Raw genomic sequence first — 57,671 nt, forward strand, 5'->3', positions numbered from 1 at the left:
AGTTTTTTTGTGCATCGTCCAGATAAATACATCAATTAATCCCATATTTAGGTAGTAATTATAAATTATTTAGACGATACTTTTTTCGGATTTCCATGTTAGGTTTGATGCAAAGCTATTGGGCTTAAGGCTGTGAAACAGCCTTATCTACCCCGCGCGGCCTGATTTCCGCCGGCTTTGCTGTCCGTAAGGCTGTTTTTCGGCCTTACGGTGAGGATTCGGCCAAATGCGGCGGGCTTAAGGCTGTGAAACAGCCTTATCTCCCCCGCGCGGCCTGATTTCCGCCAGCTTCGCTACGCGGCCACACTCGCTGCGCCATTGCTGCAAGGCGCGCAAGCTGCGCGTCTAAGTCACCTCCTCATCCAACAAAAAAACGGAGCCCTCGGGGAAACCAACTTATTTCCCCTCGAGCTCCGTTTTTTATTTTTTCTCATATATTCTGAAATAGTATTCGTACGGATTCTTCTCATTGCGTTCGCCTTGCTCGCTGGATTGAAGGCTCCACTGACTCAGATCCAACTCCGAAATGTAGGTGTCCGCTTCAAACTCATGCTCGATGAATGTGATGTACATGCGGTCCACAGCCTCCGAGAATATGCGGAAGATTTCGGCGCCGCCAATGACGAACAGTTCCTGATCTTGGAAGGCTTCCACCGCTTCCTGTACCGAATGAACCACCTCACAGCCCTCAGCCTGAAATGCTGGATTCTGTGTGAGAATGATGTTCCGCCTTCCGGGTAGCGGCTTGCCGATGGAATCGTACGTTTTGCGTCCCATTAGAATCGGGTGTCCTAAGGTGACTGCCTTGAAAAATTTTAAATCTGCCGGCAAATGCCAAGGCAATGTATTATTCAAACCGATCGCCCGATTGCGATCCATGGCAAAGATAAATGATATGCTCATTTAGTCAGCCTCCTTTCTCGTTGAATTAAATGGCGATTGGCGCTTTTATGCCTGGATGCGATTGATAATCAACAATTTCGAAATCTTCAAATTTATAATCAAAGATTGAATCAGGCTTGCGTTTGATGACAAGGTTGGGCAGCGGGAGCGGTTCTCTCGTCAGCTGCGTTTTGACTTGCTCAAAATGATTGGAATAGATGTGCACATCGCCACCTGTCCATACCAAATCTCCAACCTCCAGCTCACATTGTTGAGCAACCATATGAGTTAGCAGCGCATAGGAAGCCAAATTGAACGGCAAGCCTAGGAACGTATCCACGGATCTCATTTGAAACATACAGGATAACCGGCCATTTGCCACATAAAATTGAAAAGCATAATGACATGGCGGCAAGGCCATGCTTTCAACTTCTGCCACATTCCATGCGCTGACCAAATGTCTGCGTGAATCGGGATTTTTTTTGAGTTGTGCAATCAAATTAGAGATCTGATCAATAGCTTGTCCGTTGGGAGCAGCCCAGGTTCTCCATTGTGCGCCATAAACACGGCCCAAATCACCTTGCTCGTCAGCCCATTCGTCCCAGATGGTAACACCGTTCTCCTGCAAATATTGCACATTGGTATTCCCGGTTAAAAACCACAGCAGCTCGTGAAAAATAGACCTCACATGCAGCTTTTTAGTCGTTAATAGAGGGAAGCCTTGGGATAAATCTATTCGCATCTGACGTCCAAATACGGAAATAGTTCCCGTGCCTGTTCGATCTTCTTTTTGTACCCCATGTGTCATAATATCATTCAGTAATTCCAAATACGCCTTCATATGCCACCTCAAGTATCTTCATCATTATAAAATTCATTATAACAGAGGAGTGCATTATTCGGAATTACGAGACGCAAAAATAGACCATTGGGCACCCCTAATGGCCTAGTTGTTCGTTCCTTACATGCATTTAATTTGGCGTTAAGCTTAGATTATCGACATGGATGATACCTGTTTGCTGCTTATACGTACTAAGCACAACGCGCAGCTGATTACTCGAAGGCGTCAGAAGAAGATTCAGCGTTTTGGAGGCATTCGTATAATCCTGAGCAATGATTTGTGACCCACTATACACATAAATGTAGCCATACGTCGGGTCGCCTGTGCTCCAGATATTTCCGGTTAGCTTGTAGGCTTGGCCCGGCGTGACATTTACGAGCTGCTCCACTTCGGCGATATCCACGGTGGTAGGATGTAAATTTAGCGTTCCGCCAATAACATCCACAACACCCGTCTGAATCGTTTTCCATCCTTGCTTAGAATCAGTTACAAGTCCAGAACTAAAATTGCCATTAAGTAGCAAGTTCACTGTTGCTCCGTCAGAGGTCGTGACGCTTATCGTGCTGCTGGCTGGAGAGGTGTTCCCTGCCGCATCTTTGGCTTTCACATAGTAGTTATACGTCGTGTTCGCAGTCAAGCCAGAAACCGCATAGGTTGTTCCCGTCACTGTGGCATATAAGGCATTGTTTTGATACACCTCATACGCTGTTACGCCTACATTATCCGTCGAAGCCGTCCATGACAAGTTGGCGCTCGAATTCGTCGTTGAACTGGCTGTCAGGTTCGTTGGAGCTGTCGGCGCTTGCGAATCTAGCGCTGGTCCTTGAGATGACGTGCATGGAAAAACGCAATATCCGGGATACTCTTCGTTCGCCGCCCACCCTGTCATCGGATAAGACTCTTGCTGGGTCATGGCACCAGAAGTGCTGTACGGTTTGAAATTCACATAGTCAATGAGCAACTGGGATTTGTCAAAATTCGCTTTTCCCCCCCAATTTTTGGGGAACCAATATCCGAGCCACAAGCGCCCTGGCTTAGTGGGAATGAAATTCTGGGCAGCTGCCGTATATTTTGTAACGCCATCAACCATGAACTGCACATAGGGGGCAACTTGATGAGCAGGGTCAGCAATCTGCCAAATAATTTTGTACGTATGCCATTGATCATCCGATACATTAAAACCTAAATCTGTATAATTCGTATGATATTCCGTCTCATTTTCACCTTGCCACGTATTGAACAATGCTTTGTTAAACGTCATTCCTGTATGTGTTGGCCCAGGACGTCCTGGAAATTCCATATCAATTTCGTTATTGCTTACCCAATAGTCCGCATTTGGATCTGCATTAAATTGCTGGGCTTCGGGATTCGAAGGATCCATTTCCTGGTAATGGAAGGTCCACAGAGCAGGTACGGCGCCATGCGGCAAGCCTTCATTGTTTGGCCCTGTAATCACCTTCGGAATTTTCATGCGAATCTCATATTCGCCAGAGCCGTAGTAATGAGAGGTAGCAATTGCTGCACCCACACGTTTGCCATCATTTCGCGGAACACCATTGCTGTTTATGCCTAAAGGCAGTCCATTGTAATAGTCACCATGAGCCTCGAGCACCAAGTGCCCTTGACCGTCGAGCTTAACGTTGTCTGGATGTACACCGCCGTTCCAGCTTTGCCCGTTCATACTCGAATTGCCGAGCATACCTCCCCAGTTCTTTTTGGCAACTTTCCATTTGCTGCTGTCCAGCCAAGATCCATCGAAGTTATCACGGAACTCACCTGTTGTGGTGCCCCATCTCGTATCTATGGCATTCGCTGTCATCGGGCGGAAATCAGAATCCTCCCAGCCGTCGTCAGGAAAAGTTTCCGGCGCCCACGTATCGTTAGGTTCATGGTAGGGCTCGAATTCAAAATAATCGACAGCCATTTGCTTCACATCGAAGTTGGCCGAAGCGCCAGCCCACGCATCAGGGAACCAAACACCCAACCATAGACGTCCTGCATTCGTTGGAAGCGTTGTAGTATTGGTTGCGATATATTGATCATCAATATAGTAGTCAACCCTAGGCGTTTCTCCGTTGCCTCCCGTATGCCAACGATATTCAAATTTGTGGTAGTTGCCATCCGCAACATGAATCCCTTTGGCGCCCAGATTGGCATAATTCGTTGTATATTCATTGTCTGCTTCGCCTGTAAATGTGTTCAAAAGCGCTCTGTCGTAAGTTTGCTCCGTATGAGCCCCTCCTGGCCTGCCCGGAAGTTCAATATCAATTTCATGATTATAAGCGTAGTATTCCGGATAGGTACCACCAGCTTCTGGCAGCAGTCGACCTTCATTAAAGGCTCGAATGTATTCTGGATCCCCACTCGCGACATTGACGCCATTTTTATTGGCAACTGATCCATAATATTCCTGATAGTGAAAGCTCCACATGGTAGAAGCTACGCCGAGATCAGGCACAATCTTCGCGGACATCGTATATCTGCCTGAGCCCAAATAAGCTTTACTAGCTATGGCAGCCCCCACCCTTTTATTGCTGCGCTCCACCGTATCGACATTGTAAGGAAGATGATAAAGGGTGATATCTTCCTTGTTTTTGTTTGGTTTGTATAAGCCCTTGACCGGACCATTGTACAAATCACCGTGCGCTTCAAGAATTAGGTTGCCGTTTTGAACTTTAACATTCTCAGGCACGACGCCGTTGTTATTCATCCCGCCCCATTGCTTAGCAGCGATGAGCCATTTCTTAGGATCCAACGTATTTCCATTAAAATCTTCCCTGAAGATACCCGTGCTTTCGTGCCCGTAATAGTCGTAAGCATGCGCACGTTCCGGCGGAAGCAGGCTGCTGAATAACGAAGATAGCATTACCAGCAAGCTTGCTTGCGCAAGAAAAGCTAATTTCTTTGTAGTCGTTTTCTTTGCAGTCACTCTATTTGTAGTCACTCTATTTGTAGCCACTTTATTTGTAATCGCCTTCTTTGTAGTCACCTTGTTTGAGACCTGCTGCATCATCGATTACCATCCCTTTCATCTTGTCAATTTAACTCGTACACACTTCATTTAACTCAGATTCCACCTTTCCTATTCAACACCATGCCTCTTTACGAGATAACCACCACCCTTCCCAATGTGCTTAAGCTGTTGTTAAACAAATTTCCTGATAAGAACAACGGCATCGTCGCCCTGATAGATCAGTCTCTTCTTAGCGGCAAAACCTAGTAAGGGAACTAGGGGACGCTAATTAGGCAAAAAGTAGAGATGCGCGGGCAATAGCGGAACTACAGGGTCCTATTTCTACAAAAAGCGTTGAAATTCCCATGAAACAGCAAAATAGCGTATTGTAGTTCCCTCAACCTCTCAATAATGACACTTTTGGCTAGAATAGCGCACCGCAGTTCCCTTGCGTCCACGCGAGGCAGCTGGAGCAACTCCGCGTTCACTCCAATACATATAAGCTCTTATATTTTGAGGCCATTCAAAGATGAGCGACCGCGTTTAGAGGTAGGTTTCATCGCCAAATAGAAAGACGTTTTCGGGAACCGAAAACTTATACTTTCTATTGTGGTAAGAAAAAGGATCATGTGCATGATGCTAGACATGATCCTAATTTAGTTTTGGAAGCAGGTGTACAGCCTACGGTCTAACGCATTTCAAGCGTTTCTGCTTCCATTTGCAATTGCGCACTTCTGTGCTTTTTGACGACTTGTGCTCGCACTTTGAATGGATGCAGTTTGGACATAACCATTTCTTCAGCCTCTGAGCTTAGCATCCAATCTGAACAAATCTCCAGCGCATGCTGCTCCCATTTCCCTACATCGGCCAATAAACCATCCAATGTATTCATACCGCGCTGTATAATCACATCCGAGACCAAAGGTTGGTTGGTCAAGTCATACATCACCCATTCCACTTCCCTAAGGGCAATGTGGAGCAGGATCACAAGCTCTGAGAACTTCGCTGCCGATTTAAGAAAAGCAACATAGCGCTGCATCTGGGGATTCTTCATCTCACACTGATGTAGCAGCTGCTGCGCAGCAAAGTAATAGTGAGATTTATGCGAATTCACACCTTGCTCCATTCGGTGTATCGCTTTCAGCAAGTTGGGATTTCCCTCGGCATATAGGTATGTCCACAGCGCTTCAAAGTCATTCCGGCTCGTTGATGTCTGCCAAGCACAACACGCATGTGCGGCCTGCGGCAGCCAACCGGTTTCCCACGGCTCAATCGAAGGGGACAGCGAATAAAATCGGGTCCATGCCGAAGAAATAACCCCGGCTAAGCCTGAACCCTTGGCATATTTCGCCCAAAATAACACGTTCTCGATTCTTTCATTTTGATTCGCAAACCATTGATTCGAATGATCTGCTCCTCTTGCGCAGGACGCTCCAAAAACTTCAACACCAAGCTCCTGGTACTCCCTAATCCATGGGATATTATTCGTTCCATACAAGGGATACTCTCCGGCGTCCCAGTAGGCACGAATTTTGTCCTGCTCGAGGTCCGGCAAATCTTCCAGCCAATTCAATTTGGGAATCGCCCCAGGGTCCTTCTCCAGCCATTGTTTGGACGAATAGTAGTTCCCTGCCCACCATACCCAATTGCTTCTGCCATTGTCATAATAGCTCCATGAGCAGATTGCGGTTCCTTCCGGCAGCTCCTTCAGTCGATACACGCATTTCTCCGAATGAAACATATCATCCCATAGCATGGGCTTCTTCCCTTTGGACACCACATATTCGGCTGCTTGGCTCACATAGTCCAGGAACAAATCCACCTTGGAGAAACTTTCTATTCCTCTTGACGAAGCTGTTTCTCGCAGCCAACCTTGACACCTCTCGCACCTGCCAAGAGCCATCGCTTCATCAGCACCAATGTGAATATAACGGCTTGCCGGATGCCATGCCACAATCTCATCGATCATCTTCTTCACAAGTTCAAGTGACCCTGGATGACAAGGGCAAAGCTGAAACGTCAGTCCAGCTTCACGCAGGTGGGCATATTCTTGATGCTTAAGCATGTAATCAACATGGCCCAAGCTTTGAATAAAAGGGATTACCTCCATCCCATAAAGCTCCGCACAATCAAGCATGTCTCTGATTTCCGCTGATGTGTAGCCATTTTTTTTGTGAACATGAGGAAGGTTTGCATATGGGAACTGGTCTTCATATTCGATTAGAAGGGTGTTGATTTTCAATCGCGCCAGCCTCTGGATGGTTTCTTTTACATAAAACATGAGGGGGACGCTGCCCTTGAAATCAAAATGATGCCCGCGAACTGCAACATCAGGCCAATCCCTGCATGTCACATAAGGTAAAGTAAGCTGGCCTTCCTTCTCTTCGCTCATGGCTTTCAGCCATTGTTCCATTGCAAACCAGCCATAAAGAAATCCGCGATACGCATTTGCTTGAATCAGCATGCCCTGCTCATTGACAGAGCAAGCATACCCTTCGGCCTCTTGGGGAACATCAAGGAGTTGGTGCTGCTGCTTATCCACACCTGAACAAGACAATAGAATTCGTTCACATTCATCCTCTACAAGCTGAATATCCCAATGGTAGCTTTCCGCAAGAGCTTCCTTCATCAATTTCGCTGCCTGCATAGCATTTGCACCCGCATAGATGGCAAGCCCTTGCTTAGGAATAATCCATGCTCCCGGATTCTGCTGCACTTGCTTCACTTCTGGGAAAAACGGCCGTTTGTCTGCTTTACTCATGGTCAATCGCTCCTCAGAACCTTACTTTATGCCCAATTGTTGGGCCTTGGCATTTACTTCTTCGATCACTTTATCTAATCCCTTGCCTTTATAAGCGTCCACTTCTTTGTTGAACATTTGCTCTACATCTTCTTTACCCGCCATTATTTTGATCAGCAAATCCGAGTTGATGACGCTAAATTTATCTTTGGCCGGCGTGGATACAAGGGTTAGCTCCGGTGAAAAATCAGGAATTTTGGTGTTTGCTTTCACAAATTTCATGTATGCGATGGCATCCTTTTGAAGATCCTTATTGACCCAGCTTTGATCATTGGCATCGTCCATTGCATAAGGTGTTTCCCAGGTAGCTAGCGTATTAAAAACTAATGTACTTGGATATTTCTCGCCAATGACCGTTTTCGGTTCAGTCGGGATGATTTTTTCCCCATCCAATTTGTAATCCACATTTTCAAACCCATAATTCACAAGACGTTTACCTTCTGGACTCAGCAGATAGTCATATAAATCCAAAATTCGCGTCAGTTTCTTATCGTCCATTTTCGCGTTAAAGTAGCTTTCCGACCAATACGTTTTAAATACCGGATGATAGCGCTTGCCATCCAAGCTTACCAACGGTTTCAACGACTTCACGACATCCGTAAACTTTTTATCCGGATACACCTTGTTGAATCTGTCTTTCTCAATTTTCTTATAGCCGTTCACATAGCCACCGCTGACAACAATAGAAGCTGCCTTGCCGGATGCGAACTTCTCATAATGCTGCTCTCCTTTTAACAACGGCAAATCCTTATCTATAATTCCGGATGCGAACCAATCTCGTGCTAATTTCAAAGTCGGGATGGACGTTTTACTAAAAATAGCAGGGATGTATTTCCCGTCCTCCTTGATCCATTTGGAATCCGCTCCGCTGCCATCTGATGAAGCTAACGGATTGCTGTAGGTCCATAGAACATCCGGCGCTGTTTTGGCAAGCCCAGTTAAACCTACAGGCTTTTTCCCTTCGGGATTCGAAGCAACGATCTTCACCATCATATCTTTGTACTCGTCAAAGGTTTCCGGCTCTTTGGTTACTCCAGCAGCCTGAGCCCAATCCCAGCGATAGAAGATGACCCGGTCATTGGCATTATAATCCAGAGAAGAATACGTACGGCGTGGAATCCCATAATATTGGCCGTTGATTTGCGTAGCTCGAATATCCTTAACGTCCAAGTAGGTGGACAAATTCGGATACTTCGTTAAATCCTTTGGAATCGGCTTAACAATGCCTTGATTGACCCAGTTATAGAAAGTTGGCGTTCCAATGGCATCTATGGAGAAGATATCCGGCAGTGAATCGGAAGCTGCCCACAGATTAATTTTCTGGGCGTAGTCATCCCAAGTAATCCCCACCGGCTTGAAAGTTACATTAAATTTCTTGGACAAGTATTGATAGATGGCATCGTCCTTCGCTTTGGCCAAGCCGGATTCAACATCCCAAAGAGCAAGTGAGAGCTCGATGGCGTCTTTATATTTGCTTTCATCAGGCTTTGCCGTACTTGTAGCAGATTCAGCAGACGGGGCTATCGTTACAGCTTCTTTCTCGGTATTCGTTTTCCCGCATCCAGCGAGCGAAGTTGTGACCAGCAAAGCCGCCATTAAAAAAGCAGCATTCTTTTTCAACATTTTCATCGTTTAAGCCTCCCTGTTTTGTTTATGCGAATTGTCGTCCTATTCTTTTAAGGACCCCACCATAATGCCGCTGGCAAAATGTTTCTGAAGAAACGGGTAGACGAACAGGATAGGCAAGCTTGTCACCACGACAGATGCCATCTGTACGCCCTGTACGTAAATGCTTTTGCTGTCCCTGATGGCTGCGCCGATAGAGCCGATATCCGTATTGAAATTAATCAACAGCTCTCTAAGCAGAATCTGCAAGGGCACTTTAGAAGGCGAATGGATGAATAATAAGGAGTTGTACCACTCATTCCATCGTTCTACCGCATAAAATAAGGCAAAAGTAGCCATGAAAGGCGCCGAGATGGGAATAATGATTTTGATTAAAATATAAATATCATTGGCGCCATCTATTTTGGCTGATTCCTCTAAGCTTTCAGGCAGCGAGTTGAAATAGTTTTTCATAATAATGAGATAGAACGTGTTGATGCCAACCGGCAAAATCATCGAGAATAGACTGTCAATTAAGCCTAAATTCTTAACTAGCAAATACCACGGGATCAAGCCTCCGTTGAAAAACATCGTGAAGATAATCATAGATAAAAATAAATTGCGGCCAGGCAGTTGTTTTTTGGATAGCGCATAGGCGCCAGTTACGGATAGGAACATATTGAGTGAGACGCCAACCACCGTAATAAATAAAGTTACGCCTAAGGAGCTGAAAAATTGTTCCTGACTCAAAATCGTTTTATAATTGCTTAAAACAAAAGATGTTGGAAATAGATAGACCTTCTTGCTTGTAATGGCATCAAAAGATGCAAACGAGGAAATAAGTACCGTATAAAAAGGAAATAGCGAGAGAATTCCAAAAAAACCTAACAAAATATTCGGTATAACGCTCAACCATGATCGCTGTCTCATCGAAGTTGGTGATGACCTCACTGTTTTTCCTCCTTTAAAAAAGACCCTGCTCCCCAAATTTTTTGACCACTATATTCGCAAACAGCAGTAAAAACATGCTTGCAACGGACTTGATAAGACCAGCTGCCGCCAATAACCCAAAATTGCTTCCAACGGACATCGTTGTTCGCAAAATGTAGGTGTCTACGGTGTCGCCCACTTCATAAACAGGCGAGCTGTACAAGTTGTAGATTTGATCAAAGCTAACATTCATCATGAGACCTACGGTTAAAATAAATAGAATAGCTACCGTAGATTTAATACCAGGCCACGAGACATGGCCTATTTTCTGGAGCCCGCTTGCGCCATCCATGTCGGCAGCTTCATAGAGCTCTGGATTGATCCCTGCAAGCGCTGCCAAATAAATGATGGAGTCCCACCCGATTTCTTTCCAAATATGCGTGATATAGATTAACGGACGAAAGAACGACGGGCTCGTCAGCAGCGATGAAGATTCGAATCCGAAAAGACCGATAATCTGGTTGTAAACCCCTTGAGACCCCAAAATATTGGTAATAATTCCTCCCAAGACGACCCACGAAATAAAATGCGGAAAAGTAAATATCGTCTGGTACAGCTTTTTCATTTTTTGCCCAGCAATCTGATTGATGAGAAAAGCGAGCAGGATCGGGATGGGAAAATGGAAAATCAATTTGCCGAAGCTTATAATAATCGTATTCTTTAAAGCGTTGAGATACTGACTGTCATTCAAAATATCCTTAAAGTTCTGAATACCGCTCCAGGGACTTCCTGCAATGCCTTTGCTAAAATCGTAGGTCTTGAACGCTAGCGTCACACCATACATCGGAACATAGCAAAATATTACATACCATGTAATTACTGGTATTAACATGATATAAAAATACTTATGGTAAAGTATTCTCTCCCATAAGCTGGATCGTTTACGAACCAGCCTGTTTACGACTAAGTTCGCTGTTGTTTCCATATGAACCCTCCTTAAGATGCAACCGTTTTCTTAACATAACTTTAATCGAATTCCCGGACATGAAGTATAGACGATTTCCAACTTTCCTATAGACAGTTTCAGGTTCCAGAAAACCCCTATTTCATTATCGTAGAATCCTACATAGCAAATCATGAAATCGTTCATAGCTAATTTGGATTTGTTACGAAGCAGTTATTTATTTTTCTTTCTGAATTCAGACGGGGTCAATCCTGTCACTTTTTTAAATATGCGCGTGAAATAAAAATAATCATTAAAGCCTGACTTCTCGCTCACCTGCTGAATCGTTAAATCGGAACTCTGCAATAACGTTCCCGCGTAATCAATTCTCAGTTTGCTTATGTACTCCGTGAAATTAATGCCCATTTCTTTTTTGAATAGATGACTTACATAATTCGGCGTTACATAAAACAATTTAGAAATCGCGTTCAAATTGATGTCTTTATAAAAGTTTTCATTCGCATATTTAGCGATCTCTCGGATCGTTTGATGTTCAATTTCCACATGGGCAGCTTGCGTAAATGAGAGAATAAACTGATTAATTTGACGCCCAAGATCGGCCAACATCTCATTCACATTCATAAAAATGGCCGACAACTGCTCAAAGTTATCAATGTCCACGTCCATTTGCATAGAAAGTCGGTCATTCGCATAATACATGATCTGACAATAAACAAAATAAGCATCTTTAATCGTATATTGCCCTGTCGCGAAGCAATGTGTTAGTTCCTCAAAAGCATGATCGATCAATTTCAGATCTTTCTTGACCATGGCATCTGCCATGGCGCTCAAGTAGCTTCGAAGGTCCTTAGAAGCAGAAACAAGCTGATAACAACCATTGGAGCCGGTTACAAATGGGTGAAAAGAGGAGATATTGGCAGCTTGGACAGCTTCTTTGAGATCCTGCAGCTTAATGTTGGTCGAATAGCCTACTCCGCTATGCGGAAAGGATTTCACAGTCTCCATAAAAGCCATAAAATCGGATTGATTGATTACATAGACGATTTTGCGGGGCCCTGTTTGGAAGCTGCAATACGGAACAGCTCTTTCAATTGGAACAAGCTTGTTGTCCAAAACTTGAATCACAGCCATATCATTTCTATCTGCATGTATGCCCTCACTGTGCAAGATGTCCTTCACTTTGTCATAGTCGGGCTCGCTTTGTCCAAACAGTAGATCGATGAATTCCGTATCATCCTTTTTGCTTCTAGCTTCGATATTTAATCTCGCTTTTACTAAACACTCTCCGATTTCATGCTCTTCAAACGGTTTTAAACAGTAGCCGATAGCTCCATAACGAAGCGCTTTCTGAGCATACACGAATTCCGCATGTCCGCTGGCCACAACGAACTGTACCGACGAATCCTTGCTTATTACTTTTTTGATTAATTCCAGACCATTCATGCCTGGCATTTTAATATCGGTAATGACCAAATGCGGCTTATTCGTTTCTATGAATTCAAGCGCCTCATCCGCGCTATTCGCTTCTCCAATGATTTGAAAGCCGAATTGCTCCCAGTTTATGCTATGCTTCAAGCTCTGTACAACCCACTCTTCATCGTCCACTAATAACACTTTAAACATAAGCTTCCCCCTTAAAAGGTAGATGAAAAATAACCTCTGTACCTTGATTTACCTCACTATGGAGACTTAGGCCATATGGTTCGCCGTATATGAATTTAATCCGATTTGCCACATTATTCATGCCTAAATGATGATCAGGCTTGCCGTCCCCCTCCGGCTTCTTGTTCATTGCAGCTATCCTTTCTTCACTCATTCCAACTCCGTTATCTTTCACAACCACGACCAATCGCTTCTGCGCATCGATGTCCGCCTTAATGAACAGCTTGCCTTTGGTGGCTAAGGGCTCTAGACCATGTATGATCGCATTCTCGACGATGGGCTGGAGGATCATCTTTGGAACTTTGCACGTCATCACCTGAGAATTTATGTAGATTTCAATGTCAAATCGCTCCTTAAAGCGGGCTTTTTGAATTCGTAAATAAGCGCTGACCATATTCAGCTCTTCTTGGAGCGTTACTTCCTCTGAGCCTTTGATACTGTAGCGAAAAATACGGCTTAAGTCCTGTACGATGTCTTTGATTTCATGAACGCCTTTAATCGAAGCCATTCCTTTAATCGTTTCAAAAGTGTTATACAGGAAATGCGGATTGATCTGACTTTGCAAAAAGGCTAGTTCCGCTTGCTTTTTATCAAGCTCAGCTTTATACAGCTGCACATCCGCATCGATCAAATCTTGCGTTAGCGATTCGATTTCATCGAACATTCGGTTTAACTTGGAGGAAAGAATCGTCATTTCGAAATAGCCGTTAAGCTGGATCTCTTGTTTAAGTGAAACCGTTTGTTGGGTTCGAATACCTAGTATGAAATTCGTCATTTGGCGAATCGGTGTAATCAGGTTGTTCATAATAAGCGTAAAGGGCACTAAGAGGATGAATACAGCGGTGAGCAGCAGATAGAACACTTTTAATCGCAAATCTCTGATTTCGGTATACAACACGTTCTCAGGAATGGCACTAATAATGGTGCCGCCGATTTCCGGAAGCTTTTCCGCTTGAACGATTTGTCTATCGCCATGTAAGGTGAGCGTGGAAGGCCCGTTTAATGCTTCAGCTGCTTGAAGAAAGCTCGAACTCCCGCCCACGGAAGCCGGATCGTTGGATGAGAAAATCTGATGATCACGGTCTAACATATAAAACTTCATCTCGTCTTTGCCTAATTTCGGCAATGAAAGCGAAGTCATTTTTTGCGCGTCGATGACTAAATAGCAATAGCCTATTTGCTTGCCGATCGAAACCGGGTCATAAATGCCATAAACGGACACTCCGGCAATAAAAAACTTATTTCCCGGTATATTGGACCCATAATTAATTTCTTTCAAACCTGTAATAAAGGGAGTGCTGCCAAATAAACCTTGATACCTGCTAACATATTCATTCCCTCCATAGGTGCTGAAGAAGGAGCCTGAATTTCCTACAACGATGACGTCGACAATTCCGTCTTTCATTAATCGGGCATTGTTTAAAAGCGTGCTTATTTTTTTGCTGTTTTCATATCTTTTATCGTATTCATTCTCCAGCATGTAGTCCTGCATATCTGGATTATAGGCAATATTCATCAGTATTTTATGCATGCCATTGCTATTGGAAGCAACGTCCTGCTGGAATTGCGAGAGGATGTTTACGGTGTATTCGTTATTTTTTTTCTTAATAATGTCTTTGTTTTGGGCATAAAACACACTGAAAATAAAGATGAGCAGAATCAGCGTTGAAGCTGCGAGAAAAGCAAGTTGATTTCTTATTGTGAATTTACTGAACCACTGCATCCCCACTCCCCCTTTCTCCATAAAAACAGGCACTCCACAAAATGTCAGGGGCAAATTGGATGCATTTTCTCCCTGTATATGATACATTTTTTATGAAAAAGGAAGTCATCTCTAGGAGCAGACCTTACCTGCTCGTAGAAGAGGTTCGCAAACTCCCTCTCTAAAAAACTATGAAATGAGGATTTACCCATGTCAGTTGGAAGAAGCAATGAAGATTTGAAAGAGATTACCCTTTTGGGCAATCAAGGAACTCAGTATGTATTCAGCTATAACCCTGCGGTGTTGGAAGCTTTTGACAACAAGCATCCGAACCGAGATTATTTTGTGAAATTTAATTTCCCCGAGTTTACCAGCTTGTGTCCTGTAACTGGACAGCCTGACTTCGCCACACTCTATATCTCCTATATTCCGAATATCAAAATGGTGGAGAGTAAATCCCTTAAGCTGTACTTGTTCAGCTTCCGGAATCACGGCGATTTCCATGAGGATTGTGTCAATATTATTATGAATGATCTGATTGCTCTCATGGACCCTCGGTATATCGAAGTGTGGGGGAAATTCACACCACGCGGCGGCATTTCTATTGATCCTTACTGCAACTGGGGTCAGCCAGGCACGAAGTTCGAAGCGATGGCTGAGCACCGCTTGATGAACCACGATCTATATCCGGAGAAAATTGATAATCGTTAATTATGAGATTACGAGATAGATGGAGATAGATGGAAGTAGATGGACCTATATGGACCTAGCCGATGGCTAGGTTTTTTATGTTTTTTTGGCAGTTGGCTGTGAGACGGCTAAGAAGGTGGGCTTGCCTGCGACAGCGGAGACTGCCAAAAAAGCAGGCTCACTCACGGAAACCACCATTCCCAGCTCTTCCTCGGGCTGAGACTGCCAAAAAGGCAGGCTCGCTCGCGCAAACCACCATTCCCAGCTCTTCCTCCGTCCGAGACTGCCAAAAAGGCAGGCTCACTCACGCAAACCACCATTCCCAGCTCTTCCTCCGTCCGAGACTGCCAAAAAGGCAGGCTCGCTCGCGAAAACCACCATTCCCAGCTCTTCCTCCGTCCGAGACTGCCAAAAAGGCAGGCTCGCTCGCAAAAACCACCATTCCCAGCTCTTCCTCGGGCCGAGACTGCCAAAAAAGCAGGCTCGCTCGCGCAAACCACCATTCCCAGCTCTTCCTCGGGCCGAGACTGCCAAAAAGGCGGGCTCGCTCACGCAAACCACCATTCCCAGCTCTTCCTCCGTCCGAGACTGCCAAAAAGGCAGGCTCGCTCACGCAAACCACCATTCCCAGCTCTTACTCCGTCCGAGACTGCCAAAAAGGCGGGCTCGCTCACGCAAACCACCATTCCCAGCTCTTCCTCGGGCCGAGACTGCCAAAAAGGCGGGCTCGCTCACGCAAACCACCATTCCCAGCTCTTCCTCGGGCCGAGACTGCCACAAAGGCAGGCTCCCGCCACTACCGGCAGTCCTCGCTCGCTCGCGCAGCATTCCCAAGCAGCAACGCTACTTCAATTGATAAAAAAGGCCGCTGTCGTCCGACCATTCCGCATAAAGCACCCGCTCATGATGCGCGATACCGCTAAGCTGCAAAAGCTGCTGCAGCCACTGGGCATTGCGCCCAAGACGTCTCAATGCGTCCTCGTTGATGCTGCCGTTCTCAATGATGCTTTCGGGAAGGCACACTTTGGTCTGCTGCGCTTTGGCATCACCGCTTAAGCTGTTCGGATCCTTTTGACGCAGCACACTGATACTGCCGTTTGTCTCGAACAAGGCGTAGGCGACTTCCCGCAGGGAGAACACATTGTTTTCACGAAGCAGCATGCCCAATTGTGCAAAATCAAGGTTATTTCGTTTCATCGCCTTGAAATCGATCACCCCATCGCGGATGACTAAATCAGGTGTCCCAGCTGCGTAGCGAGAAAGCCATGGCATGGAAGCAATAAACTTCTCCAAGCCAAGCGCCAGGAGCGTCCAAACAACTAAAGCAAAAACAAGATGGCTGAGATGCACCTCAGGGTCATAAATCGTATTCCCCACTAATTCACTTAGCATTAAGGAAGAGACAAAATCAAAAGCTGTCAGTTGGGAAATCTCTTTCTTCCCCAGAAGCCGAGTCATGATCAATAGTCCAATCAAAGCGACAACGAGCTTTATAGCGATTGTGATGTACAAGTTGTTATCGATCTTGATCACTCCTTGGATCGTTGATTTTCTTGTGTCTAGTTTTCTTCAAGAGAAAGAATTTTCCTTTATTTCTCGGTAAGATTTATGAGAATCGTTTAGAGGCAGGTTTTAACGGGAACCTTAACCGTATCCTCCCCCTTGTAGTCAAAAAAGCTATGACATCGCGGCATGCTTCACCGTTACGTCATAGCCTCTTATTTAGCAAATGCACGTCTTTTTCTTTTTTCCGATTCTGCCCATTGCCTCTACTTTGTGAAGATATGCGCTAGCTAGAGGTACCTTGCACGCGGTTTGGCCGACAGCCACCTGTACGCCGCCAATCTCAGCCGCCACTTCGAGGGCAAGCTTAGAAAGCGGCTCGCAATACGTTCCTACGATAATGACGAAGCTGTTCATGGTATATCTTACCCGGTTTCGTTCTGTATGAATCGTGGTCCTTGCCTGCTCCAACAAACTAGCAATCTCGTGGAGATCAAGCTTCTCATCCGGTGTCACGCTAATATAATTGGCATAGGTACTCCAGCCGCAAGTAGCCAGCAATTCATTCGGAGATTGCAGCCATTCACGGGCTAGCTCCAGCGCGCTGCTGCTTTCTGCCGCCACTCCTGCTACGGTATATTCGGTCAGCATGTACCAATTGGCTTGTCCTGCCCAAAGCTGAAGCTCCGCTTTCGTCATCGTTTTGGGATCGATAGAGAGCCCTGCCAAATACATCGCATCCGTATTGCCTGAAGCGTAGAGTGCGAGCGCCAGCTCTCGGTCCTTTTTCACAACCTTAACCAGCTTCTTCAGATCGCCCACTTTCACCCCATACAAAGGCTCCCGCGCGCCATGCCGCAAAAATGTTTTCTTCGTTTGCTCGCTGCCAAGCTGCGCTAAATGCTCCATTACCTCTTCAAGTGTCATAGGCTCACCTACCAAGCATCTGTTTTCCGTATCGTAACATAATCCAGTTTTTGAGGCTAATTCTGGACAATAAGGTTCGCCAGCGATGTTTACTTTTGTAAATAATCATTATTATAATTCTTTTGCCATTACGATATTCGTTTCTTTATAGCCTAACTTTTCGTATAAACCACGAGCAACTTGGTTATGAGCAAAGACATGAAGTCCTATACTCTTGATGCCAATTTCTCTTCCCACCTTTTCTATATCTTCCATCGCTTGCTTGCCAAATCCTTGCCCTCGGTAATCTTCCCTAATTTTAATATCGTAGATAAACCCTTTGTTGTTTGGTTTCACTGCAAGCCAAATCATTCCAACCTCTTGGCCATCAGAACGTATTGTAAATAGTTTGTTATCCGTGGTTTTTTCGCCATCAGGCAAAAGGAGTGCATATTGTTCTGTTGCCTTACTAATAGATTCCTGTTCATTCCAATTACCAGATTGAACATTGCTTTTTGCATAGCTATTAATAGCAGAATAAAGATACTCCTGGAATTCAGTCGAATTCATTAAATCTAATGCAATCATTTTTCTCCCTCTCCTTCTCCTGATGTTTATTGAGCTATAGTTTTTCGATGGTTGAATGTTTGTGTTGTTCCATTTCAGTATGAAAATAAATTAAGTTCTCTTTAGACAGTGCTTGTTGAATTAATTTTTCATCGTAACCAAATTTTTTTAATGCTGCAAGTATTGATTGTATCCTATCAGCTCTTTTTCGTCTTAAGTTCGATTCTAATTGTATTTCCAGCGGTACCGTAGGAACTGTGTGCCTTCCAAGATTTATGTTCCTAAAATGGCTCCATATGTACTGACCGCCTTCCCAAATCCCATCTCCATCTAAGGAATCGGGTATACCCGCTGAATTGGATATTTGAACGACTTCGACTTTGAATTCTTCGATCAACCAACGACCCTTTGTCCATGTGAACCCTGAACCAAAGATTTGTGTAGATGTCGGCTCGTCCAACGAAGACAACCATTGATCACCATGAGGAAATTCACATTTGGATACGAGTGAAAACTCATTTAGTAGGTCTGCAAATTCTTCAACGTCATCTTTATTCTTTACATAAATATCTAAATCTCCTGGGATCATCTCACAACCCTGCAAAACAGAACCAACCGAACCAACCAATATCCACTCTAAATTTGGTTTAGATTCTAAACGCTCACATACCTTTGATAACGTTCTTTGCCAGTCGGCCATAAACTCCACCTCTTCAAGTAATAGACGCTAAAAAAGAACAGATTATTAAAATTTCATTCTAGATATGGTCGATATTTTCCTGCATTATTTAAGAAAACTGCCCGTTTACTTGAGAAAAGGCATCCGATCCATTGGGGCCGGCTGCCTTCTCAATTGCAGGTTTATAAAAAAACTGGAGCTATAAACGACAGTTCCTTCGCTCGGATATTGGAATTCGCTCACCGTGAGTTCGACAAGACGCCAACAGAGCCACAAGGAATGCTATTTCTATTGGGTTAATACAACGGTTGCGCTGGATAAAGCGTCGGCTGCGGACATTGCGGGAAGGGCAAAATATCTTGAATTTGATCCAATCTGTAGTGTTTGGTGGCAAATTGCGTATGATACAAATATTCAATGACATAGATGGAGCCGCCTTGAATATTGCACAAAATACCCGATGTGCCCGTTCCGTCCTTTAGGGATACACCTACTGGTCTTCCGATCCAAGCGTGCGCTTTGTGCTGCAATGACATAGGTCATCACCTCCTGAACTACCTTATGCGGCTAACCGCCTAATGGTTCAGTGGATTTGCTCTTTTCTATGCGTACGCGCCCTGAGAAGAACGTTGCCCCTCCGCCCATATCCGCCACACGATCAGGCGTTAGCGAATTGACCAGTGCCTTTTTCCCAGGTACATCCGCCCAGAGGCCTTGACTCACAACCACTCCCGGTAAGACGTCTGTACCTGCTGCAACAAGCAGCTCACACTCGCCGCGGTCGTTCCATATACGTGCATAATCGCCGCTCACGAGCCCTAGGGAGGCCGCATCTGCTTCATTCATATGAAGCTTAGGCGTCTTTTCCATGCGTCTATGCTTCTCATTATGTGCAAAGGTTGAATTTAGAAAGTTATGATTCGGTGCCGGGATAAACAAAAACGGCAAATCGCCCTCATCGACTAGCGGTGTATACGTCGGAAGCGGAGGAAATCCCTTGCGCTCCATCTCTTCGGAGTACAACTCGATCTTTCCGCTTGGCGTCTTTAATTCCCCAGGAAATAGCGGCTTCGCCTCTGCCTTCAGGAATTGTTTCTCCAGCAGCGTTTCATACGTAATATTGGCCAGAGCAGGGTTGCCTGGATGATCCAGAGCTTGACGTATCAGCGCTTCGTCAGAATCCTGCAAGGCCTCCTCTTCATAGCCCATCCCTGCTGCCAACAGCCGAAATACGTCTACATTCGCTTTACTTTCCATATAAGGAGCAATGACCGGAAGCTGCAAATGTACATATTGATGCCAGTAAGAGCGGTAAAAGTCCGTATTTTCGAAGGAAGAGGTCGCTGGGAGCACGATATCTGCATACTTGGCCGTTTCTGTCAGGAAAAGATCATGCACAACCGTAAACACATCTTCCCTCTCAAGCCCCTTTCTCACCTTATTCGCATGAGGCGCAACTAGCGCTGGATTGGAATTGTACACATACAGCGAATGAATAGGCGGATCAAGCTCCAATAATGCGCTCCCCAGCAGATTCATATTAATTTGACGAGCATTGCCTTCTCGTAAATCAGGACGCTGCAGCGCGGGAATATTGTGCTCCAAGTAGCCGCCATTGCCCTTAATGGCGCCGCCGCCTTGGTGCAGCCACTGGCCGGTTAAAGCCGGCAGACAAGCGATGGTTCGCACGCACATCCCACCGTTATCATGATGCTGAATCCCGTTCCCAATGCGGATAAAGGACGGAGCGGTATCGCCATACAGCCGGGCAAGACGATAAATATCTGCCACAGGAACACCTGTAATGGAGGATACCACGGAAGGATCGTACTGCTTCACATGTTCTTCGAGCGCTTCGTGCCCCTTCGTATATTGGTGCAGAAAATCTTCATCCACCTTATTTTCTGCGAACAAAATATGCATGATCCCCAAAGCCAAGGCCGCATCCGTCCCCGGCAAAATAGGAATGAACCAGTCCGCCCAACGGCCTGTCTGGTTCTTATGGGCGTCAATCACAATGATTTGAGCGCCATTTTTCCGCGCCTTTTCAGCGAGCATCACCTGATGCATATTCGTACTGACCGCATTGATCCCCCACATGATGATCAGTTTGGCATGAACTGTATCCTCCGGATCTGTGCCGAAGCTGCCCCCCATCGTATACTTATAGCCTTCGCTACCCGCAGCCTCACAGATCGCATACAGCAATCGACTGGCTCCCATACGATTAAAGAATCGGCGATCCATGCCCTCCGTCCCGATTCGCCCCATATTGCCATAGAAGCTGTAAGGCAGGATAGATTCTGGGCCTTTCTCCGCAATCAGCTGTTTCCAGCGGCTCGTGATCGTTGTGATCGCTTCTTCCCAAGTGATTCTTTCAAAATGGCTGCCTTCACCCTTGGGCCCGACCCGCTTCATCGGATATTGCAGGCGCTTCTCGTCATACATTCTAGCCGCCATATTGCGAACTTTATTGCAAATGGCTCCCTGAGTCACCGGATGATTCGGGTCACCCTCTATTTTCACAATCTTACCTTCTTCTTTATGAAGCAGTAAGCCGCACTGATCCGGACAATCCAGTGAGCATACAGCTGGAAAAACACCATTTTGTTCCTTGCTCATCATCGTATGCATACCTTGGTCTAACTCCCTTCCCTACACTTCAATGCTTTTATTCTATACCGAAATGGATGGAAGGGAAACAGCTTCCCATTTGTACAAATCCACACTTCTATGGGTTAGTCCAACACTCCCCCACCAAGAACAAAACGGTATTGCAGATGATTGTCAAAAATTTGATCGATGCGAACCCCGCCTGTTTTCTGCGAAGCCGTATGAATGATTTTACCGTCCCCTAAATAAATCCCAGTATGGGTGATGGTTTTCTGGGAGGCATCTAATCCTTGGTAATCGGAAGGCGAGTTGCCTAGGTAGCTGATAAAAAACAATAGATCCCCCCGCTGCGCTTGGTTAATATCCGAATATTTCCTTGTGGAAAAGGTTTCTACATAAGCGGCTTGGCTTCTAGAATCTATCGGCAAGTCCATGCCAAGCGCGGAGAGATAAGACCAATGCGTGAAATCCGAGCAGTCAAAGGAAGAGGGGTCTGCGCGGTCAGAACCATACTCATAGGGGGTCCCCAGGTAAGATATCGCTGTATCAATCACATTTTCAACCAATCCGCCTGGCTTCGAAACGACGGAAGGATTGGGAAATACTTGAACCAGGGAAGAACTGTTGGAATGAATGGAAGGATTCTCGCCTCCGACCTCCAAGCTCTTCACTTGATTCGTGTGAGCAGGCTGGCCGATACCCAAATCTCCCTTGTAGAGCTCCGCATCTTTGCTTGTCAGATTCCAATTTGACATCTTAGTGTCAGTTTCACGCTCGGCAGCAAGTTTCGTATGTTCCCGAACTCCCTGTTGATGAATCTTCGGCTGCTGAGAGCATCCGCTAAGCAAGGCGAGTAGGCAGGACAACCATAGATATATCCGTATTTTTGGCATCTTGTAGCTCCTTAGTTTGTGATGCTTTTAGGATGCCAATTTTTTGGAAAAAGAAACACAATAAGAAAAACCGTCAGGAGGAACATCCTGACGGTCCTTTTGCGTGTAAACCCCTACTTTTGTCCATGGGGAGGGATGGATGCGGGGTTTCAACCGCTGTTGAAATCGTGTTTTTTGAATGTATTACGCGGTATAAACAACGATTTCAAAGGCGGCCCGTAAACTTTCCACCCTCACATCCATCCCTCTTCTATTCCACTTTGAGCTGCCTTCCACTTTCGAACAGGTCAAACATATATATTTCACTGTCTGTTTCCACAGCACATAATTGCTTAAGGATGCTTGGGGTTTCTTCTTAAGCTTCGCTCACCCCAAACCCAAAAACATATTAATTCTGGCGTGTACAAAAAAACCTGCAGCTACCCACCGCAGGTCATCTCTCTATCGCTTTTTGCTCAAATTAAGCTCTTTCATAATCTGCCGGCCTGTTGGCGTCTGCGCCAGGCCTCCCTTGGCGGTCTCGCGGTGTTTCTCCGGCATCGCCGTGCCCACTTCATACATCACTTGGACGACTTCGTCCGAAGGGATGACCGATCTAACACCGGCCAAAGCCATATCGGCCGCTGCCATAGCATTCACCGCACCGAATCCGTTGCGAACGATGCAAGGGATCTCAACCAAGCCGCCCACGGGGTCGCAAATGAGTCCGAGGGTGTTCTTCAGCGCAAGCCCGACTGCATGCATCGCTTGCTCAGGCGTACCTCCACGAAGCTCAACCAGCGCCCCCGCGGCCATTCCAATGGCAGAGCCGACTTCAGCTTGGCAGCCTCCCTCGGCACCGGAGACAAAGGAATTATTCGCAATCACATAACCGATGGCACCTGCACTTAATAAGCCATTCACCATATGATCATCATCCCAGCCGAAACGCTGCTGACTGCTAATGAAAACACCGGGAATAATGCCGCAGGAACCAGCCGTCGGTGTCGCAATAATCCGGCCCATGGAAGCGTTGACTTCGGATACAGCAAGGGCATAAGCCATCGCTTTGCAAGCTTCTTCGCCTAATGACGCTTCAGAGGTGGTTAAGTAGCTGGCAACGCGCTGCGCATCTTTCCCCGTTAACCCGCTCCGCGAGGTGGTATCCTCTGTCAGCCCCTTGGCAACTGCTTCTTTCATAATCTGGTAGTAGTCGCGCATCTTTTGGAATACATACTCCGGCGGCTTCCCCGATTCTTGGCTTTGGTCGGCCAGCATGACCTCGGCAATCGTCTTTCCCTCTGACATACTGAGCTCAGCCAGCTGTTTCAATGTCCTGAATCTCATTTAATCGCCTCTTTCTGAGAGATCCACTTTTCGTATATTCGTGATCATACTTAAATTCATCAGCTCTTCAATCAAAGAATCCGGAATGTCGGCATCCGTTTCAATAACCGTCATCGCTTCGCGATCACGGCCTTTCCGATCCAGATCCATAAACCCGATATTGATTTGGCTGCGCCCCAGCAAGGTCGTAATATCAGCAATCATACCCGGACGATCATGATGTGAAATGACTAACGTCGGATAAACGGCTGTAAACTTTACATCGAAATCGTTGACGTTCACAATTTCAACGTTGCCGCCTCCGATGGATGCGCCCGTCATGGTCACTTCACGCGTATCGGATGACAGGGCAAACTGTACCGTGTTAGGGTGGTCTGCTTTGTCTTTGCTTGTACGGAAAGCAATTTCAATACCTAGCGTTTCGGCTTCTTCAGCAGCCGTTGGAATACGCGGATCGTCGGTTTCGAAATCCAGCAGCCCGCCAACCAGTGCCAGATCAGTGCCATGTCCCTTGTAGGTATCGGCAAAAGAACCAAATAACGTAATTTCAGCCTTAGTCGGCTGCTCACCTAACAGCTGCCTGGCGACACGTCCCAGACGAACAGCTCCAGCCGTATGGGAGCTGGAGGGGCCAATCATGGATGGCCCGATGATGGAAAATACATCTTTAAACCGCATCATGCAGCGCTCCATTCTTATGATGTTCCTTCTTCTATTGTATGAAGCGTTTCACAGAAAGACAAGGCGTTCGTTTTATCCTTATATTCCCATAATATAGCCCGCTTTAAAGAAGTGCTAAGCCTCTCCATAGTAACATATTCACCGATAAATAGTCTTTGCATGTAAAAAGCGATCTCTTCCCGACTATTAATTATTTGCCCCCCAGGGACCAAGCCAACAAAAAGCCCCTTCCACTAAGCCAAAGGGCTTACATGGAGGGACTTCTTCGAACTCTTTCCTTATGTAATTGCTAAGTTCTCACTCCGCATTCACTAAATTCTGCTTCACTTCTTTTTCATTCTCTCATCCAAAGCATTCAACTGATCGACATGATAATGCATATCATGCAAGATGTCATTGACTTCGGAATTAATCGTCGTTTCTACCTCTTGAATTTGGCTCAAATCAATCTGTGCATGCTGCTGGCTGTCCTTGATCTGGTTTAACTCTTCACCCAGCTGCAAGGAGTCATCTGCAATGCTCTTGATCCCATCCGAGATGGTGAGGATTTGAGAGGAATTGACTGAAATGCGTTCTCGAACGGTGTTCATCGTCATCTCAAAGGTAGCGAACGAAGAGAAGCTTTGATTGATTTTCTCATCAATGGCTTGCAGTTGGGCCGTAATACTGCCCGCCGATTCCTCCGTGCCATGCGCCAGCTTGCTTACTTCCTGGGCGACTACAGCGAAGCCCTTGCCATGCTCACCCGCGCGAGCTGCTTCGATCGAAGCGTTCAAGGCGAGAATTTTGGTTTGTTTGGAAATTTGCGAGATGACCACGCTCATGTCATTAACGACATTCGTCATGCTGATCAATTCATCCATTAATCCGCGTGTCGTTTGAATATTATGGCTTAATTGTTCATTCATCTGCTGGATATCAGTGAATTCATCGGAAGTGGTATTGAGCTGCTGGCTGAATTCGTTTAACTCGCTCGACTTCTTCTGATAATTGTCCACGGCCCCCTCTAAATGCTCGTAGTTTCGTTGGGAAGCCTTCTTTAATCCTTCAATATTATGCAGATTGCCCTCTACACTCTTCGTTACGTAGGCGGCAGATGTATTTACATGCTCGAGTGTAGACTTCATATTCGCCAAGAAAACCGGAAGCTCCTCTTGAATGGAACCAGTGTCATCCGAGACAATCGACAGCGTATCAATGACTTCGAGAATTTCCTTTGCCGATGGCCGATCTGCTTGATTCTCGCCAATATAGGAATAACGAATCATTTGATTTTCATCAATAATATAGGTGCTTGGAATGGCAATACGAAAAGAGTCCCACTTAATCGGCGTGAAAACCTCATAGGACTTGATTACTTCTCTGGTTTCATCGGATAAAATAGGGAATTTAATGCCTTTGGCTGCCGCATAGTCCTTGATATTAGCCAGTTTTTGGCCAGCAATGGCAATCAGATTAACGCCTTTATTCACAAAGCGCTCGTAATATTCGTTTAATTCCGGCATCTGCTTCTGGCAGTTGTGGCACCATGTTCCGCGCAAGAAAATAATGACTAACGGCTTTCCTTTGAACTCTTCCAAACCTTTAAGCCCTTGCGTAGAATCTAATCGAAATGGTGCTGCTTTCTTCCCGATCGATAAACCTTTCTTAGCCATATTTGGCACCCCAATTTTGCATCATATTTAACTTTTGCTTCCTTCAGTGTAGCTGAAAATGGGGAGGATGACTACCATATCTTGCATAAATTTATTGCAAATCCGACAAAAAATGACCCGCCATTAGGCCCATAGCCTTAGCAGGTCATTGTATCCGTTATGCCATATAGTGCTTACTAAATCTCGACCTCGGCAAAAGCCATCCGCTTCCGCCCATCGCTTCAACAAGCGACCCGCTCCACCCTTGCTGCATGGCAATGGAATGCACGATCCACCGGTAGTAATGATTCCCCGGATATCGCTCCTAAGCGTCGATTTCAAAGCATCATTATTAGACCAAAGATTCTACACTTTGCTTAAGTTCGCTTTATCACTCTGTACAGCAAACGCGTAGCGATGCTCCGAGCCGTCCCTAACCAGCTTAATGAGATATCCGCTTTCCTCATCCCCCGAAACCAGAATGGTGCCGGGCTTCACAGATTGATCCGTGACTTTCTCATTCGGTTTATAGAAAATAGCTTGAACGAATATAACGCTTTTCTCTGCCGCGACTCGCTGAATCAGTGAAGTACGGCTCGAATTCGGCGGATTGTCCGGCGTTAAAGCCGTATAAATGTCTACAGGCTGCGAACACCAGGTTAACTGCTCCAAGGTTCCTTCGCACATCTGATAGGAGAAGGCGCGCTCAGCATTCGCCAGCTTCTTTTTCTCTTTGAGCCACTTCTGATCCAGCTTGCCAAGCGGTTCTTCCGTCGCCATCCAAGCTTGCTCATCCGTTCCCAGCAGCGTCCCGCTAAAATGGTTCATCCAATGAACATCGCGCAGCTCCGGTACACGGACACAAACGATATCCAGCAAATGGTCTTCGGACAGCGCATTAATCCGCTGCAGACGGGTACCTTCGTAGGCTTGAACATCCCATGGATTTAGCTCCTCTGGCATCATAATGTTATCCTTCATATGAAAATCATCAGCCAGCCAATCCACGGCCATCTCGGCCCATACTCCCCAAGGTTGTTCCTCAAGCTGCACGATACGCCCGTCCCGCGGCGACTGGTCCGCCCCATTCATACTCACGGTATTGTGGGAATATGTGTGCTTAAACCAACCATAATGCGCAGGGATGCCATATGCGGTAGTCCCCGGATCAATAAGCAAGGGGACTCCGCCATACACAGCCGACAACCCCAAGCGGTCCATATGATCGTGCTCACCCCCGAAGCGGCTGTGCTTCAGAATAACCTCCCAGCCTTGGCGGTGAACCAGCTTGGTCAAACCGCTTGCCGGAAAGGTTTGCGTTCGATGTGACGTCCCCCACAGGGATACGGATTCGCTATCCTTGGACGGTTCCAAGGACTGACCGAACAGCAAGGCATACACGGAGCTGCGGCTGACCGTCTTCACGCTTATATAGTGCTTATCCGCCCATTCAGTGCCATAAGCGGTATTCAGCAATGAACGGTATATCTCGTCGCCATAGATGTCCAACGCGATTTCATAATACGGCGTATACGCACCGATGCTGTCTCCTAGTCCGGCATCATTCAACGTTGGCATAGCGCCGCTGGGCAGCACAAAATGCAGCGGATAATCGAACATTGATTTAATTCCTTGATGGCTCCAAATATCCGCTTCTGTTCCTTCGGCAATTAACGCGTAATGCAGCAGCGATTTAAATGCATAGAAGTGATACTGGACATTGCCTTCGTACCATAATCCATCCTCAAATATCCCGCGTTCCAATTGATCATGCAAGCCATATTGGCCTTCCAGCCCAGACAAGAAGATATCCGTATCGCGAAGCAAAAGTCCGATGGAGGCAATTGCAGAAGTAATCAGCACCGAATGATTATGAATTTGACTCTCTTTGTGGGCTATCAGAAATTGTGCGCAGGGTTCAAGCAGTCCTCCGCGAATATGTGTTTCTTCCTCCGCTGTCAGATGCTCCTTGATCACATCGTATCCCATGGCAAGATCGATAATCCAATGTGCCTCATCCAAGGTTTGGGCAAACAATTTACCAGGCCCATTATAAGGAATATCGCCATGAATGCCATACGTTTCATACTGATTCGCATAAGCCATGAGATAAGATTTCACCATGGCTAAGCGATTCGCATCAGGCTCGATTGCAGCCAATAAAGCCATATGATAAACGGCGCGGCCAATTAAGCTATGCGCAATGGATGTCCAGGCGGAGTCAAAAGGTTCGCCGGTTCGTCCTCTGCCGCATGTCGGGCACCGATGCAGGAGCGGCTCCTGCCAATCAAAGGTCAAGCGAGTTCCATCCTCATGGCAATGATAATAATGCGTCCATTGCCCCTGCTCGTTAGGCTGGATCGTATACGTAATGCGGGAAGCCTCCTCCGCTTCCTGCCGCAGAAGAGCCATAGCCTCGGCAAACTCTGGGCTGCTCGCATTTGTACGAAGCCGTTGCAGACGATTTGTATCCATACGTGTCTCTGACCTCCTAGCCTTTCAGTGAACCTGCCGTCATTTGCATGAACGATTTATTCGCGATCATATACACAACCAGAAGCGGCAGAATGGATAAGCAAGCTCCTGCCAGCATATAGTGCGTTTGAACCGCAGCCGATGATCCATAACGAAGATAGGACAATCCTACCGTCAACGTTTGAAGCTTAGGGTTCGTCATCGTAAATACCAGCGGACGCAAATACTCGTTCCAAGCTCCGCAGAATGTGAAGAGTGCTCCAACCCCTAATCCCGGACGCATTAAAGGCAAAATAATTCGCCAGAAGATCCCGGCATTGGTACAGCCGTCAATCCGTGCAGCCTCATCGAGCTCGCGGGATATCCCCTGCAAAAAGCTCAGCAAAATAAAGAAAATATAGGCGTGGCCGCTAATTAAAATAAGGACAACGCCCCATAAATTCGTATGAAGATGAAGCTTCACCATCAGCTCGAACTGCGGCCTAATCACGACAGCACCGATCGAGATAAACATCGTGGATGCTTGAATAGCGACGAAAACAGCCTTTCCGGGGAACGCAATCCGTTCAACGACGTAAGCCGCCATTGATGCTACGATCAGTGTTCCGATTGTCGTTGCTCCGCTTAGAAACAAGCTGTTCCATGTGAATCTGGCAAAATTGGCTTGAACCCACGCTTCCGAGTAATTCTCGAAGTGAAGTGAGGAAGGGAAAATGGTCCCGCCTTTGGTAATCTCCATATTGGACATAAGTGAACCTAGAAAGGTCACCACAACCGGAAATACAATAACAAGCGCTGTGACGATTAAAAACATCCAAAGCAGCACTCTTCCGCTTATTTTCCCAAACGAAACCGGATGTGTGCTTTTATTTGCTCGACTGCTGGATAAATCCGTTACTGCCTCCATCATGCTGTCTCCTTCCTTATTGAAGTTTGTTCAGGCGTCTGGACATAGCGTGGTAGGCCAACGTGATGATTCCTACAATAACAGCCGTAACGAATCCTACGGCGCTGCCATAGCCGAATTGTTGATCTGTCACTGAACCTGATGGTGTAGGGAAGAATAGTTTATACACGTATAAATACATCACTTCGGTCTTGCCAACCGGACCACCCTCGGTTAATACCATAATGCTTTCATAGCCTTTAAGTGAGTTAATAATCGCCAGCATAATGACAATTTGCAGTACGGGTCCCAGCATCGGGATCGTTAAATACCAGAATTGCTGCCATTTATTTGCACCGTCCAGCGATGAGCTTTCATAGACATCGTTAGGAATATTTTGAAGACCGGCCAGGAACAAAAGCATGTAGTTGCCCACCGCACCCCAAGCTGCAATGAGGATCGTTGTCAGCATCGCGTGCTTCGGCCCGAGCCAATCGATTCTTTCCGAAATGATGTGAAACTTTAATAAATATTGGTTTAAAATGCCGTTGTACGAATTGAAGATGATGAAAAATACGACAGCCATAACAGCCGAGCTAATGATCGTTGGCATGAAATAGATGGCTCTCAGCCAGTTCCGACCCCGCAGCTTTTGATTTAGAATCACGGCAAGAATCAAGCTTAAAGGCAGCGTAATGAGCAATTTCCCACCCGCATAAACGAACGTATTCAAGACAGAATGCCAGTACTCGGAATCCTCGAAGAGTCTTCTGAAATTATCGAAGCCAATAAATGAAGCATCCCCGAAGCCTTTGTAATCATAGAACATATAGCGTATTGCCCAACCAATCGGATAAACGCCAAGCACCACTGTCAGCAGAAAGCTCGGAAATACGAATAAATATGAGAACCCGATCTGACGTGTTCGGTTCATTCCGTTCCCCTCCTATATAGGTGTAAGTAGAGAGCGAGAGTGGAGTTATTCACTCCACTCTCGCCGTATGGATCTCGTTATACCATTATTTGGCCATTAGCTTCATCGGATCAAAGCTCGGGTTCGGCTGTACTTTCACCGTACCTTTGGCAACGGCTTTATCAAGTGCATCATTGTACCGTTTGTTCAAATCTTGAATAATTTGATCCAAGTTTCCGCCGCTGATCATGTATTTGAAGAGCGCATCATTAAATTTCATGCCTTCAACCGTAACGGTTGGCTGCAGTGGCCATGTACCGTCATTGCCAACTGGCAGGAATCCGTCAATTCCTTTAATTTCCGGTTTCTTGGCAGCAGCAGAAATGGATGGCACCATGGAGAGCCCAAAGCCTTTTTCATGGTACGTTTTCAACACATCATCCTCGTACATGAATTGCATGAATTTCCAGGCTTGATCCGCATTTTTGGTCGTGTTGCTGATGGATAGCCATTGTCCGCCCAAGAAGGATGTCGCCCCTTTCACCGTGCCGTCGATGGATGGAACCGGTGCAGCTGCCCATTCAATTTTGGCTGGGAATTGGTTCGCGTACACGCCTGGTTCCGAGGAGAAGGAAATGTACATCCCGATCTTGCCTTCTGCAAACTGTGCGCGCAGCGGATCAATATCCAAGGATTCCATACCTGGCAATGTGCTGCCGTCATCAACCATCTGTTTGAAAGATTGAATCACATCTTTGTAGCCGGTGAAATCAAATTTCGCTGTTTTGAAATCAAAGCCCAACCCGCCGAAACCGCTGGCTTCCGCAATAACCCTTGCAGAGCGACCTAGTGCGCTTTCAGGACTTTTGAAATTTTGCGCAAAACCATAAGCGCCGGAAGCTTTGCCCACTGCTGTGATTTTCTTCGCATCCTCGACCATTTCTTTCAACGATTTCGGAGGTGCAGCAATTCCTGCTTTGGCGAACAGCTCCTTATTGTAGACTAAACGCAAGGTCGAGCCGTAGTTCGGAAGGCTGTAGATTTTCCCGTCCAAACGATTGAAGTCGTCAATGATTGGGAATTTCTTTTTGAGCGCATCGTTTAAGTAGCTGTCGATGGGCTTCAAGTACCCTTTGGCCTGAAAAGGCTGAATCGTATTTTCCTTCACACGGATAATATCAGGCGCTTGTCCGGAAGCAAAAGCCAAATCAATCGCTTGGTTGAAATCCTCTGTTTTGACAACCATTTCAACTTCAATGTTGTCATTGTTCGTTTCATTGAACTTTTGTACAACGCTTTTGATGTAATCCATATCATGGCGGTCACCCGTCCAATAAACGAGCTTCGTCTTATCTTTCTTGACAGGTGCTGTGCTCGCAGCTTGATCAGATGGCTTGGCAGATGCTGCCGGGCTCGTAGCCGCGTTGTTGCTGCCGCTGCTGCATGCGGCCAAACTGCTTGCAAGTACAACGCTTAATGTGACCGTCCCTATTCTTTTTACCATGTGTAATCCTCCCTTTTCTGTTTACGATACCTATGAAGTTCTCGCGGAAATGCTTCTATTTACACTCCCTATACTAAAAGAATTTGCTCCTTCTGATAATGAGGTCAACTCGTGAATAAGGGCAGGTTTTTCTACATTCTACCCTAGAAGGGCAGAAAATAGGCAAGCCCTCATGACGGAGAGGACTTGCCCAGAGACATCTCTTTAAATTCGGTTGGGGTTAGGCCTGTTTGCTTTTTGAACACTTCGCTGAAATATCGTCTATGCTCATACCCAAGCTGCTGGGCGATTTCCTGAACTTGATAATCCTCAATCAGCATCGATTTCGCCCGTTCGATCTTTGCTTGTGTCACGAATTGCTGAAAAGCGGTTCCCGTCACTTTCTTGAACAGGTTGGAGTAATAACCCCAGCTCAAATTCACCTGCTTCGCGCAATGCTCCAACGTTAAATCCGCGTGAAGGTGCGATTTGATATATTCGGCGGAGCGATAAATGATCTTCTGCGATTCGCTGGCCCGCTCCTGATTAATAAGGCGGCATCCAACATCGCATAAGTCGATGAACCAACTGCGGTACCCGTGCAAATCCGCCCCACTGTCGCTCTTGATTTCTTGTACCTTGGCTTCGAACTCAGCCAAGCTGGCGCGCGGAAATTTCTCCAGAAGCACACGAAGCATGCGCAGGACGAGTCCTTGCAGCAGTCGTTCAACGACTCCCGGCTCCGGCAGGACGGATGTTTTGCCCATCTCCTCGAAGATCGCCATGCCCCATTCTACGCACTTGTCGCGATTGCCGGAGCGGAAAGCAAACAAGAACTCGTTCTCGCTGTCCTCGGTATAAATCCATTCCACCGGCTGATCCTGTGCATCCGTATGATAACTGAATGCCCCGTTGCCCCCCGTATAGAAATGATAAGATAAGGCGCTGAGCGACTGCTGATAGCTCTTCGGAAGCTCCTGCACAGTAGCTACACTTAGACCAATTCCGATGGATATGGTGAACTTGGTATGCCTTGCAATGTTCGCGCAGCAATGATCCGCTATCGTAATCGGAGACTCCTCCGTTTGCATATTCAAAATACAAATATATCGGTTGAAAGCTTCCCTGAACACGACTGCGGTTGTATAGTAAGCAATCGTCTCCTCCACAATATTTTGCAAGGAAAACCTCGCCAGCTCCAGCTCCTTCACAGGCACTTCGCCATATTTATCGGTAAACTGATCAATTTGAATGGTCATCACCGCAAAAGGCGGCGTCAGCGCATGAATATCCAGAAAGCTTGATAATTTAGCCAATTCGGCTTCGTTCGTCTGATGATGAACAAGCAGCGATAAATACTCCTGCCGCAAGGCGGGCATGCTCTCCTTGATCTTCTTTTCCAGCCCAATAACATGCGATCGGCTTAGATTCTCTTGCTCCCAAACCTCTTTGGCCTTGACCACAGCTTTGACAATTTGATCGATGGAGAAAGGCTTTTTCACATAATCTAACGCGCCGTATTGGATCGCCTTTTGCGCATAATCAAAGTCTGTATACGCGCTTAAAATGATGACCTTACTGTCAGGCAGCACCTCCAGAATGCTTCGCGTCATTTCTAATCCATCCATTTTGGGCATACGAATATCGGTTAAAATCAGGTCCGGCTGACTCTCGCGAATCATCTCCAACCCTTCCTCCCCATTTGTCGCGCTGCCTACGATTTCGATGCCGTGATCCTGCCATGGAATTTTGGATGAAATCATATCTACAACGCTTCGGATATCGTCTACGACACCTAACTTAACCAGTCGATTCATGGAATTCCTCCTCACTTACGTAACTGGGCAGCCATAGCTCGATAAGGGCTCCCCCTTGCTCATTGCTCGCAATTTCCATTCGATGGCGCTCTCCATAGTACAGCTGTAAACGCGTATAAATGTTGCGCAGCGCATAGCCATGTTTGGATGACGCGATATGTGCAATACTCTGCCGCAGCTTTTCTGGAATCAGCCCCTGCCCGTTATCCTCCACCGCTATATGGAGCCAGTCCCCGTCTGTCTCGATCGTAAGCCGGATCTCCCCACCCGAGGTCATATCTTTAAACCCATGTAAAATGCAATTTTCAATGAGAGGCTGGATCATTATTTTGGGAACCAGACACTTAAGCAGCGGCTCTTCAATTTCAAAATGACACACAAATAAATGCTCATAGGACCTCTGTTGGATGGCCAAATATTGACGAACATGATCCAGTTCTTCCTCCAGCGTAATCAGATCTCGGCCGCCGCTTAGGCTGATCTGAAACATTTGGGATAAAGCCAGAATCATTTCATTCACATCCTCGTTCTCGCCGAGTACCGATTTGCAGTAAATCGTGTTCAGCGTATTATAGAAAAAGTGCGGGTCCATCTGCGCCGACAAAGCTTTAATCTCAGCCTTCCGCTTGTCCCTCTCGCGATTTTTGACGTCTTCAATCAACTGCTTGATTTCATCCAGCATGCTGTTGAACCGGAAGCCAACCTGCGACACTTCATCCTTATATACGCTTTCAAACCGAACCGAAAGATCGTTCTCTTCCACCCGCTTCATAAGCTTCTGGAGCCTAAATAAAGGTTTGAGCAGCAAATAGGTCAAATTATTCGCAATGAATAGGGACAAAAGGATAAAACCAAGGATGACATAGGTCGTAGCCCGCTTGATGCCATTTAGTTTCGCCAACAGCTCATCCTTCGCTTGCACGCCAACAATCATCCAATCGTCCTTGACCTCCAGACGTGAGTAGTTAACCAAATAGTCCTTCTTGTCATTACTATAGAAAAAGGAACCCTTCATCTCCTTGCTCAATTGCTCCACGAATGTCGGCTTCTGAATGAAATCGCCTTCCCTCGTTCGATCCGCATAGTTGACATCTTCACCTTGGGAATCAATGAAATAGTACTTTTTATTGGTTTGAGACAAATTTTGCATAAAAAGATCGCGCAAGTCATCTTCCTTCACATTGACCACCACGAATACATTCGTGGGTTCATATACCATAAATGAGTCTTCCCCGACGCCTTCGGTAACGAGTGAAATCACCCTTTGCTTGCCTGTAAAAAAGGGATCCACATGCCCCTTGCTCCAAAAGCCCCGCTTTAATTGCTGAAAATGCTCATACATCTCCGATTTATAAAAAGAATTACTCGTATTTCGCACACTCGAAGTCGGATAGAAATCTCCAATCGGTGTCGCGATCAGAATGCTTTCGATCATCGAATCGTTAAATTTCACTTGAGAGAAGACATACTGCAAAGCGGTCAACGATTTATAGTAGCTTGATCGATCATCGCTCTGCACATCCTTCATCAACTGTTTGAAGGCGTCGCTGAACATTAGCGCCCTAACGGCGATTCCGATATTTTTGAGGCGCTCATTCACGATTTGGGCGGATTGATTAACGGTATCTTGACTGGATTGCAGCGCATTGCGCTGAATTTCCTTGGAAGCAATGAAATAAGCGATACTCCCCGTCGCCATCAGCCCCAAAGTGATTAGAACAACAAAAGTAAACCAAATCCTCTGTTTTAAAGAAAACGAATGAAACATTCGCGGAATCAGCGACCAGACAGCTTGTTTATTCATAGGCGGCCCCAGCACCTTCCTCGGTTAAGAACTCAGACTTTATCTACTTTATTATAGTACAGGAAGGCATAAATCAACATGAGGGAACCTACAGAATGTGGGCAGCTTTCTTAAGATCGGGCATGTCACTAGACCCTGTTTGTCGGGAGCTTTAAGGTGCGGTACTAAGCTAATCCCGTGTGCCCGAGGAGCGCGTAGTCACTTTGAAAACTGCAAAAGTGTAAAGCCGCCAAAAGATGAGCAATCGCAGGAATTCAGGTACCACTAGGGTTCCTCACTCTAAAAACTGCAAAAGTGCAGGCTTTTTCAACAAAATCGCCTGAAAAATGAAAAAGCCTGCAATTATGCAGGAATTTATAGATTATTCTTCCTAAAACTAGAAAAAAAGTCACCAAAAGATGCACAATTGCAGGAATTTAGGTCCTGCAGGTGGATTTAGAGCAAAAAAGATGCACAATCGCAGGAATTTGCTCCTACAGTTGCTTCAAGTCACCAAAAGATGCAAATTTGCAGGAATACTCTCCTGCAAATAATCCAAAGCACAAATAGATCTAATGTTTGAGCCGTAATCCATCATGAATACCAATACAACGCATACTCCGTCATCACAGAGGCATGCCCCATTTGGCGCAGCATAGCTGTAATATTGCCCCGATGGTAGGTTGCGTGATTGACAATCTGCAGGATCATTTCCGTCCTACTGGTTTATCTGACAACCATTTCCTCCATATTTTTCGTTTCTATTTCTTGGCACCACTCTGGATCAATGGCCATCGCTTCCTTCATGCTTTTTCCCGCCACAATATCCAACCAGCACGTGTCCACGAGGTAAATATGGGAGATGCCTTTGGATATCGTCGGAAAAGCACTTTGAATCTCTCTTGTGTATACATCCTTAGGCAGCTTCTGCAGGTGAGTTAACATCGATTGATTCGCCCAGACATGGAAATCGTACATCGTTTTCGCAATATGGCTCATGATTGCTGCTCCCTTTTTCTCCCGAATTGGTTGATATCGTCAAGCGTTTCCTTTATGATACGACCAATACCCTGACAACAATTTGTCAGGGTTCCAACGTAAGAAATTTTGACTATACGTTATAAATAATACACTTCAAACAGCGTACAGGAGATTATAAACTTGCAGCTATTGTTTAGAGAATCCAACGATATTCATGATATTTCTGTCTATGAGACCACTGAGCTATACGGCGAGAAAGGTCTGTTTCGTGTTTTGCAATTTTCAAATGATGCGATACAAGGTGCTTTGGATGTCAATAATCCGGCACGCATCCTTTTTGAATACCCGCGGGCCATCATTCACCTTATGGAAATGAATCATCGCTCCTTCGAGCATGTATTCGTCATCGGACATGGGATCGGGACGATCGCCGGTCATTTGCCGGAGAAACGCTTTAAAATAGCAGAGCTAGACGTTACCGTCGTGGAATTAAGCAAGCGTTTCTTCCAGTACACCCAGAACAACGTCGTAATTGGCGATGGCCGTCTTATACTCGAACAGGAAGAACCGCATACGTATGATTATTTGATTTTGGACGCCTTCACCTCCAAAGGAACGCCGCGGCATCTAACCTCACAGGCTTTTTTCAAGCTAACCCGTGAAAAGCTCCAACCCGAAGGTTCAGTCATCATGAATCTATTCGGCAAAGGGCAGCAAGATCGGCTCATCCATGCCATCCATACGACACTACGCGAGGAATTTGCTTACTCGAAGACCTTCGCTTTGCCGGCTGACGGAGCTCGGGATGTGCAGAATATGATCATGATTGGCCGGAACAAGCCGATTGACTATCAAGCACGCCATTTGGCTGGATTTATAGAGATTGAGATTGAGCCCGGTTATCTCATTAGGGATTGAATGCTTTTGCGAACTTCTAAAGGGCAAGCTGCACCATGCTTTAAGCAGTAATCCCTTTTATCTCCTCACGACACCTTCCTTATGTGATCTCGACTTTATCCAAATTTGCCTGAACAATTTCAGTTATGGCTGCTTGCGTCCTCCGATCTACCTCTTCTTTATATTTCTCCTCCACATAAAAGGAGCTGACCTGCCGTTTCACCTGCTCAAAAGGCTCATACCCCCCTTGCGTCCGAGCTGCGCATTTCACGATAAACAGCGTGCCGTTTTCTTCGAAAACCGGGCTTTGCTGACCTGCCGGCAGCTTTAAGGCTTCCTCAAACAATATCGGAGCTGTTTCCGATATCTGTTTCTGATTATTGGCATGTATGCTTAGCTCCCAACCTTTTCCATCAATCGCATAGCTCTGAGCGATCTGCTTGAAATCCTCGCCTTGGGCAAGCTTATCGCCAGCTTGTTTCATACGCGCTTTTCCTTTTCCGTCCTGATCGGGAATGGCAACCTTCCATAGCTGAATGGTGTCCGGCTTTTTGAATTGCTGCTCCTTAATCGCTTCGTACCTGGTCTTCAGCACGTCATCAGAAATCTTATAATCTTGCTTGGATACGGCTTCTTTCAAACGAATTCGCAAATTAGACAATTCATATTCATAAAATCCTCGCTCATCGTATTGGATCGGTCCATAGATCGGTTTCTTCTGGCGAACCGCTTGATTTCGTCGTTCATTTTCTTGCTTCCAGCGCTTCAGCTCACTACTGTAGCTCAGATCGCCAATGAGCCCTTTTTCTTTGGCCCAAGCCTGTTCAACCTTAATAGCTGTCAGCGATTTGAGCGCCAACTCCTTTAGCTTCTCGGGAGGCGTCGTACTTCTCAGATCTTGCAAAATAAGTTGATATTCACGGTATTCGATAGGAACACCATCTACTTTGGCAATCAGCGATACGCTCTGTAAACCGGATTCCTGACGGAATGTTAGGATACCTGCCCCAATAATCAGAACAGCAGAAAGACATATCGCCAGTCCTTTCATCCGCACAACATAACCTCCCTCCTGTACAAACAAGAGTGCGTCTATCCCAGCCCACACCCTTGTTGTTTCACTTCTTTCTTTTATCGTTTAACGCTATTGCAAAGGGTTGCCCCCGGTTGGTTAAGGCGTAATACTAAGTGCAGGCCGCAAACTTGCATTGCTGTTTTCACTAGACGCATAGGTGACCAGATTAGTGCTTGCTGCAGGCGTTGTGCAATAGACGCGAATGGATATTTTTTTCCCGCTTGCCATAGCAGCCTGCACCTCGGACGTCACATTAATTTGGATTGGCGTTCCTGCCACGATCGTATAATTGCCCAGAACGGTGCTGGACGCAGGCTTGTTATTCCATGTAATCGCCCCCTCCGTCCACGTGTTGTCGCTCACTAGCTCCACTCTATTTTGAATGCCAGCAGCTCCAGTCGCGGTTGGCGTCAGCGTAATAATCGCATTGCTCACGGAGCCTGTATATGCGCCGAAATTGAATTTAAAATACCCTTCCCGACTATAGGATGACGCATCTGCCTTAACCTCTACAACTGCCGAGGTTGTGCCCGATTGATTCATACCCGCATAACTTCCATCGCGTACAAAAGAATCATCCGTCGCCGTGAATGACGTCGGATTAGCAGCCCCAACGCCCGTACCTTCATAGATGCCGATGCTTGGTACTGTCGTGCTCGAAACCGGATTGCCGAAGAAATCCTTACCGCCATTATTCGAGATCAGCTTGCCTGCGCCAATCGCCGGAGATCCTGTCTGCAATTGATAAGCAGATACAGACGCCAAACCAATACCCGCACCGCCCGGATTCTGGAATTGAGGGTCCGCCGTTATTTTAAATGCATCAGCAGGCTCACTGGCCGAGTGAATACCGCTCGCTTCATAGAACAGATTGTTGCTATAACCAAGTGATCCTATATTGCTGTTCCAATTCGTTGTATTCGTCGGACTTGTGTTATAGAAAATATTATTGTAGAAATTATAGCCCGATTTAACCGTCGTATCCGCACTGATTTTATTTACTTGCCCGTCATAATAAAACACATTGTTGTACATACTCGCTGGATTTGTTTCATTCGAAGCGAAATGCCGGAAAATAAGTCCGTCATTTTGACTGATGTTGTAGCGCATGACATCGTTCGTATTGCCTCCCATTAAGAGCATGTAGCCCATTGGATTGTCATGGCTGTAATTGTATTGGTACGTTGTATTTTGCAAGTAGTAATCAAAGTCGTAAGCGCATCCATCTTGGTTCGATACCGGGCCTCCGTAGGCTTCGTTGTATTGGAAAACGGAGTTTTTGGCCACCGTCACCCAGATCGCGGCAATCGCATTGGAAGAGGCTACTCTCGTACCGAAGCTGGTTGCCACGTTATATTCCACCACGGCACCATCCGTGTCTCTCAGTATAATGCCATCTCCACCGATATCGGTCATGGTGTTGTTAGCAATATAGAAGCCCGTATTCCAAGCACCATACGTATAGGTTGCCGTTGTTCCGAACGAATTGTCGTTCGTATAGGTTTTGTGCGCAGCAGTCCGAATCGCTACCCGATCTACTTTGCGTATCGTATTCCCAACAATGTGCACATCGTTGAACCGCGAAACCGTCGCTTGCGAAGTCGTATAAGTGCCTACGATCGTACCGATAATCCCCCCATTTTCCTTGGCACCGGCGTTCTTATAGCCATTCACATCATGGATATAACAATTTTCGATGTAAATATGATTAAACACACTGTCGCTCTCATTGGCATCAATAACGAAAAATATGCCGGCAAAAAGCGCATTTGCATTCGAGCTGTTGTCTACCGAAGCGTTAAAATTGGTGACTTCCAGATTATTAATTTCCCAATACTGCTGATTCCGCAAAAATACAGTGCCTGTATTGTAAGCTGTGGTTGAGTTGGCTATCGTCTGTGAGAAGGTTAAACCGCCTCCATTAATGATCGGCTTGCTGCCTGTTCCATATTGATCAATGACGATTGGCAGTCCCGCCGAGCCTGACCCCTTTGGCCACAATTGACCGTTCCAGATGCCTCCTGCTTTAAATAAAATTTGATCACCTGGCTGAAAGGTAGTCGCGTTAACCTTGGCAAGGCTTTGCCATGGGGAACTGGTGCTTGTTCCGCTGTTGCTGTCATTGCCATTGGCGGAATCGATATAATAAGTTGCACCTGCGGCGCTCACATGGCTGGGGAGCAAAGCAATCGTCAAGCTGAGAAGCCAAACCACAATAAGCACAATCGAAATGGATCGTTTATAATCCGTCCGTAAAATCATAACCTTCTTCCTCCTTTGAATTTGTAGCTGTCTTCAAAATGTTAGCATTTGGACTCCTTTCTTCGATAATTAAAACGCTTTCATTTTTGTTCAAATCTAGCTGCCACCTTCTATTCTGCTGGAAAAATTTATACATGAATAGGCAGATTTTTGACCTTTTCGTTAAATTTTTTAACCTTTTGAACATTATCGGCTTTCCTCAAAGCAGCTCCCTTATGTGCGTAAAAAAGTCTCAGCGTAACCATTCCGATTTTTATGTAAACTTTATTGACATTTAAATTGATAATGATTATCATTATAAATGTTTGTTCGTAGAATGATTATCATTATCATTTAAACAAGCGACCAAGAGTGATATATCTACATAGCATACTGGGGGAATTACGTAATGAGAAAGACCATTTTAGCCATCCATCTTATACTCAGTTTGACGCTGGGCCTATTCGTGGTATTAACCTGTACGACAGGCAGTCTTCTGCTGATTGAACCTGAAGTCGAGAGCTGGATGCATCCTGTGAATCACGCAGCCACATCAGGCAATGTTAGCCCATCTGTCATTAAACAGCATGCCGATTCGGCCAATCCTGGATTCTTTACCGATCGGATCGAGTATCCAAACAATGATCCTTTCTATCATGTTCATTTGGCCCAAGCTAATGGCGGCAAAGAAAACTTCACCGTCTATGCCGATCCAGGCACGGGAGATACTTTTGGCCGCGTACAAGTGGACCGTCTGGAGCCTTTTGCCACCATCTATCAGCTTCATCGCTATTTCTTGCTGACCTCCGTGATCGGTAAAGTTCCGGCAGCTTCCGTCGTCGGGATCTTAGGCATCGCGCTCGTTCTAATTCTCGTAACGGGTATTTATCTATGGTGGCCGGGTCTTCGTAAACTCGCTACAGGCTTTCGAGTTGTTCTCAATCGCGGAAAACTGTTGAAGAATATGAGTTTGCATAAAACCGTAGGCATCATCTCCATTCCGTTCCTGCTCGTCTTGGCGTTAACGGGTACAATCAACGCCTTCGAAAAATCGATCCCAACTTGGGTAGGTTTCAAGGCGAAGGAAGAAATTCCGGCAACAGCTTTACAAAGCAAAACGAAAGACGCAGCCGCGCTTCCTCTGGATCGTGTAGTTGAGATCGTCAAAGAAACCTATCCAACAAGTGAATTGATCAAAATACAACTGCCTCCAAAAGCTGGCCAATCCTACCAAATCGGCTTGCAAGAAGGCTTCAGTTCTTCCACAGGCAGCAACAGCACTGTTTACATGGATGGTTCCACTGGGGCCATTTTATACAAAACGAACCCCAATCTGGCGATCAACCTGTATAACGCATGGAGAAAAGGCCTACATTTCGCCACATGGGGCGGTGAACCGCTCAAAATCATCAGCTTCTTCTTCGGTATGACGCCGCTCGCGCTCATGATTACAGGCCTCTTCATCTGGCGCATCAAAGCCAACGCACGCAAAAGAAGCCGCAACAAATCAGCTTCATCTGCGGCGGCGGCGGCTTAAGTTTTTAAATTCGATGGAGTCTACTTGCTCAATAGGAACTAGAATCCGCTATTTCAGTAAAATGCGTTAAATTCCGGACGAAGCGGAACTACAGTACGCTATTTCAGACTTTATGATCACAAATCGTGCTATTTGGGACAAATAGCGTACCCCAGTTCCGTTTCCTTCAGGTTTAGCTGATTTTCCTAACAATAGTGTACCCTAGTTCCGTTTCACCGCAGCAAGATCACCTGTCAACATTCAAAATCAATGCTTCTCATCCAAGAGAGGCATTTTTTTGTTTTTCGCCTGAAAAGCCAAATAAATACTCGTTCCGATTGCACCCGCAGTACCGCATATAATATCGGTCATCGTGTCAACCAAGCTGCCGTTTTGCGAGTTCAGACCTAAGAAATGATCCGTCGTAAATTCATATATTTCCCAAACTCCCGCCATCGCAATGGAAAAGAAAAGGCTCAGCCATATGGCAACACGGGGATTGGATGCACTGCTTTTGCCACTGTCATTGGCCTTTTTATAAATTAATAAGCCGACGAAGCATAAAATAACACCTGAAAACAGATGCTCGAACTTATCCAGATAGGGAATAATACCGTAAAATCCGAACTCATTCGCCATAATCATGGTGATCGTAATGAACAATAAAATGCAGAACCTCAGCGCAGCAAACATAGGCGTTTTGGTAAGTTTCACCACGACTCGAATCAGCAGCAGCACCCCAATGATCAATGCAGCTTCCAACACTTTTGCCCAGTTGCCCTTTATCAAGAAATAAACAAAACAAACCGCCGCAACTCCATACATGACCAGCTCGAAGAGGTCGTTCCCTCTGTCTGCATGCTTTTTCATGTGCATCCCCTCACTCGCCTCAAAACGATTAAATAGGTACCATTAAACCGTATGATTGATTCTTAAACATCGTATTATGCCCCCATCATCATTGTGTCCATATTCAGTTTAGCCAAACTAACCACATATATTGAATCAGACCGGAGAGTAACATGAGGGGGAAATATATGTAACAAGCCATAAGCTTATTTTGGAGCTTGCTGCGAAGGTAGTTTGTCAATGGATAGATACATATTATATTCACAAAAATCATCATACTTGCAACGAAGAGAGCCCCTAGTCCTGTAATGAATCCACCATAATAGCTAGGGAACCAAATCTTATATAGATAAAATAAACATACCGGTATTCCGATAGCGAAGATGACTTCAACAAAAACTACCATCCAGCTCGCCCCATAACGGCCGTATTTGACGCTTACTATGGTTATTCCGATTATAAACAAAATGACTAGTGTCATAAGCTTCCCTCCGAACTCAATCCAAATCTTATAAATTGAGTTTAGTAGGCTTAAACTAATGACGCTAGTACTATTTAAACTTAGTACTTATGACTTTCGCTCTTTCATCTTATTGTTACTGGGAATCTACAGCTTTTGCTACTTTATTTACTCTGCTTTTTATATTCCAAGTCACTTTTGGACTGGTCCTTTGCTTCCGAGTTTTGCTTTATTTTACTGCTGTGTGTTTATGTGTTGGATTGGCATTTATCTGAATATATTCTTGATCACCCGACCAAATAAATATAAATATTTAGCCATTACTAGCCTTATTCTTTCCACACGAACATTTATGGGTTCCCTCATAGTTATTATGCCAATGCTGGATCAGTTAACTAGATGATTTACATCTAAAAATTAAGCCCTAGCATGCAAAAAAACGCTGGCCCCTTTATGGGCCAACGCTCTATCGATCTCTCTTCGCTACATGGAGGAGGATTCTTATGGAACCTTGCTTTTGGATTTACCGCTGAAGGAGAAATACGTCCACATGCGGAGCACCCGCTCCACGGGTCCGGATTGAAAGCGTGTCAGATACCAACGGCTTAGGAAGAGCTGACCGATATAAATAACAAGGGCTAGTCCGCAGCCTGCGATTACCCCCAGCTTGCCGAACCAACCCATTCCATAGCCATAAAAAATAGATGTGCAGATGACGGATTGCAATAGATAGTTCGTCAGAGATAACTTCCCTAGAGCTTCGAAACGCAAAAACCAAGGCGACGATTTGGCTGCCGCATACAGCAGTGAGAAAGCGAAAATGTATCCCAGTGACAAGAGGTTCCCTCCGATCATTTCGCTCATTTCACTCCAGCCTTGTCCAGGAAACACGGCCTTCACCCCTTTCAACAGGAGTCCTGTCGGCAAGAAAATGAGCATTCCTTTCAAATACATGGATCGTTCATCATCCGGTTGGCGGAACCATCGTTTTTTGGCCGCATACATGCCGAACAGAAACAACGGTGCCGTCATCAGCGGCGCGAACAGCAGCATGCCTACAATCAAGTAATCATTTAATCCAAGTGGATCCGCCGTATTCCGATGATGCTTGATCTCCTCGTAGGTGCCCGTTCCGTAAATCGTGATCGTTTCCTTCACATAGGTTTCCATGCGGATCTTATCTTCCGTTAAGGAATGATTATTCGTACTTTCAGGTACTAACCCCAGCAGGCCGAACAAACTCAGCAGCAATGCGCCCCATATCAGCAGCGTTTTCGCTTTCCTCTTCATGAAAAGAAGCAGAAAGAAACCCATGCCCCCATAGAAACCTAGGATGTCCCCTTCCCACAAATAAGTGCCATGCACAATGCCTGCTGCAAACAGCAAAAGAAACCGCCGGGCCAAATATCTGTTGGGCTTCAAGCCTTTTGCTTCAAGACTCTCTTTCATCTTGATCATCCCGAAGCCGAACAGAAATGTAAAAACAGGCATAAAGCTGCCCTCGACGAAAATATGCAAGAGCGTCCTGGCAGCCGAATCCGCTTGCGATAAGAAATATAAGGCTATTTCGTCCTTTCCCCATATGCCATATTGAAAAATAAGCATATTCGCCAGCAAAATGCCCAGCAAGCTGAATCCCCGCATGCTGTCTATAATGTGCAATCGATTTGATTGAAGAACCACTTTATCACCTCCAATTAACCTTTGAATTAGTGGGCATTAGCGGATAGGCAGCTGAACAATCACAGTCGTACCTGTGCCGACCTGACTTTTCATGCCGATACTGCCATGATGCAGCGTTACGATTTTCTTCGCGATGGCAAGCCCCAAACCATTGCCACCAATGCTGCGGTTGCGAGACGGGTCCGTTTTGTAAAATCGCTCGAAAACATAATCAAGCTTCTCCGGTGCTACGCCAATCCCTGAATCACTAATCGCGAAGAAGATTTTATTCACTGTATGATTCAGTCTTATTTCGATCTGCCCGCCTATCGGTGTAAACTTGATGCTATTGCCAAGTAAATTCATCCAAACTTGATTAAGCTGGTCTTGATCTGCGGTAATTTTGACGCCGCTGGACATTTCCAATTCGATGCGAATGCCCTTAGCCAACCACTGCGGCTCACAAGTAACGACCAGCTGCCTGATTTGCTCGTCGAGATTATACGTAACCGCCTCGAACGGATGATGCTCCGAATCTAGAGAAGCGAGCTTGAGCAAATTATCGCTAAGCCGAGATAGTCGCCCGCTCTCCACAATAATGATATCCAGGTAATAGTTGCGATCACTCTCCGCTACCAGACTGCTGTTCTTCATGGCCGTAGCAAAACCGGAGATTGACGTTAACGGGGTTTGAATTTCGTGGGAGACGTTCGATACGAAATCCTGCCTCATCTTCTCGAGCTGTTTAAGCTCGCTCGCCATCTCGTTAAAACTTTGAGTCAAGGCGCCCATTTCATCCATGCGTTTGGTTTGGATCTCAACGTCGAAATCTCCCTTCGCTAGTCGTTTGGTCGCACGTGTCAAAGCCTGAAGGGGCTTCACCAAGTATCTGGCCGCAATCAAAATACAGAGGCTTCCAATAACCAAGGCAAGCAGCAAAACAAACAAAATCATCCGATTAAAGATATTTTCATTCTGTGGGGAAAACTGCATAAACATAGCATGCGGTTTGCCTTCCATTGAAAAAGGAAGACCGATATAGGTTTGGCTTGCTTTGCTCGGAGCACGATAATATTGTCCCCGCAGCACCTGCTGAACCGTTTCCGGCGTAATTTCAACACTTTGCGTATCTTTTAGGTTATAAAACGTTACGTTGTTGGCATCATCATAAATATGAATCGGATAAGAGGACACCTTGACCATGCGCTTTACAAACGCATCCCAGTCAACGGGCTTTGATTGATCATAAAGACGGATGATTTCCTCACCCACAGCAATCATATCCTCTTGTCCGGCATGATTGATTTCTGTCTTGAATACGGAGTAACCGATAAAAAAAGAGCATAGCAAACTGAACATAATGACTGCAAGAAACGTATAAATGACGCGAACGTATAAGGTTTTTATCATGTTATCACAAGCCGATACCCCAAACTGCGGGCCGTTTCAATTTGAAAATGATGGGAATCGTCGGCAAACCTTTCCCTAAGCCGACTAATGTGAACATCTACCGTTCGATCATCGCCTTCGTAATTCATCCCCCAGATATGCGTGATCAACTGTTCCCGGGTAAAGATTTGCCCAGGATGGTTAGCCAGCTTGAATAACAGCTCGAACTCCTTTAACGGCAGATTCAGTATTTCCTCTCCTCGAATAACTTGGAAGTTGCGACGATTCAGCATAATGCCACCCAATTGTATCGTTTGTGAAGAGACGATCATATACCGTTTTAACAGCGCCTTCACTCTCATCACAAGCTCAAACGGGTCGAACGGTTTCGTTAAGTAATCGTCCGTGCCAAGCTGAAACCCCTTGACTTTTTGTCCGGATTCTCCCTTGACCGTGACCATTAAAAGCGGGATATTCGCATCAATGCCCCTGATTTCCCTGCATAGTTCCCAACCGTCTAATTCAGGCATCATAATGTCGAGGATAACTAAATCTACACGCGTCTCTCCCATGATCGCAAGCGCTTCAGCTCCGTCTCTTGCCTCCAGAATCTCGAACCCTTCATTCCGTAAAAATAAGGTGATCAACTCGCGAATGTAGGCGTCATCGTCCGCGATAAGAATTTTAGCCACAAGAACCCGCTCCTCTCCAATCTCTGTCCTATTGCTCCTGAATTGGCGGCATATGGGTTCAACCGAAATGCCAACCCAATAAATTCCAATGATAGAAGAACAAACACAAGACCACCGCCGATAGCGCAACGAGCGTATAATGCACACGTTTCAGCATCGTCCAATACTTGCTTTTCCACGCCATTACGCTTAAAGCTAGTATCGCAACTGTCAATCCAACAAGTATGATCGGCATGAACAAATAGAGATTTAACGATGGTGTAATACGACTTAAGCGATCCAGCATATCCATGTTTAATACCACGACGAATGTACCAGCTAAGGTCGCTAAAGCCCAAGCAGCGGTAACCGCCGACAGTCGAACTGCCCACTTCTGTGGTTTCGGCATCGCTTTGATATCACCCCTGCGGCAAGCAAACCCTATCAAAACAGTAATGAACAGCGCGATTGAGATGCCAATAAGGAGATACCAGAACTTATTCTGATCCATTAGCGGCGTGCGCTCAAGCGGCATCTGGGGAAGAAAATCAAACAGCATATGCGTACTTTTCCCAGATGCATCCGTGCGAAATGCGATCTGATGCGTGCCCCCGACTTCCTGAAATAAATCAGGCGCGATCAAAGCGAAAACTTGCTGTTCGGCTCCGCTTCCAAGGGATAATCGATTATCCGAAACGGCAACACTCATCTGCGACATAAAACTAAAAAACTTATCTATATCGGTAGAATTGCGGCGTGTAAACTGATAGGAACCAGCGTATTTCTGCAAGGAATTTTCAAGCTCCGCATTTGCAGGAGGCAGCTTGACTTCCGGCGCCGGGAAGTAGCGATCAAAGAAGGCTTTCGACAACCCTTGCGATGCCGTTCCGCCATCCCCGCCGTTATAGGAAACGAAGATGCCAATTTGCTTATCGGGTACAAGATAAAGCTCCGAAATGAACAGTGGGTCTGCACCCCCATGAGAAATAACACGCTGTCCGTTCATGTTTAATTCATAGAAGCCAAGAGCCATTCCCGGCAGCCGCTTGTCAAACTGATAAGCCGTTGTATGCATCAATTTGGCGAATTCCGGCTTGAGGATTTGCTTATTCCCATAACGTCCGTCCTGCAGATGGGCAATCATGAAATGCGCCATATCAAGTCCCGATACGGCCGCTGACCCTGCTGGGCGAAAACCTCCCTCGAACGTCAGCGGCTTCGTAACGAATTGACCGTTATCACGTGCATATCCCTTCACCGCATATGGCTCCAAAGACGCCGGAATGGGTTCCTGAACCGTGGCAAATTTCATATCAAGCGGATCGAAAATATGTTTCTTTATGTAGTCGTTATATGGAGTACCACTAACCTCCTCAACGATCAGCCCTGCCAATGAGGCGCCGTAGTTGGAATAAGACGCAATCTCGCCCGGAGGCTTCACTCGTGCCATCATGTGCTTGGAAAGCGTTTCCGAAATCGACACTGGCAGCTTCTGAGGGTCCGTAGTAATTTGATAGCCTACGCCACCTTCTTCAAATCCAGCCGTATGGGTCAAGAGATGGCGCAATGTAATCGGCTCTGCAAAGGTATCGGGTATTCGCAACGTTTTTAAATAAGTGTTAACGTCTGTATCCAGATCAAGCCTGCCTTGCTCGACCAGTTGCATGACTGCTGTCCACGTAAACAGCTTCGTTGTCGAAGCGATTCGGAAGAGGCTGGTCTCTGGATCAACTAGCTTCCCCTCTTCAATGTCCGAATGACCATACCCCTTAGCAAGCAGGGGCTTCCCATCCTTGACGATCGAGACGACGGCGCCTGGAATTTTGAAGCTGTCCATATGCCCCTTCATAATACCGTCAATGAAAGCCGTTAGCTGGGCGACATCATTCAAATCCGCCGCTCCGTCCGATTTAACGGATGTCCCGGCAGATGAGGGAGCCTCTGCCGCTGCAGGCAATCCACTGCCTCTTATACTCGCCCCCACTATAGCGACCAGCATCGCCATCATCATCATTTTGCCAAATATTTTTCTCATAGTCGATGACATGTTAAACCTCCAACATTCCCATTTTTTGATAGCTGCCTCTTAACTTTCTGAGGAAAGCTTATCAAAAAAGTATGAACGCAGAGTGAACCTATTGTTCTTAATAACGAACTATCGATGGCAGAACTACACATACGCAACAATAGGGCTGGCTCAAAGCCATGGGTAGCGAAAGCGCCAACGTACCCGAGACGCGGGAAAGGGATGAGCAGGTCGTGCTTCGGCTCGCCAAACATGGCACTGAGCCCCCTCAACGCTTCAGAGGTTGCACAGTGTTTATAAGCGATGTCCGTGGCTCACCGATGTTGAAAAACCTGCGAAAATGCAGGCTTTTCCGCTCAAATCGTGCGAAAACTGCAGAAAACCTGCGATTATGCAGGCTTTTTAAGCTTTTCCCTCCAGGATTGGAAAAACGGTCTCGAAAGGATGCATAATTGCAGGCATTTCCCTATTTTCCCCTTTTTCCAAACGAAAAGGATGTATTTTCGCAGGTATTAGGCGAGATATGTGGATGCCAAGAACAAACTACCAGCTTGCGCTAGCTTGAGCCAAACTCATGCGACTTAAGTCAACCGCAATTGGGCAGGTTTCCCACTGATTCCAGCTGTCTTTTCGTCAAAAGCAGCCCATTTCAGAATGAAAAAGGCTGCCCACAGTAGATTTATCTACTTGAGGGACAGCCCCAAATATTTCATTAGATTTGTTGCAAAGACACGCAAATTTCATTTGCTCATATCCTGATAATACGGCAATGCGCCTAATGAATCATAGGCCGGTCCTGTATTAACGTTCGGCCAGGATGGAAAAATCGATTACACGTTAGTCGTTGCCAATATACGAAGCATATTCATCTGCGGTGAGCAAGCCTTCCAACGCATCCGCACCCGATACTTCCACTTCGACCATCCAGCCTTCAGCGAAAGACGCACTGTTCACCAATTCGGGCGAACCTTCGAGTGTACTATTCACAGCCGTTACTTTGCCTGAGACGGGTGAGAAAATATCAGAAACGGTCTTCACTGATTCTACACTGCCGATGCTTTCATTTGCGGTAATCGTTGTTCCGACCTTAGGGAGCTCGACAAACACAATATCACCCAATTGATCTTGGGCAAAATCGGTAATGCCTACGCGTACAACGGTCTCCGACAGCTTCTCTACCCACTCATGCTCTTTGGTGTATAACAAATTGGCTTGTACTTCACTCATCGATTAACGCCTCACTTACCAGCAAATTTTGCTTTTAGCTTAATCTAAGGGGAACCTCAAAGTCAAGGCGGGTCACATAAAATGTACCGAAATAGTCCCACCTGCCTACCGAAGTCAGACTCAAAAAAGTAGCAGTTGACAATTCCCACCAACTTGGGCAAATAATAAAGTAACTAAATATTGGCGAATGATGGTATAGGGAGAGACCGCAGAGCAAGTTCGCGGCGCCGAAGGAGTAAGCCCAGCAGTGGTGAATCTCTCAGGCAAAAGGACCTGTATCGGACGCAACTCTGGAGAGCTTCGATGGCCGCACTCAGCGGAAAATCGGACACCCAAGGGGAAACTTGGCGGAACGCGGTAGCCCGCTCAAGGTAACTCTCAGGTATAAAGGACAGGGCAAAAGGTATGTTTGTGTTGCATACTTTTTGCTCTTTTTTGCATGCCTATCAGGTTGTTTCGGGCAACATAAACAGTATACAAATTGTGGATCGAAGGTGAGGTTGGGAGCATGCTAAAACGAACACCGCTCTTCCCGATTTATGCAGAGCATGGAGCGAGAGTCATTGATTTCGGCGGTTGGGAGCTGCCCGTACAGTTCGCCGGCATTCAAAAAGAACACGATGCCGTGAGACAGCAAGCAGGACTTTTTGACGTGTCCCACATGGGCGAAGTCAGGGTAAGCGGAGCGGATGCGCTCGACTTTATCCAGCGCATTACGACGAACGATGCAGCGAAACTAGAAATCGGTCAATGCCAGTACAGCCTCATGTGCTATCCAAATGGCGGAGTTGTGGACGATCTGCTCGTATACAAGCTTACCGATAACGACTACATGCTGGTCATCAATGCCTCCAATATCGACAAGGATATCGCTTGGATGCAGATGAACCTCGCAGGTCAAGTAAAGCTTGTCAATGTTTCGGAAGAAACAGCGCTGCTCGCTTTGCAAGGACCGCTTGCTGAACAGATTTTGGCTAACGTGACGGACGCCCCGATTCAAGCCTTGAAAACATTCCGCTTCCTGAACGAGGTAGATATCAAGGGAATTAACGCTCTTGTCTCGCGCACGGGCTATACGGGTGAAGATGGATTTGAACTTTATATTGCACAAAAAGATGCCGTAGAGCTGTGGAAGCTCCTCCTTGAGGCAGGTCGTGAGCATGGTCTTGTTCCTGCCGGATTAGGCGCTCGCGATACGCTTCGTTTCGAAGCACGACTCCCTCTTTATGGGCAAGAGCTTTCCCAGGATATTACGCCGCTTGAGGCTGGACTTTCATTTTTTGTGAAGCTGGATAAGGGCGAATTCATCGGTCGTGACGTATTGGCTGGGCAAAAAGCACATGGACTCCCCCGCAAGCTGGTCGGTATCGAAATGCTCGAACGCGGTATTCCGCGCCCGCATTATCCGGTGTATGCAGAGGGCAAACAGATCGGGGAAGTCACTACCGGGACACAGTCTCCGACATACAAAACAAATGTGGGTCTAGCTTTAATCGATTCCGCTTACAGCGCGCTAGGTAGCGAAGTGAACGTTGAAATTAGAGGGGTGCAAGTGAAAGCGAAAGTCGTAGCCACCCCTTTTCATAAAAGAAAACCTTAACCTATTTGTCCCTTGAGAGGAGTCCTTCCCGTCATGAAACACCGCTACTTGCCTATTACCGAGCAGGATCAAAAAGAAATGTTGGACACGATCGGCATATCCTCGATGGAGGAAATGTTTCAAGATATTCCGCAGAAGGTACGTTTTCAAGGGGAACTACAGGTCTCCCAAGCGCTCGATGAGCAAGGCTTGCTGCGCTATATGCGCGGTCTGGCGGGTCGCAACGCCGACTTCGACCGCTATGCCAGTTTCCTGGGCGCTGGCATTTACGATCATCACCTTCCGGTGGTGATCAATCACGTCATCTCACGCTCGGAGTTTTACACGGCGTATACGCCTTACCAACCGGAAATCAGCCAGGGCGAGCTGCAGGCGATTTTTGAGTTTCAGTCGTACATCTGCGAGCTGACCGGCATGGCCGTCGCGAACGCCTCGATGTACGATGGCGCCACGGCGCTCGCTGAAGCCGGCGCCCTCGCCAGCGGTGCGACGAAGCGCAGCCGTCTGCTCGTCTCCCGCGCGGTGCATCCGGAGGCGCGCGCGATTCTAAGCACGACCGCCCGCGGGCTCAACTTGGAAGTGGTCGAGATCGGTCTCACGCCAGCCGGCGTGACCGACTTCGAAGACCTCGCTTCCAAGCTTGAGGGCGACACCGCGGCCGCGGTCATCCTCCAATCGCCGAATTTCTTCGGCTGCTTGGAGGATATCGCGGCGGTGGAGCCCCTCGCGCACGGCGCGGGCGCACTGCTCGTCGTGAGCGCGAATCCGCTCACGCTTGGGCTGCTCGAAGCGCCAGGCAAGCTCGGCGCTGACATCGTCGTCGGCGACTGCCAGCCGCTCGGCATCCCAGCTTCGCTGGGCGGGCCGACATGTGGCTACTTCGCCGTCGCCGAAAGCTGGATGCGCCGCATGCCGGGGCGCATCGTGGGCCAAACCGTCGACCGCGCCGGCAAGCGCGGCTTCGTGCTTACGCTGCAAGCGCGGGAGCAGCACATTCGCCGTGAGAAAGCCACGTCGAATATTTGCTCCAACCAAGCGCTTCTCGCGCTTTGCGCATCCGTGTACTTGTCCACGATGGGCAAGCAAGGCATCCAGGACGTTGGCAAGCTCAACGTCCACAAAGCCCACTACGCGGCGAAGCGCCTAACCGCGTCACAGAAACTCTCGCTGCCATTCACAGGCAGCTACTTCAATGAGTTCGCCGTCAAACTGCCGGACGGCACCAATGTCCAGGAGCTCAGCAGCAAGCTCTTGCAGCATAACATCATCGGCGGCTACGATCTCGGCCGCGACTACCCCGAACTAGCTGGGCACATGCTGATTGCCGTCACCGAGCAAAGAACGCGCGAAGAGATCGATGCCTTCGCCGCCGTACTGGAGGAACTCGTATGAGTGAAAATAACGTAAACGTGAAAGCCGACGGCAAAGCGCTCATTTTTGAAATGAGCCACCCTGGTCGTGTCGCCTATGCTTTGCCCGAGTCAGATGTCCCTGAGATCGACCTTGCCGAGGCTCTGCCTGCGAAATTCGTCCGCAAACAAGCGCCGGACCTTCCTGAAGTATACGAAGTAGATGTGATCCGTCATTATACCGCTCTTTCCCGTCGCAACTTCGGTGTCGATAACGGATTCTATCCCCTTGGCTCCTGTACGATGAAGTACAATCCCAAAATTAATGAAGACGTCGCCCGCTTCCCAGGCTTCGCCAAAATACATCCGTACCAGCCGGAAGAATCGCTGCAAGGCGCATTGGAGCTGCTTTACAATCTCCAAAATGACCTTGAAGCGCTCACCGGCATGGACCGCGTAACCTTGCAGCCTGCGGCAGGCGCTCATGGCGAATGGACCGGCCTCATGATGATTCGCTCTTACCACGAAAGCCGCGGCGAGAAACGAACCAAGGTCATCTGCCCTGACTCCGCCCATGGCACGAATCCAGCCAGCGCCACGGTTGCCGGGTTCGAAACCATCACCATCAAGTCGAATGAGCGAGGCCTCGTCAACCTTGACGAATTACGCCGCGCTGTTGGTTCTGATACCGCAGCGCTCATGCTCACGAATCCCAATACACTTGGCTTGTTCGAAGAACAAATCGTCGAAATCGCCGAGATCGTGCACGCTGCAGGGGGACTGCTCTACTACGACGGTGCTAATGCCAACGCGATTATGGGCATCACGCGTCCCGGCGATATGGGCTTCGACGTCGTGCATCTCAACCTGCACAAAACAATGAGCACGCCGCACGGCGGCGGGGGCCCTGGAGCAGGTCCTGTCGGTGTCAAAGAGAAGCTGATTCCGTTCCTGCCAACACCGCTCATTGCCAAACGGGAAGACGGCAGCTTTTATTTTGACTACAACTACCCGCAAACGATTGGACGCGTCAAAGGCTACTACGGCAACTTCGGCATCCTCGTGCGCGCCTATACGTACATCCGCACGCTTGGTCCGGAAGGCTTGCGCAAAGTATCCGAATACGCTGTTCTCAACGCGAACTATATGTTGGCTCGGCTAACGCCATATTTCGATGTGCCGCATCCTCGCTTCTGCAAGCACGAATTCGTGCTGTCCGGCAACAGACAGAAGAAGCTTGGCGTACGTACGCTCGATATCGCGAAACGGCTGCTCGACTTCGGGTATCACCCTCCGACCATCTACTTCCCGCTTAGCGTGGAAGAGTGCATCATGATCGAGCCGACCGAAACTGAAAGCAAACAAACCTTGGACGAATTCATCGATACGATGATTGCCATCTCCAAGGAAGCGGAAGAAAATCCGGAGCTTGTCAAAAATGCGCCTTACACGACCATCGTCAGCCGCATGGACGAAGCGCTCGCCGCTCGCAAGCCCGTTCTGAACTGCACCTGCGGATGACAAAGAACCTTCAAATCCACTTCTTCCGTGGACTTGAAGGTTTTTTGCTTGCGCCCTACTTAACCTGATTCACCTCGTACAAATAAAACACATAATCGCTGGACGCACCCGCATGTCCGAGCTGACGGAGCATCGAAGAAATATTACCGCGGTGGTAGGTACCATGATTCACGATGTGCTGAATCACTTCGTTGATGTTGGTAGCGAGAACCCCTAAGATTGGATGCGGAAAACGTATGGTACCTTGGACATCCTCCACGCCGCTCAAGAAATTCTGACAATCCTCAGCCAACTCTATGAAAGCAGCTTCCAGCTCCTTCAACGTCATCCCTGCCATCTTCTCTACAATCTTAACGGTCTGCGATCTAATCTCCTCGAAGCTGCTGCCCTTCAGGCCAGACAGCCAGACCCAATCTACACGGTACATATGCACAAGCCCTGCATGGATACTTGGAAATACATCCTTCAGCTCCTGATGCATCGTCTCCTCCGGCAGCTCCGCAAGCCGCGCAAAAACCCGATGATTTGCCCAAACATGATAGTTATAATTTTTGAGCATAAAATTAGACATGAGCCTCTCCCTCTTTTTTGGCAGCTTGATATAGTTCGATTAATGTGCCATCCAGATCCCGTAGATAAGCAAACTGTCCATTCCATAGCGGATTAAGGAAAGGCTCTTTCACAAAATGAACACCATGCTCTCGTAAACGAGCGTAAGCAGCATCAAGATTCTCCACTTCAATATTGAGCAAGAAATTCGTTGCATATGGAAAAGTTGGCCCCAGATCTTCGCCAAGCGACTCGCTCATTGCTTTGCGGGACATCAGCTCAATCCGCGCAGCGCCTGTGTCAAACAAGGCATAATCCATGGATTCTTCATACCAGTCGACCTTCAATTTTAATTGATCCCTATAGAAAGCTACACTTTTTTGAAAGTCTTCCACCAAAATACGCACTTGCAGCAGTTTCATTTTATTTCCTCCTTGGGTTTCGCTTGCTTTACACCCATTCTAGCCCATCTTCACTGACAGAAATGGTCAGTCAAGCTCCGCTGCCACATAATAATTGTATAAATTTTTCGTTATTCCAACCATTAGCTTTTTGAGCAGCGGCGGCTCTTTAATTTGGATGGTGCCCCCGTAAGTCAGAAGTAAATAAGGAAAATGCAAGCGAATGGCCCCTTCCTCCATTCTAAAATGCGCTTCAAACTGTGTTCGCTCCACTAGGGTGTGAACGAGAAACCAATGCCCGCATAAATCGTCTAATGCTTGCTCTTTTCCCGTAATTTTAACCGATATCAATTGAACGGATTTATCGGAATCCGGCAGCACACCGGCGAGGAGGAACTTTCGCGCTGAGAAATCCGCCGGCCGTTCAAAGGATGTATCCCTCGTGTCCAGCGCACGAATCCGGTCTACGCGAAAGCTGCGGATTTCATTGCGAAGACGGCAATGACCGACCACATACCATTTATTTTTCCAGCAAACCAGTCCGTAGGGGTCGATTTCACGGGCCTCCGTGACAGCGCCATACCCTTTCTGATATTGCACATGAATCGTTTTGCTCTGAGCTACAGCTGCTTCCACTTCCTGCAGGAGAACGGCTTCCGAAGCGTCTGCTTGCGGGTGAATAACATCCAATCCTTGCTCGTGCAGGTTGATTTGGCGAAGCTGCTCTTGGTTTGTGTACATTTTCAGCTTGGCAATGGCTTGACTAAGCTTCTCCCCGTAAGGGTAGCCCGCCTCCTGAGCGAATGCGGCTGCATGTATCAGCGCCTTTTGCTCGTCCAGATCAAATACAAGCGGAGCATCGTTGAACTGTCCAAGAAGGCTGTACCCGCCATTATGGCCTGAATCAGCGATGATCGGAACACCGCTCGCACATAACGCGTCGATATAGCGATAGACCGTTCTTATGTTGATTTCCAGCTTCTCAGCAAGCTGCTTGGCTGTTATTCGTCTTTGCGACTTAAGCAGCCATAGGATAGAAAGCATATGATCCGCTTTGGACATGTCATTGGTTCCTTTCCTGACAACCGCTAGATCAGACCGATAGACGTTCCACTAATTGGTGGGATGCCAGTACAAGATCACCACGGATGGTGCAAGCACTCGGATTGTCCAAGCTATCCAAGAAATGCTGGACAACGCTGGCAAAACCTCTTCTTTCAAGCACCGTATCCCAGCTGCCAAATGTGCGTATGCGCGGAGCAGTCCCCTTTTCATAGAAGACAGCAGACTCTAAATTCGTTACCTCTACCGATCGGCCGCTACCGTGAAGCTCCACTTTTTCCAGATCAACACCGGCAAGCCGAACCATGCTGTAGGTCCCCAAAGACGAACCAAACGCCAAAGTACCGGATGCATGCAGCAACTTGCCCGCTTCGTCGACTTGTTGATGATAGGCCTGGATGTCATAAGGCTTTTCCCCGAGCCATAGCAAAAGATCCAGCATATGGATCAGATCATCATAAAGCGTCTCCTTCGCGCCATGATTTTGCAGCTTCACGCGATGCTTGACAGCTGAGCACCAATCGAAGCCGCCTGTCTCCTGCAGCCACTGCTTAGCCTCCATATATAGCGGGGCAAATCTGCGATTAAAGCCAGCTGCGAGGAGTACCCCTTTTTGCTCCGCAAAAGAGGCCATTTGAACAGACTGATCCCACTCACAGGACAACGGCTTGTCTACGTAAACAGCAACGCCATGTTTGATGCAGGTCATTGCAATATCGTAATGTGTAGATGTCGGGCTATGTACAAATACGGCGTCCAATCCCAGAGCCAGAAGCTCCTCCAAATTCGTCGTCCCAAACGGAATACGATACTTAGCTTTCATGCGTTCAACTGTAGCCTGCGTAAAGCTCATAATCCCTGCAATCTCCACTTGCTCGTTCACCGACAACAGCGGCAAATACACCTTTTGCGCGATATCCCCTAATCCAATAATTCCAATTCTTTTTCTCGTCATTATCCTTCACTCCTTAGTTCTTTTCCTAGTACCAAACGTCCCACCAACAAGC

At 46.8% G+C, this 57,671-nt stretch carries 44 protein-coding genes, 1 pseudogene and 2 riboswitches (1 of these 47 running past the window's edge); of the genes and pseudogenes, 6 read left to right on the top strand and 39 right to left on the bottom strand.

The window, feature by feature from the left end; translation table 11 throughout:
- Positions 1-420 precede the first annotated feature (420 nt).
- The 9 genes from HQN90_RS21190 to HQN90_RS21230 all read right to left on the bottom strand — a co-directional run bounded on the left by HQN90_RS21190 (position 421) and on the right by HQN90_RS21230 (position 14,360).
- A complete protein-coding gene (locus tag HQN90_RS21190; RefSeq protein ID WP_173222370.1) occupies positions 421-903 on the bottom strand; it encodes a dihydrofolate reductase in 483 nt (160 codons plus the stop codon).
- Between the two features lie 25 nt (positions 904-928).
- Positions 929-1,723: a thymidylate synthase gene (thyA, locus tag HQN90_RS21195; RefSeq protein WP_173222372.1), complete on the bottom strand. Its 795-nt coding sequence runs from the start codon at positions 1,721-1,723 to the stop codon at positions 929-931.
- Positions 1,724-1,853: 130 nt separating this feature from the next.
- On the bottom strand, positions 1,854-4,736 hold the full coding sequence (locus HQN90_RS21200) for a family 16 glycosylhydrolase (RefSeq protein ID WP_173222374.1): 2,883 nt from the start codon (positions 4,734-4,736) through the stop codon (positions 1,854-1,856).
- A 628-nt stretch (positions 4,737-5,364) separates the two neighbouring features.
- Positions 5,365-7,437, bottom strand: a complete 2,073-nt coding sequence (locus tag HQN90_RS21205) for a family 20 glycosylhydrolase (protein ID WP_173222376.1) — start codon at positions 7,435-7,437, stop codon at positions 5,365-5,367.
- A 21-nt stretch (positions 7,438-7,458) separates the two neighbouring features.
- Positions 7,459-9,105: an extracellular solute-binding protein gene (locus HQN90_RS21210; RefSeq protein WP_173222378.1), complete on the bottom strand. Its 1,647-nt coding sequence runs from the start codon at positions 9,103-9,105 to the stop codon at positions 7,459-7,461.
- 39 nt (positions 9,106-9,144) lie between these two features.
- Positions 9,145-10,032, bottom strand: a complete 888-nt coding sequence (locus tag HQN90_RS39680; RefSeq protein WP_216855402.1) for a carbohydrate ABC transporter permease — start codon at positions 10,030-10,032, stop codon at positions 9,145-9,147.
- Positions 10,033-10,045: 13 nt separating this feature from the next.
- Positions 10,046-10,996 carry an ABC transporter permease gene (locus HQN90_RS21220; RefSeq protein WP_173222380.1) on the bottom strand — a complete coding sequence of 317 codons (951 nt, stop codon included), beginning with the start codon at positions 10,994-10,996 and terminating at the stop codon, positions 10,046-10,048.
- Positions 10,997-11,188: 192 nt separating this feature from the next.
- Positions 11,189-12,598 carry a response regulator transcription factor gene (locus tag HQN90_RS21225; RefSeq protein ID WP_173222382.1) on the bottom strand — a complete coding sequence of 470 codons (1,410 nt, stop codon included), beginning with the start codon at positions 12,596-12,598 and terminating at the stop codon, positions 11,189-11,191.
- Entirely contained in the window at positions 12,591-14,360 is a 1,770-nt protein-coding gene (locus HQN90_RS21230; protein WP_173222384.1) for a sensor histidine kinase, read from the bottom strand. The genes HQN90_RS21225 and HQN90_RS21230 overlap by 8 nt, the downstream gene beginning before the upstream one ends.
- A gap of 134 nt (positions 14,361-14,494) precedes the next feature.
- Positions 14,495-14,538, top strand: a riboswitch (PreQ1 riboswitch).
- 11 nt (positions 14,539-14,549) lie between these two features.
- Here HQN90_RS21230 and queF point away from each other — a divergent pair.
- On the top strand, positions 14,550-15,050 hold the full coding sequence (gene queF / locus HQN90_RS21235) for a preQ(1) synthase (protein WP_173222386.1): 501 nt from the start codon (positions 14,550-14,552) through the stop codon (positions 15,048-15,050).
- An 822-nt stretch (positions 15,051-15,872) separates the two neighbouring features.
- Here the strand turns inward: queF and HQN90_RS21240 are convergent.
- The 17 genes and pseudogenes from HQN90_RS21240 to HQN90_RS21320 all read right to left on the bottom strand — a co-directional run bounded on the left by HQN90_RS21240 (position 15,873) and on the right by HQN90_RS21320 (position 36,187).
- Positions 15,873-16,562, bottom strand: coding sequence for a DUF421 domain-containing protein (locus tag HQN90_RS21240; protein WP_338042362.1), 690 nt, complete (start codon positions 16,560-16,562; stop codon positions 15,873-15,875).
- A 189-nt stretch (positions 16,563-16,751) separates the two neighbouring features.
- Positions 16,752-17,459, bottom strand: a complete 708-nt coding sequence (locus HQN90_RS21245) for a DNA alkylation repair protein (RefSeq protein ID WP_173222388.1) — start codon at positions 17,457-17,459, stop codon at positions 16,752-16,754.
- A gap of 111 nt (positions 17,460-17,570) precedes the next feature.
- Complete coding sequence (locus HQN90_RS21250; protein ID WP_173222390.1) at positions 17,571-18,026, bottom strand: GNAT family N-acetyltransferase; 456 nt, start codon at positions 18,024-18,026, stop codon at positions 17,571-17,573.
- Between the two features lie 34 nt (positions 18,027-18,060).
- On the bottom strand, positions 18,061-18,705 hold the full coding sequence (locus HQN90_RS21255) for a nucleotidyltransferase family protein (RefSeq protein WP_173222392.1): 645 nt from the start codon (positions 18,703-18,705) through the stop codon (positions 18,061-18,063).
- A 275-nt stretch (positions 18,706-18,980) separates the two neighbouring features.
- Positions 18,981-19,220, bottom strand: coding sequence for a hypothetical protein (locus HQN90_RS21260; RefSeq protein ID WP_173222394.1), 240 nt, complete (start codon positions 19,218-19,220; stop codon positions 18,981-18,983).
- A 31-nt stretch (positions 19,221-19,251) separates the two neighbouring features.
- On the bottom strand, positions 19,252-21,318 hold the full coding sequence (locus tag HQN90_RS21265) for a molybdopterin-containing oxidoreductase family protein (RefSeq protein ID WP_173222396.1): 2,067 nt from the start codon (positions 21,316-21,318) through the stop codon (positions 19,252-19,254).
- Positions 21,319-21,422: 104 nt separating this feature from the next.
- On the bottom strand, positions 21,423-22,190 hold the full coding sequence (locus HQN90_RS21270; RefSeq protein ID WP_173222398.1) for a C40 family peptidase: 768 nt from the start codon (positions 22,188-22,190) through the stop codon (positions 21,423-21,425).
- Positions 22,191-22,631: 441 nt separating this feature from the next.
- Positions 22,632-23,516: an L-serine ammonia-lyase, iron-sulfur-dependent, subunit alpha gene (gene sdaAA / locus HQN90_RS21275; RefSeq protein WP_079416674.1), complete on the bottom strand. Its 885-nt coding sequence runs from the start codon at positions 23,514-23,516 to the stop codon at positions 22,632-22,634.
- Entirely contained in the window at positions 23,517-24,194 is a 678-nt protein-coding gene (gene sdaAB / locus HQN90_RS21280; protein WP_173222565.1) for an L-serine ammonia-lyase, iron-sulfur-dependent subunit beta, read from the bottom strand. It abuts the gene before it with no gap.
- A 326-nt stretch (positions 24,195-24,520) separates the two neighbouring features.
- Positions 24,521-25,852, bottom strand: a complete 1,332-nt coding sequence (locus HQN90_RS21285) for a redoxin domain-containing protein (protein WP_173222400.1) — start codon at positions 25,850-25,852, stop codon at positions 24,521-24,523.
- A 345-nt stretch (positions 25,853-26,197) separates the two neighbouring features.
- Positions 26,198-28,306: a heparinase II/III domain-containing protein gene (locus tag HQN90_RS21290; protein WP_173222402.1), complete on the bottom strand. Its 2,109-nt coding sequence runs from the start codon at positions 28,304-28,306 to the stop codon at positions 26,198-26,200.
- 16 nt (positions 28,307-28,322) lie between these two features.
- The gene (locus HQN90_RS21295) at positions 28,323-29,216 is read right to left on the bottom strand and encodes a carbohydrate ABC transporter permease (protein ID WP_411830224.1); all 894 of its coding nucleotides are present in this window, start codon (positions 29,214-29,216) and stop codon (positions 28,323-28,325) included.
- A gap of 13 nt (positions 29,217-29,229) precedes the next feature.
- A complete protein-coding gene (locus HQN90_RS21300) occupies positions 29,230-30,126 on the bottom strand; it encodes a carbohydrate ABC transporter permease (protein ID WP_173222404.1) in 897 nt (298 codons plus the stop codon).
- Between the two features lie 85 nt (positions 30,127-30,211).
- Positions 30,212-31,609, bottom strand: coding sequence for an ABC transporter substrate-binding protein (locus HQN90_RS21305; protein WP_173222406.1), 1,398 nt, complete (start codon positions 31,607-31,609; stop codon positions 30,212-30,214).
- 170 nt (positions 31,610-31,779) lie between these two features.
- A complete protein-coding gene (locus tag HQN90_RS21310) occupies positions 31,780-33,405 on the bottom strand; it encodes a response regulator (protein WP_173222408.1) in 1,626 nt (541 codons plus the stop codon).
- A complete protein-coding gene (locus tag HQN90_RS21315) occupies positions 33,389-35,209 on the bottom strand; it encodes a sensor histidine kinase (protein WP_173222410.1) in 1,821 nt (606 codons plus the stop codon). The genes HQN90_RS21310 and HQN90_RS21315 overlap by 17 nt, the downstream gene beginning before the upstream one ends.
- 573 nt (positions 35,210-35,782) lie before the next feature.
- A pseudogene (locus HQN90_RS21320) lies at positions 35,783-36,187 on the bottom strand (DinB family protein).
- A 162-nt stretch (positions 36,188-36,349) separates the two neighbouring features.
- Here HQN90_RS21320 and HQN90_RS21325 point away from each other — a divergent pair.
- Entirely contained in the window at positions 36,350-37,087 is a 738-nt protein-coding gene (locus HQN90_RS21325) for a spermidine synthase (protein ID WP_173222412.1), read from the top strand.
- Between the two features lie 79 nt (positions 37,088-37,166).
- On the opposite strand, the gene HQN90_RS21330 is transcribed toward HQN90_RS21325, so the two are convergent.
- Positions 37,167-38,117 (bottom strand): peptidyl-prolyl cis-trans isomerase, encoded by a 951-nt coding sequence (locus HQN90_RS21330; RefSeq protein ID WP_246362724.1) that lies wholly within the window; start codon positions 38,115-38,117, stop codon positions 37,167-37,169.
- Positions 38,118-38,237: 120 nt separating this feature from the next.
- Entirely contained in the window at positions 38,238-40,403 is a 2,166-nt protein-coding gene (locus HQN90_RS21335; protein WP_173222416.1) for a CBM96 family carbohydrate-binding protein, read from the bottom strand.
- Positions 40,404-40,791: 388 nt separating this feature from the next.
- On the opposite strand from HQN90_RS21335, the gene HQN90_RS21340 reads away from it, so the two are divergent.
- Positions 40,792-41,919 carry a PepSY-associated TM helix domain-containing protein gene (locus HQN90_RS21340; protein ID WP_173222418.1) on the top strand — a complete coding sequence of 376 codons (1,128 nt, stop codon included), beginning with the start codon at positions 40,792-40,794 and terminating at the stop codon, positions 41,917-41,919.
- 246 nt (positions 41,920-42,165) lie between these two features.
- On the opposite strand, the gene HQN90_RS21345 is transcribed toward HQN90_RS21340, so the two are convergent.
- The 6 genes from HQN90_RS21345 to gcvH form a co-directional block, all read right to left on the bottom strand.
- Positions 42,166-42,768, bottom strand: coding sequence for a DUF2238 domain-containing protein (locus HQN90_RS21345; protein ID WP_173222368.1), 603 nt, complete (start codon positions 42,766-42,768; stop codon positions 42,166-42,168).
- A gap of 940 nt (positions 42,769-43,708) precedes the next feature.
- Entirely contained in the window at positions 43,709-44,890 is a 1,182-nt protein-coding gene (locus tag HQN90_RS21350) for a DUF418 domain-containing protein (protein WP_173222420.1), read from the bottom strand.
- Between the two features lie 36 nt (positions 44,891-44,926).
- Positions 44,927-46,279 carry a sensor histidine kinase gene (locus HQN90_RS21355; protein WP_173222422.1) on the bottom strand — a complete coding sequence of 451 codons (1,353 nt, stop codon included), beginning with the start codon at positions 46,277-46,279 and terminating at the stop codon, positions 44,927-44,929.
- Entirely contained in the window at positions 46,276-46,950 is a 675-nt protein-coding gene (locus tag HQN90_RS21360; protein WP_173222424.1) for a response regulator, read from the bottom strand. The genes HQN90_RS21355 and HQN90_RS21360 overlap by 4 nt, the downstream gene beginning before the upstream one ends.
- Before the next feature lie 58 nt (positions 46,951-47,008).
- Positions 47,009-48,976: a serine hydrolase domain-containing protein gene (locus tag HQN90_RS21365; protein ID WP_173222426.1), complete on the bottom strand. Its 1,968-nt coding sequence runs from the start codon at positions 48,974-48,976 to the stop codon at positions 47,009-47,011.
- 816 nt (positions 48,977-49,792) lie between these two features.
- Positions 49,793-50,182 (bottom strand): glycine cleavage system protein GcvH, encoded by a 390-nt coding sequence (gene gcvH, locus HQN90_RS21370; RefSeq protein WP_079416648.1) that lies wholly within the window; start codon positions 50,180-50,182, stop codon positions 49,793-49,795.
- Positions 50,183-50,369: 187 nt separating this feature from the next.
- Positions 50,370-50,467: riboswitch (glycine riboswitch) on the top strand.
- 223 nt (positions 50,468-50,690) lie between these two features.
- On the opposite strand from gcvH, the gene gcvT reads away from it, so the two are divergent.
- Genes gcvT through gcvPB form a run of 3 tightly spaced genes read left to right on the top strand, consistent with a single transcriptional unit; the run spans position 50,691 to position 54,652 of the window.
- On the top strand, positions 50,691-51,782 hold the full coding sequence (gene gcvT / locus HQN90_RS21375) for a glycine cleavage system aminomethyltransferase GcvT (protein ID WP_173222428.1): 1,092 nt from the start codon (positions 50,691-50,693) through the stop codon (positions 51,780-51,782).
- A gap of 33 nt (positions 51,783-51,815) precedes the next feature.
- Complete coding sequence (gene gcvPA, locus HQN90_RS21380; protein WP_079416644.1) at positions 51,816-53,174, top strand: aminomethyl-transferring glycine dehydrogenase subunit GcvPA; 1,359 nt, start codon at positions 51,816-51,818, stop codon at positions 53,172-53,174.
- Positions 53,171-54,652: an aminomethyl-transferring glycine dehydrogenase subunit GcvPB gene (gcvPB, locus tag HQN90_RS21385; protein WP_216855403.1), complete on the top strand. Its 1,482-nt coding sequence runs from the start codon at positions 53,171-53,173 to the stop codon at positions 54,650-54,652. Before gcvPA ends, gcvPB begins: the two co-directional genes overlap by 4 nt.
- Before the next feature lie 55 nt (positions 54,653-54,707).
- Here gcvPB and HQN90_RS21390 read toward each other — a convergent pair whose 3' ends face one another.
- The 5 genes from HQN90_RS21390 to HQN90_RS21410 all read right to left on the bottom strand — a co-directional run.
- Entirely contained in the window at positions 54,708-55,223 is a 516-nt protein-coding gene (locus HQN90_RS21390) for a DinB family protein (RefSeq protein WP_173222430.1), read from the bottom strand.
- Positions 55,216-55,623, bottom strand: coding sequence for a VOC family protein (locus tag HQN90_RS21395; protein ID WP_173222433.1), 408 nt, complete (start codon positions 55,621-55,623; stop codon positions 55,216-55,218). Before HQN90_RS21395 ends, HQN90_RS21390 begins: the two co-directional genes overlap by 8 nt.
- A gap of 66 nt (positions 55,624-55,689) precedes the next feature.
- Positions 55,690-56,664 carry a helix-turn-helix transcriptional regulator gene (locus HQN90_RS21400; protein WP_173222435.1) on the bottom strand — a complete coding sequence of 325 codons (975 nt, stop codon included), beginning with the start codon at positions 56,662-56,664 and terminating at the stop codon, positions 55,690-55,692.
- A gap of 31 nt (positions 56,665-56,695) precedes the next feature.
- A complete protein-coding gene (locus HQN90_RS21405; RefSeq protein WP_173222437.1) occupies positions 56,696-57,619 on the bottom strand; it encodes a Gfo/Idh/MocA family protein in 924 nt (307 codons plus the stop codon).
- Positions 57,619-57,671: the 3' portion of an MFS transporter gene (locus tag HQN90_RS21410; RefSeq protein ID WP_246362711.1), read on the bottom strand. It continues 1,222 nt past the right edge of the window; the window shows 53 of its 1,275 coding nt (coding positions 1,223-1,275); its start codon lies beyond the right edge, outside the window; it ends in the stop codon at positions 57,619-57,621. The genes HQN90_RS21405 and HQN90_RS21410 overlap by 1 nt, the downstream gene beginning before the upstream one ends.

Origin of the sequence: Paenibacillus alba (assembly GCF_013204855.1) — a bacterium.
In the GTDB taxonomy this organism is placed as follows: Bacteria; Bacillota; Bacilli; order Paenibacillales; family NBRC-103111; genus Paenibacillus_E; species Paenibacillus_E alba.

Bases quoted from the DNA above. Each gene is read 5' to 3' on its own strand.
- HQN90_RS21190 (WP_173222370.1), bottom strand. From the start codon at position 903: ATGAGCATATCATTTATCTTTGCCATGGATCGCAATCGGGCGATCGGT.
- thyA (WP_173222372.1), bottom strand. From the start codon at position 1,723: ATGAAGGCGTATTTGGAATTACTGAATGATATTATGACACATGGGGTA.
- HQN90_RS21200 (WP_173222374.1), bottom strand. From the start codon at position 4,736: ATGATGCAGCAGGTCTCAAACAAGGTGACTACAAAGAAGGCGATTACA.
- HQN90_RS21205 (WP_173222376.1), bottom strand. From the start codon at position 7,437: ATGAGTAAAGCAGACAAACGGCCGTTTTTCCCAGAAGTGAAGCAAGTG.
- HQN90_RS21210 (WP_173222378.1), bottom strand. From the start codon at position 9,105: ATGAAAATGTTGAAAAAGAATGCTGCTTTTTTAATGGCGGCTTTGCTG.
- HQN90_RS21220 (WP_173222380.1), bottom strand. From the start codon at position 10,996: ATGGAAACAACAGCGAACTTAGTCGTAAACAGGCTGGTTCGTAAACGA.
- HQN90_RS21225 (WP_173222382.1), bottom strand. From the start codon at position 12,598: ATGTTTAAAGTGTTATTAGTGGACGATGAAGAGTGGGTTGTACAGAGC.
- HQN90_RS21230 (WP_173222384.1), bottom strand. From the start codon at position 14,360: ATGCAGTGGTTCAGTAAATTCACAATAAGAAATCAACTTGCTTTTCTC.
- queF (WP_173222386.1), top strand. From the start codon at position 14,550: ATGTCAGTTGGAAGAAGCAATGAAGATTTGAAAGAGATTACCCTTTTG.
- HQN90_RS21245 (WP_173222388.1), bottom strand. From the start codon at position 17,459: ATGACACTTGAAGAGGTAATGGAGCATTTAGCGCAGCTTGGCAGCGAG.
- HQN90_RS21250 (WP_173222390.1), bottom strand. From the start codon at position 18,026: ATGATTGCATTAGATTTAATGAATTCGACTGAATTCCAGGAGTATCTT.
- HQN90_RS21255 (WP_173222392.1), bottom strand. From the start codon at position 18,705: ATGGCCGACTGGCAAAGAACGTTATCAAAGGTATGTGAGCGTTTAGAA.
- HQN90_RS21260 (WP_173222394.1), bottom strand. From the start codon at position 19,220: ATGTCATTGCAGCACAAAGCGCACGCTTGGATCGGAAGACCAGTAGGT.
- HQN90_RS21265 (WP_173222396.1), bottom strand. From the start codon at position 21,318: ATGCATACGATGATGAGCAAGGAACAAAATGGTGTTTTTCCAGCTGTA.
- HQN90_RS21270 (WP_173222398.1), bottom strand. From the start codon at position 22,190: ATGCCAAAAATACGGATATATCTATGGTTGTCCTGCCTACTCGCCTTG.
- sdaAA (WP_079416674.1), bottom strand. From the start codon at position 23,516: ATGAGATTCAGGACATTGAAACAGCTGGCTGAGCTCAGTATGTCAGAG.
- sdaAB (WP_173222565.1), bottom strand. From the start codon at position 24,194: ATGCGGTTTAAAGATGTATTTTCCATCATCGGGCCATCCATGATTGGC.
- HQN90_RS21285 (WP_173222400.1), bottom strand. From the start codon at position 25,852: ATGGCTAAGAAAGGTTTATCGATCGGGAAGAAAGCAGCACCATTTCGA.
- HQN90_RS21290 (WP_173222402.1), bottom strand. From the start codon at position 28,306: ATGGATACAAATCGTCTGCAACGGCTTCGTACAAATGCGAGCAGCCCA.
- HQN90_RS21295 (WP_411830224.1), bottom strand. From the start codon at position 29,216: ATGATGGAGGCAGTAACGGATTTATCCAGCAGTCGAGCAAATAAAAGC.
- HQN90_RS21300 (WP_173222404.1), bottom strand. From the start codon at position 30,126: ATGAACCGAACACGTCAGATCGGGTTCTCATATTTATTCGTATTTCCG.
- HQN90_RS21305 (WP_173222406.1), bottom strand. From the start codon at position 31,609: ATGGTAAAAAGAATAGGGACGGTCACATTAAGCGTTGTACTTGCAAGC.
- HQN90_RS21310 (WP_173222408.1), bottom strand. From the start codon at position 33,405: ATGAATCGACTGGTTAAGTTAGGTGTCGTAGACGATATCCGAAGCGTT.
- HQN90_RS21315 (WP_173222410.1), bottom strand. From the start codon at position 35,209: ATGAATAAACAAGCTGTCTGGTCGCTGATTCCGCGAATGTTTCATTCG.
- HQN90_RS21330 (WP_246362724.1), bottom strand. From the start codon at position 38,117: ATGAAAGGACTGGCGATATGTCTTTCTGCTGTTCTGATTATTGGGGCA.
- HQN90_RS21335 (WP_173222416.1), bottom strand. From the start codon at position 40,403: ATGATTTTACGGACGGATTATAAACGATCCATTTCGATTGTGCTTATT.
- HQN90_RS21340 (WP_173222418.1), top strand. From the start codon at position 40,792: ATGAGAAAGACCATTTTAGCCATCCATCTTATACTCAGTTTGACGCTG.
- HQN90_RS21345 (WP_173222368.1), bottom strand. From the start codon at position 42,768: ATGAAAAAGCATGCAGACAGAGGGAACGACCTCTTCGAGCTGGTCATG.
- HQN90_RS21355 (WP_173222422.1), bottom strand. From the start codon at position 46,279: ATGATAAAAACCTTATACGTTCGCGTCATTTATACGTTTCTTGCAGTC.
- HQN90_RS21365 (WP_173222426.1), bottom strand. From the start codon at position 48,976: ATGTCATCGACTATGAGAAAAATATTTGGCAAAATGATGATGATGGCG.
- gcvH (WP_079416648.1), bottom strand. From the start codon at position 50,182: ATGAGTGAAGTACAAGCCAATTTGTTATACACCAAAGAGCATGAGTGG.
- gcvT (WP_173222428.1), top strand. From the start codon at position 50,691: ATGCTAAAACGAACACCGCTCTTCCCGATTTATGCAGAGCATGGAGCG.
- gcvPA (WP_079416644.1), top strand. From the start codon at position 51,816: ATGAAACACCGCTACTTGCCTATTACCGAGCAGGATCAAAAAGAAATG.
- gcvPB (WP_216855403.1), top strand. From the start codon at position 53,171: ATGAGTGAAAATAACGTAAACGTGAAAGCCGACGGCAAAGCGCTCATT.
- HQN90_RS21390 (WP_173222430.1), bottom strand. From the start codon at position 55,223: ATGTCTAATTTTATGCTCAAAAATTATAACTATCATGTTTGGGCAAAT.
- HQN90_RS21395 (WP_173222433.1), bottom strand. From the start codon at position 55,623: ATGAAACTGCTGCAAGTGCGTATTTTGGTGGAAGACTTTCAAAAAAGT.
- HQN90_RS21400 (WP_173222435.1), bottom strand. From the start codon at position 56,664: ATGTCCAAAGCGGATCATATGCTTTCTATCCTATGGCTGCTTAAGTCG.
- HQN90_RS21405 (WP_173222437.1), bottom strand. From the start codon at position 57,619: ATGACGAGAAAAAGAATTGGAATTATTGGATTAGGGGATATCGCGCAA.